The sequence below is a fragment of the Thiocystis violacea genome (assembly GCF_016583575.1).
In the GTDB taxonomy this organism is placed as follows: Bacteria; Pseudomonadota; Gammaproteobacteria; order Chromatiales; family Chromatiaceae; genus Thiocystis; species Thiocystis violacea.
The window spans coordinates 1-54,922 of record NZ_NRRG01000017.1; the positions used below are offsets into that span (position 1 = coordinate 1).

The window sequence follows — 54,922 nt, forward strand, 5'->3', positions numbered from 1 at the left end:
CGTGATGATGAAACGTCGCAACTTGTCACCTGCCGGGTGAGCCCTAGAATGGGCGTATTTTACCTCCATCCTCTTGTTATGTAACGGGAATTCTTGGAAGACGGTTCATTCAGTTCACGGAACCAGGGTAATGTCGATGATTCGAAATGGAGAAGCGAGGTTGACTACTTTGTGTCGAAAGTAGTCGGCCCTAATCTCTTGAGTCAAGGCTTAGGTCCGTGCGTTCGGCTAAGCAGGGGCGAACTCTTTGATTTTATAGATGACGTAGTGAGAAGATTTGAAAGAGGCAGCTTGAGTGATTTTGACCCGAATATTGATCCAGTCGACTATGAACATTATTGCGCTAAGGTATTGAGAGGTCATGGCTGGGATGTGCGAACGACGCAAGCTACAGGTGATCATGGCGTAGATGTAATTGCTTCAAAGAATGGTCGCAAAGGAGCTATTCAATGCAAGCGATACTCGTCCCCTGTAGGTAATAAAGCCGTACAAGAGGTTTGCGCGGGAATGCGGTATATCGGTGGAAGCTTTTGTGCGGTCGTAAGTAATGCCGACTATACGCGGTCGGCGAAACAGCTTGCTCAATCCTTGGGTGTGCTATTGTTGCATCACGACGAGCTTAGATTGCTTGAAGAAAAGATCTTAAATTAGAAGGCTTTTTTCCAAATGTAAACGTGCTAATGCATTAAATCGGATTGCATGCTTTTTTTCGATCAGGGTGATTTGCTTCTAGCCAAAGCAAATAAAATAGATTTGTGCTGTAAAATAGCCCGCCTGAGCGCGGTCTACAATGCTTTATTTTCTTGTGTAGTGGCTCCCAGGTCATGTTTTCTCAGGTTGGTCAAGGATCGCATGGCGACCGTCTCCATCATTCGTCGCATTGGCAGCAAGCCGCAAAAGGCTTCAAAGATAAATCTGACCGCCTAAAGGCGGTGGTTTTAACCTTGCGTCGGACTAATAAAACAATGGCTTAGTAGCCTACTGATTATTCCCACTCGATGGTGCCCGGCGGTTTGCCGGTGATGTCGTAGACCACGCGCGACACCCCCGGCACCTCGTTGGCGATGCGCCGACAGACGAGGTCGAGGAAATCGTAGGGCAGGTGTGCCCAACGGGCCGTCATGAAGTCGATCGTCTCGACCGCGCGCAGGGCGATGACATGGGCGTAAAGCCGGTTGTCGCCGACCACCCCGACCGAGCGCACCGGCAGGAAGACCGCGAAGGCTTGCGAGACCTGGTCGTAGAGATCGGCGCGACGCAGTTCCTCGATGAAGATGTGATCGGCCTGGCGCAAGGTCTCGGCGAAATCCTTGCTGACCTCGCCCAGGATGCGCACGCCCAGGCCGGGGCCGGGGAAGGGATGGCGATGGACCATCTCGGAGGGCAGGCCCAGCTCGATGCCGATCCGGCGCACCTCGTCCTTGAACAGCTCGCGTAGCGGCTCGACCAGCTTGAGGTTCATTTCCTCGGGCAGGCCGCCGACGTTGTGATGGGACTTGATGACCTTGGCCTTGCCGCTCTTGGCGCCCGCCGATTCGATGACGTCCGGATAGATGGTTCCCTGGGCCAGCCACTTGACGTCCTGGATGCCGCTGGCCTCGTCGTCGAAGACCTCGATGAAGGTGTTGCCGATGATCTTGCGTTTCTGCTCCGGGTCGCTCACGCCCTTAAGGCGGCCGAGAAAGCGTTCCTCGGCGTCCACCCGGATGACCCGCACGCCCATGTGACGGGCGAAGGTGTTCATGACCTGATCGCCCTCGCCGAGACGCAGCAGCCCGTTGTCGACGAAGACGCAGGTGAGCCGGTCGCCGATGGCGCGGTGCAGCAGGGCGGCGACCACGCTCGAATCGACCCCGCCGGAAAGACCGAGCAGCACCTTGTCGGTGCCGACCTGGGCGCGGATGCGCGCGAGACTGTCCTCGATGATGTTGTCCGGGGTCCAGAGACGTCCGCAACCGCAGATCTCGTGGACGAAGCGCTCGATGAGGCGCTGGCCCTGGCGGGTATGGGTCACCTCGGGGTGGAACTGCACCCCATAGAAGCGGCGCTCCTCGTCGGCGATGCCGGCGAGCGGGGCGTTGTCGGTCTCGGCGATGACGGTGAAGCCGGGCGGCAGGGTTTCCACCCGGTCGCCGTGGCTCATCCAGACGTCCAGCAGGCCATAGCCCTCGGGGCTGGTCTGATCCTCGATGTCGCGCAGCAGCCGCGAATGTCCGCGCGCCCGAACCTGGGCGTAGCCGTATTCGCGATGGGTCGAGGGAACGACCGTGCCGCCGAGCTGGGCGGCCATGGTTTGCAGGCCGTAGCAGATGCCGAGTACGGGCACGCCAAGCTCGAACACCAGCGGATCGGCGCGCGGGGTTTCGGCCTCGTGGACCGACTGGGGGCCGCCGGAGAGGATGACGCCGCTGGGGGCGAAGTCGCGGATGGCCTGGGCGTCCATGTCATGGGCGTGAAGCTCGCAATAGACCCCAGCCTCGCGCACGCGCCGCGCGATCAGTTGGGTGTATTGGGATCCGAAATCCAGGATCAGGAGGCGGTCGGCGTGGATGTTGGGCATGGGGGGCGAAGGGTCGTCAGTGGACAGTGGACAGGGATCGGCTCGGGCGCTCCATGCGAGAGGACGGAGGCTCCACCGATAGGGTCAATGATCGTTTGGATCGGTGCGCAATGCCGCTCGATAGGCTCGGATCGCCTCGAAGGTCGTCGGCCGGTCGAGAAAGGTCGTCAGCAGGTCCAGGTCCAGACCGGGCAGCACCTCGCTCGCGGAGATTCCCCTGTTCATTCAAGGGCGCATCAGTTGTCGATGCGATAGTTCGGCGCTTCCTTGGTGATCTGGACATCATGCACATGGGATTCGCGCACCCCGGCCCCGCTGATACGCACGAACTCCGGCTTGGTCCGCATCTCCTCGATGGTGGCGCAGCCGGTGTAGCCCATGCTAGAGCCGAGACCGCCGACCAGTTGATGGATGACGTTCACCAGACTGCCCTTATAGGGCACGCGACCCTCGATCCCTTCCGGCACCAGCTTCTCCTTCGCGGTGTCCTCCTGGAAGTAACGATCGCTCGACCCCTCCGAGGAGCCCATGGCGCCGAGCGAGCCCATGCCGCGATAGGATTTGTAGGAACGTCCCTGATAGATCTCGACCTCGCCCGGCGCCTCGTCGGTACCGGCGAAGAGACCGCCGATCATGACGCTGTGCGCCCCGGCCGCGATCGCCTTGGCGACATCGCCCGAGAAGCGCAGCCCGCCATCGGCGATCACCGGCACGCCGGTTCCCTCCAGCGCCTCGGTGACGTTGGCGACGGCTGTGATCTGGGGCACGCCGACGCCGGCGACGATACGGGTGGTACAGATTGATCCAGGGCCAATCCCGACCTTCACCGCATCCGCCCCCGCTTCCATCAGCGCCCTAGCAGCGTCCGCAGTCGCGATATTGCCGCCGATGACCTGAAGATCCGGGTAGTGCGTCTTGACCCAGCGCACGCGGTCGAGCACCCCCTGCGAGTGACCGTGGGCGGTGTCGACCACGATGACGTCGACGCCCGCCTCGGCGAGCGCGGCGATCCGCTCCTCGGTGCCCTTGCCGACGCTCACCGCCGCGCCGCAGCGCAGCCGCTCCTGGGCGTCGCGCGAGGCCTTGGGGAAGTCCTTCGCCTTCTGGATGTCCTTGACCGTGATCAGGCCCCGCAGCTCGAAGTTCCGGTTGACCACCAGCACCTTCTCGATGCGATGCTTGTGCAGCAGGTTGACCACTTCCTCGCGGCTGGAGCCCTCGAGTACCGTGACCAGTCGCTCCTTGGGTGTCATGATGGCCGAGACCGGTGCGTCCATCCGGGTCTCGAAGCGCAGATCGCGACCGGTGACGATGCCGACCAGTTCGCCCCGGTCGGTGACCGGCACACCCGAGATGTTGTTGGCGTGGGTGATCGCGACGACCTCGCCGATGCTCGCATGGGGCGAAACGGTGATGGGGTTGCGGATGATGCCGCTCTCGTATTTCTTGACCGCCAGCACCTCGCGCGCCTGGCGCTCGACGTTCATGTTCTTGTGGATGATGCCGATCCCGCCCTCCAGGGCCATGGCGATCGCCAGCCGGGCTTCGGTCACCGTATCCATCGCGGCCGAGACGAGAGGAATCCGCAGATCGATCTCGCGGGTGAGCTTGGTGTGGAAGTCTACCTCGTTCGGGAGCACCCTGGAGTGGGCGGGAACGAGCAGGACATCATCGAAGGTGAGGGCTTCCTGGATCAGACGCATGGGACTGGGACTCCGCGGATCGCTGCGAGGGACGGGGATGGGGCGTGGATTGGGTCGCGTGCTCGAACCCCAACGCGCTGGCGCCGACGACGCTGGGTTCCGTTCCCGCTCCCAACCCTCGGCGCTGTAAAATAACCGGCAAGTATAGAATGACTGGGCTTGTCGGTAAACTTGCCGAATCGAGATTCGAGATTCGAGATTGAGAGATCGCATGTCGCCGAGCCGCCTCCTCGTCATCGCCGTTTTCCGCTACCCGTCATGAATCGGATCGCCTCGGACCAGGCGCTGGACTTCTCCCGCGACATCCACAGTGTTTCACGCCTGGTCAGCGAGGCGCGCGCCGTGCTCGACGGCGCCTTTCCGCGGCTCTGGGTGCGCGGCGAACTCTCGAACCTGGCGCAACCGGCCTCCGGACATCTCTATTTCAGCCTCAAGGACGAAGCGGCGCAGGTGCGTTGCGCCATGTTTCGCGCCAAGCGGACGCTGCTGGCGTTTCGACCGGAGAACGGTCAACAGGTTCTGGCGCGCGTTCGCGTGACGCTCTATGAGCCGAGAGGCGATTTCCAACTCGTCGTCGAGCATCTGGAGCCGGGCGGCGAGGGCGCCCTGCGGCTGGCCTTCGAGCGACTGAAGCGCCAACTCGCCGCCGAGGGGCTGTTCGACACCGCCGTCAAGCGGCCGATTCCTGCCTTCCCGCGTCAGGTCGGACTCATTACCTCGCCATTCGGCGCGGCCGTGCGCGATCTGATCACGGTCCTCGGGCGCCGCTTCTGCAGCTTGCCGGTACTCATCTATCCGGCGCAAGTCCAGGGCGAGGCGGCCCCGGCCGCGCTGATCGCGGCGCTCGCCGCCGCCAATGCGCGCGCCGAGTGCGACGTGCTGATCCTGGCGCGCGGCGGCGGCTCGATCGAGGATCTGGGCGCCTTCAACGACGAGGCGCTCGCGCGCGCCATCCGCGCGTCCGCGATTCCGGTCGTGAGCGGTGTCGGGCACGAGAGCGACATCACCATCGCCGATCTGGTCGCCGATCATCGCGCGGCCACGCCCTCGGCCGCCGCCGAGCTGGTCGCCCCCTCGGCCGAGCATCTGCGCCAGCGTCTGCTCGCGCTCTCGACCCGGCTGGCCGGCGCGCGGCAGCGGCGGATCGCGGCGATCCGCCAACGCTTGACCGCGACCATCCGGCATTTGAGCCTGCTCCATCCGGCGGCGCGGCTTCAGCAGCAGGCCCAGCGGCTGGATCGCGCCGAGCGGCGCCTCAAGACCCTCGTCGCCGAACGTCTTGTCCGCGCCGACCGAGGCTGGCGTCCGCTCGCCCAGCGGCTCGCGGCCCTCACGCCGGAGCCAGCGATCGGGCGCGCGCGCTTGAGGCTGAACGCTCTGCGCCAGCGTTTGGGCCGGGCGCAATCGGAACTCTTGGCGCACCGCCGCGAACGTCTGATGCGCGCCCTCGCCGGGCTTGAGGCCCGCAGTCCATTAGGGACACTGACCCGCGGCTACGCCATCCTGACCAGGTGCGCGGACGGCGCGATCGTCCGCGATCCGAGCCGGGTCGAGCCGGGCGAACGCCTCCAGGCCCGCGTCGCCGGAGGTCTTATCGGCGTTGTTGTCGAATCGAACCCACCCGAACGCACCGCTAGGGCGCCCAAGGCGCCAAGGAGTCCAAAACCATGAGCCATGCCGCTGAAAACGATCTCTTCCAACCCTACCAACTCGGCGGACTGACCCTCGCCAACCGCATCGTCATGGCCCCGCTGACACGCAGCCGGGCCGGCGCGGGGGACGTGCCGACACCCTTGATGGAAACCTATTACGCCCAGCGCGCGAGCGCCGGTCTCATCATTAGCGAGGCGTCGCAGATCTCGCCCCAGGGCAAGGGCTACATCCAGACGCCCGGTATTTACAGCGAGGCTCAGATCGCCGGCTGGAAGAACATCACCGAGGCCGTGCATGCCAAGGGCGGCCGGATCCTGATCCAGCTCTGGCATGTCGGGCGCATCTCCCATCCCGAGCTGCAAGAGGGTGGCGCCCTGCCCGTGGCCCCCTCGGCCGTGAAGGCGGAAGGGCAGGTGTTCACGGGTCGCGGGATGGTCGATATGGTCACGCCTCGCGCGCTCGCCATCGAGGAGATTCCCGGCCTCATCGCCGATTACCGCAAAGCGGCCGAGAATGCCCGCGCGGCGGGATTCGACGGGGTCGAGATTCACGCCGCCAACGGCTATCTGCTGGATCAATTCCTGCGCGACAAGACCAATCGACGCACCGACGCCTATGGCGGCGGCATCGAGAACCGCGCCCGTCTGCTGATCGAGGTCACGGAGGCGGTGCTGGAGGTCTGGGAGCGGGATCGAGTCGGGGTGCGTCTCTCGCCGCTCTCTCCCGTCAACGACATCGACGACAGCGACCCGGAACCGCTGTTCGTCCATGCGGTCGAGCGGCTCGACGCGCTGGACCTGGGCTTCCTGCATCTCGTCGAGGGCGTGACCGGCGGCCCGCGCGAAACCGGACATCCTTTCCAGCTCTTCAGGCTGCGCGCCTTGTTCAAGGGCACCTATATCGGCAACAACGGCTATACCCGCGAGCTGGCCCTGGCCACCTGCGCCGCCAATGTCGCCGATCTGATCGCCTTCGGCAAGCCCTTCATCGCCAACCCGGATCTGGTCGAACGCTTGCGCCTGAACGCCCCGCTCAATCAGCTCGATGAGGCGACCTTCTACGGTGGCGACGCGCGCGGCTACACGGATTATCCCTTCCTCGCGGGCCGGACCGATGGGTGAGGGCGGGCTTATGCTGGAAGCAGGCTGAGGGGCGCGACTCGCGTCGGCCTTGAAGGCGAGTCGAGCCATTCGAGCGGGCATAAAAAAAGCCAGGCAATCGCCTGGCTTTTCTTGGATCTGAATCCGATCTTACTTGGACTCGGACTGGGCCGGAGCCGCCGGAGCCACTGGAGCGCCGTAGGGGGCGCCGTAAGGGAAGGCATAGGGAACGCCGTAGCCGCCGTAGGGGGCGCCGTAGCCGCCGTAGGGGTAGCCGTATCCGCCGTAGGGATAGCCGTAGCCTTGACCATAGCCGCGGCCATAACCACGACCGTAGCCGCGTCCGCCACCGCTCATGCTCATGTTGAAGTCGCCGTAGCCGTCACCCATGAAGTCATCCATCCAGTCGCCGAAGCCCGAGCCGTAGCCGGGACCGCCGTAGCCTGGACCCCACCAAGCGGAAGCGGAAGCGGAAACACCCAGAAGAGCGGCAATAGCAGCGGCGGTAGCAAGCTTTTTCATCGATATTCTCCGATCGTTTATGTCGTTGGCAGCAAGCGTGGTCGCTCGATCAGTGACCACGGAGGAGATTATATTAGAAAATAATTAAATATGAAATTAGATTTGCGGATGGATTTTCATTTTTTGATAGGTAAATCTGATTATTCATGCTGTTCAAGGGCTTTCGGCGATTGATTTTCGTCGATTCCGTATTTTTGAAGCGGGTTGCCTGGAACCCCCCGAACGTTAGCCAAGCGAGGCGCGTCCAAGAATCCGTAAAAACACCTAGATTCGTGGACGATAGGTCTTCCCGACGGATACGGTGCCAGCCGTTCCCTCAGTCTTGGCGGTGCTCGGAGGCCAAGGATTCCAGCCGCCGCCTGATCTCGGTCAGATCCTCCCAGGACTTGGCCTTTTGTTCGGGCGAGCGCAGCAGATAGGCCGGGTGGTAGGTCACCCTCAGTGGAATCCCGTCCGGACCATCGGCGAACCAACGTCCGCGTAGCCGACCAACGGGGGTATCCGTGCGCAAGAGATGCTGGGCCGAGATGCGTCCGACCGACAGGATGAGCCGAGGCTGGATCAGCGCGATCTGTCGCATGAGGTACGCCTGGCATTGGAGGGCTTCCTCGGGTTTGGGATCCCGGTTGCCGGGTGGGCGGCACTTGAGCAGGTTGGCGATATAGACCTGCTCGCGGGAGAGGCCGATCGCCGCCAGCATGCGATCGAGGAGTTGCCCGGCGCGGCCCACGAAGGGTTCCCCGGCGCGATCCTCGTCGGCGCCTGGGGCCTCGCCGATGAGCATCAGTTTCGCCGTGCGGTCGCCGACCCCGAAAACGGTCCGGTTGCGGCTCTCGCAGAGTCCGCAGGCGCGGCAACCGGCGACGGCGGCCTCCAGCGCCTCCCAATCCATCCGCTCGATGGCGTTCGCCCCAGGCTCGGCCTCGGACGCCGGAGATGGGGCCTCCGAGCCGACGACGGGCTCCAGGGATCGCGCGCGCGGCGGCGGCTCGGGGATCGCCTCGACCCAGGCGGCCTCCGCGAGCATCCCGGCCGGCTCGGTCGACGTTTGTCCCGCGTCCTGCGAACAGGATCGCGGCGCGTCATCGGTCGGCGCCGACTCCGTCCACACGGGCTCCTCGATGAGCGGCGCGCGCGACTCCCAGACCGTCACGCCCATCGCTTCGAGGTAAGCGCGTCGGCGCCATTCCTCCATTGGACCCGCCTCAGACATCGGCGGTCTGCGGATGGGCGCGCTCGGCCGGGTGCAGGATCTTGTTGCAGGCGTTGATATACGCCTTGGCCGAGGCGACCAGGATGTCGGTGTCGGCGCCCTGGCCATTGACGATGCGACCGCCCTTTTCCAGCCGAACCGTCACCTCGCCCTGGGCGTCGGTCCCGCTGGTGATGGCGTTGACCGAGTAGAGTTTCAGCGTGGTTCCGCTGTCGACGATGGTCTCGATCGCCTTGAAAGTGGCGTCCACCGGCCCGCCGCCGGTGGCGGTCCCGGCCTGTTCCTCGCCGTCGAAGGCCAGGATGAGTTCGGCGCTGGGGATCTCGCCGGTCTCGGAATGGACCCGCATGGAGACCAGTTTCACCCGCTCGTTGGCGCTCTCCAGGGTGGCGTCCGTCACCAGGGCCTGCAGATCCTCGTCGAAGATCTCGTGCTTCTTGTCGGCGAGATCCTTGAAGCGCGAGAAGGCGGCGTTCAACTCCTCCTCGGACTTCAGCACCACCCCCAGCTCCTGCAAGCGCGCGCGGAAGGCGTTACGCCCGGAGTGCTTGCCCAGCACCATGCGGTTCTCGCTCCAGCCGACGTCCTGGGCGCGCATGATCTCGTAGGTCTCGCGGTTCTTGAGCACCCCGTCCTGGTGGATGCCGGACTCGTGCGCGAAGGCGTTGGCGCCCACCACCGCCTTGTTCGGCTGCACCGCGAAGCCGGTGATGCCGGAGACCAGGCGCGAGCAGGTCATGATCTGAGTCGTGTCGAGCTGGGTCTGGCAGTCGAAGAGATCCTGACGGGTGCGCACCGCCATCACGATCTCCTCCAGCGCCGCGTTGCCGGCGCGCTCGCCCAAGCCGTTGATGGTGCACTCGACCTGACGCGCGCCCTGACGCACCGCCGCCAGCGAGTTGGCGACCGCCAGCCCCAGGTCGTTGTGACAATGGACCGAGAAGACCGCCTTGTCGGCGTTGGGGATCCGTTCGCGCAGGGCGCCGATCAGGTGGCCGAACTGGTCCGGAATGTTGTAGCCGACGGTATCCGGGATATTGACGGTGTTGGCGCCAGCATCGATCACCGCCTCAAGCACCCGGCAGAGAAAATCGATCTCGGAGCGACCGGCGTCCTCGGGCGAGAACTCCACGTCATCGGTGTAGCGACGCGCCCGCTTGACCGCGTAAACCGCCTGCTCCAACACCTGATCCGGCGTCATCCGCAGCTTCTTTTCCATATGGATGGGAGAGGTCGCGATGAAGGTATGGATGCGTCCGGCGTTCGCCCCCTTGAGCGCCTCGCCCGCGCGATCGAGATCCTTGTCGAGCGCCCGCGCCAGTCCGCACACCCGGCTGTCCTTGACCGCCTCGGCCACCGCCTTGACCGCCTCGAAATCGCCGGGGCTGGCGATCGGAAAACCGGCCTCGATCACGTCGACGCGCATGCGCTCCAGCGCCTTGGCGATGCGCACCTTCTCGTCGCGGGTCATGGAGGCCCCGGGGCTCTGCTCGCCGTCGCGCAGCGTGGTGTCGAAGATGATCAAATGGTCTTTGGCGGTCATGGAGGCTCTCTGCTGGTTGGCCGGGATCTTCAGGGCATGGGTCGAATGTCACAGGCGCCGCGGCGGCGGGCGCGACCTGGAGGCGTTCGCGTGGTCTGGCGCGCAATCAGGCTCGTCATTGTAGGCGATCGGCGTCGCGACCGTGACCACCCACGAGATCCGAATCCGGTCACGCCAACCCAGGCGCGATCTTGAGGATCGCGGCATTTGCTGATATTCCTGAAACACTTAACCCACCAGGCCAGGATCCCATGACGCCCGATCTGCACGACCTCGAACTCCTGCTGCGCTCGGACACCCCCATCGTTCTGATCGAGTCGATCGAGGAGGGACGGGTGCTTGAACTCTTCTCGCGTCTGGCGCTGCGGATCTCCGAGCCGGCCTTTAGCTGGACCGTCACGGATGGTCTGCGGCGCATCGAATTCGAGGCCGATTCACAGCGGATGCTGGCCGAGCCGACCGAGATCCTGAGACATATCCGCGTCACCACCCAGCGCGGACTCTATCTTCTGCTGGATTTCCATCCCTATCTGGACAACGCGCTCCATGTGCGGTTGCTCAAGGAAATCGCGCAGAGCTACGTGGGCCTGCCCCGGACGCTCATTCTGGTCAGCCACGCGCTGGAGGTTCCGCCGGAGCTGCGTCATCTGAGCGTGCGCTTCACGCTGCGTCTGCCCGATCGTAACCGTCTCAAGGCGCTGATCCGGGAGGAGGCCAAACTCTGGCAGGAAATCGGCGATCAGGGCAGCGTGCGAACGACCCGTCAGGCGCTGGATCAACTCGCCGAGAACCTGCTGGGCATCACCGAATCGGACGCCCGCCGGCTCATCCGAAACGCCATTCGTAACGACGGGGCCATCACCCAGAACGACGTCGAGGCGGTCAAGCGCGCCAAGTACGAGCTATTGAGTCCGGAGGGCATCATCAGCTTCGAGTACGACACCCGTTCCTTCGCCGATATCGCCGGCCTGTCCAATCTCAAGGCGTGGATCGAGCGGCGCCGCGACGCCTTCCTCGATCCCGACCGGCAGCGCGACCATCCACGCGGTATTCTCCTGCTCGGCGTGCAGGGCGGCGGCAAGAGTCTCGCCGCCAAGGCGGTGGCCGGACGTTTCGGCGTGCCCCTGCTGCGGCTGGATTTCGGCGCGCTCTATGACAAGTACATCGGCGAAACCGAGAAGAATCTCCGCAAGGCGCTGGAGACGGCGGATCTGATGGCGCCCTGTGTGCTCTGGGTCGACGAGATCGAAAAGGGCATCGCCAGCGGCTCCGAGGACGAGGGCGTAGGCCGGCGCGTTCTCGGCACCCTGCTGACCTGGATGGCCGAGCGCAAGACGCGCGTCTTCCTGGCCGCGACCGCCAACGACATCTCGCGACTTCCGCCCGAGTTGATCCGCAAGGGTCGGATCGACGAGATCTTCTTCGTCGATCTGCCCCCGGCCGAGGTGCGCCGCGACATCTTCGCCATCCATCTGAAACAACGTGGGCTGATTCCCGAGGCGTTCGACCTGGACGTCCTGGCCCAGGCGAGCGAGGGCTTCACCGGCGCCGGGATCGAGCAGGCGGTAGTCTCGGCGCTCTTCGCCGACACGACCAAGGATGGCGCCATCTCCACCGAGACCCTGTTGAGCGAACTGGCCAGCACCCAGCCGCTGTCGGTCGTCATGGACGTCCAGATCGAGCGACTGCGCACCTGGGCGCGGGAGCGCACGGTGCCGGCGCATGGGTCGATGGTCCCCCGCGAACCCTGATCCGCGCGCCGCCGGGCCAGTCCGAACCCGACCGAAAGCTTCGGAATTGGACAGGATTAACAGGATTCTTCAAGATTTACAGGATTCAAAACAGAGCTTTAAAAATCCTGTCAATCCTGCGAAATCCTGTTAATCCTGTCTATGATCGGGCGAATCGCCGGTATAAGGTTTCCCGGAAATCACCGAATCAAGCCAGGCCAGCGCGATATCATGCGAGACCCGGTCTCGGGATCCGCGGAACGCCAGGAGCGTTCCGTTCGCCGGAACCCGAGTCCCCGTTCATCCTTTCGCCCGAGGCGCGTTCATGCAATACAAGGACTACTACAAGACACTCGGCGTGGCGCGCGACGCCTCCCAGGACGAGATCAAGCGCGCCTATCGCAAGCTGGCGCGTAAGTACCATCCGGATGTCAGCAAGGAGCCGAACGCCGAGACCCGTTTCAAGGAAATCAACGAGGCCAACGAGGTTCTGCGTGACGCCGAGAAGCGCTCCGCCTATGACGCGCTCGGCAGTAACTGGCGCGCGGGGCAGGACTTTCGTCCGCCACCCGGCGCGGGCGGTGCCCGTGATTTTCATTTCAATCCCGACCAGGCAACCGATTACAGCGACTTCTTCGCCAGCATCTTCGGTCGTGCCTTCAAATCCGAAACCAAGGACAGCCGTCGGCGGCGCGGTCAGGATCAAAGCGTCAAGCTCGCCATCGACCTGGAGGAGGCGCACCAGGGCGCCACTCGCCAGATCAAGCTGGACGTGCCCGAGACCGGCCCCGGCGGACAGCCCACGACCCGTTCCAAGACCCTGAACGTGCGCATCCCGGCCGGCGTTACCCAGGGACGGCAGATCCGGCTCGCCGGTCAGGGCTCGCCGGGGCACAACGGCGGACCGGCCGGAGACCTCTATCTGGAGATCGACTTTAAGCCGCACCGGCTCTTCACCCTGGAGGGACGCGACATCCAACTGCGCCTGCCCATCGCCCCCTGGGAAGCGGCGCTCGGCGCCACCGTCAAGGCGCCGACCCTGGGCGGTTCGGTGAGCCTCAAGATCCCGCCAGGATCCCAGTCCGGGCAGAAGCTGCGCCTCAAGGGGCGTGGTCTGCCGGGCGACCCGCCGGGCGATGAGATCCTTGTGCTGGAGATCGTCACCCCGCCGGCGACCAGCGATGCCGCCAGGGAGATCTATCGCCGGATGGCCGAGCAACTGCCATTCGACCCGCGAGCCCAACTCGGAGTCTGAACCCCATGGCGCGCACCGAGACAGACATCGAAGGGATCCTCCTCGACGAGACGCTGACGGTCTCGTTCACAGAGCTGACCAGTCTCTGTGGCGCCACCGGCCGCGTGGTCAAGCTGATGGTGACGGAGGGCCTGCTGCAACCCGAAGGCCAGCAGCCGGACGACTGGCGATTCAGCGGCCTGGAGGTCCGCCGCGCGCGGCGCGCCCTGAGACTCCGGCGCGATCTCGACCTCAACCTCGCGGGCGTCGCCCTGGCGCTCGACCTGCTCGACGAACTGGAGACCCTGCGCGAGCGGCTGCGCTGTCTGGAGCCACCGCCCGATCGGGCGCGCGACGACTGACCTCCGCCGCGCGACCGACACAGAGCCTATTTGAAAGCTCGATCCTTGGTCTGGTCAGGCCCGGAAATCGCCTAAAGAGTCAGGAAACGCATCGACAGATCCACCGCTCGCACGTCCTTGGTCAGGGCGCCCACGGAGATGCGGTCGACCCCGGTCTCGGCGATCGCCCGCAGGGTCTCCAGATTGATTCCGCCGGACGCCTCCAGGCGTGCCCGACCGGCATTCATGGCGACCGCGCGTCTCATGGCCTCCAGCGGAAAGTTGTCGAGCAGCACGATCCGGCCACCGGCCGCGAGCGCCGTCTCCAGCTCATCGAGCGATTCCACCTCGATCTCGACCTCCACGCCTGGGTGCTGGGTTCGCGCCGCCGTCAAGGCCGCCTGGATCGAGCCGGCCGCCAGGATGTGGTTCTCCTTGATCAGGATGACGTCGAAGAGACCCAGCCGGTGGTTGTGACAGCCGCCGCACAGCACGGCGTATTTCTGTTGCGCGCGCAGACCCGGCAGGGTCTTGCGGGTATCCAGCAAAAGCACCGGCAGATCGGCGACGCTATCGGCGTAGCGGCGCGCCAGGGTCGCTGTGCCCGAGAGCGTCTGCAGATAGTTCATCGCCGTGCGCTCGCCCGTGAGCAGGGCGCGCGAACGACCCTCCAGGACGCAGATCCGTTGCCCTGGATGGATCCGATCGCCGTCGGCCGCCTCCCAGCGAATCCCGACCTCGGGATCCAGGAGCCGGAACACCTCATCGAACCAGGCGCATCCGCTCAGGGTGGCCGGCTCGCGCGTGATCAGCTCGACTCGCGAATGCTGATCGGCCGGCAGCAGGGACGCGGTCAGATCCCCGTCGCCCAGATCCTCGGCCAGGGCGAGGCGCGCCTGGGATTCGATCGCGGCTGGATCCGGGAGATGTCGGCGCGGATCGAAGGGGATGGCCCCATTCGACGCGGCGGAGGTGTTTGGCATGGAATTCACTCGGGCTGGATTGGGAAATGATGGCCTTTCGGTTGCCTAGGATAGGGCACCCGCGCCTCGGCCGCTCAATAGAAGCCATGACAAAAGAGGGGATGAGTCCATGACCTTTCCCGCCGAGCTGGTGTTTGACTTTTCCGCGACGATTCCTGATCGACCAGTGCTATTGGCTCGGAACCGCCAATGAACGACGCCGTTGAGTCGACGGCGGTGCCCGTTCAGCCTCCCAGCGCTGGATAGTCCGTGTAACCCTTGGCGTCCGGCGTGTAGAAGGTCGACACGTCAGGAGCGTTCAGCTCGGCGCCGGCGCGCATCCGCTCAACCAGGTCGGGGTTGGCCAGAAAGGGACGACCGAAGGCGACGAGGTCGGCCCGCCCTTCGGCAATCGCCGTCTCCGCCGTCGTCCGATCGAAGCCGCCCGCCAGGATGAAGGGGCCGTCAAATCGCTCGCGTAGTTGCCTCTTCAGCGCCTCCGGCACCGGGGGAGTGCCCATGGCCGAGTGATCGAGGAGATGCAGATAGAGCAAGCCGAGTGCCGACAGCTCCTCGCACAGGGCAAGGTACTGGGCGTCCACCTCGGCGAAGGCCCCGGTGCCGTTGAACACCCCATGGGGCGACAGGCGGATGCCCACCTTGTCCGCGCCAATCGCCCCGGCGACCGCTCGCGTCACCTCCAGCGCGAACCGGTTGCGTCCCTCGATGCCGCCCCCGTAACCATCGGTCCGCTGGTTGACGTTGGGATTGAGGAACTGCTCGATCAGATAACCATTCGCCGCATGCAGTTCCACGCCGTCGAAGCCAGCCTCGATCGCGAGACCCGCCGACTGGGCGAACTCATCGACCGCCTGCGCGATATCGCGCTCGCTCATCGCCCGAGCGGGGCTGAACGGCTGTGGACCCAGCGCGTCGGTGTACATCTCCCCGGGACAGACCCCGGCGACCGGCCCCAGGACTTCCGCCTCTGCAGGCAGATTCGCCACATGCGCCACGCGCCCCGTATGCATGAGCTGGATGACGATCTTCCCGCCCCTGGCATGCACGGCATCGGTGATCAGTCTCCAGCCACGGACATGCTCCATGGTGAAAAGCCCTGGGATGCGCGGATAGCCGAGCCCCTTGGGCGACGGCGAGGCCGCCTCGGAGACGATCAGGCCGGCCGAGGCGCGCTGGGCGTAGTACTCCGCCATTAGCGCGTTCGGGGTATGGCCCTCGACGGCGCGACTGCGCGTCATGGGTGCCATGACGATACGGTTGCTCAGTGGTAGGGAGCGGATGCGAACAGGCTCGAAAAGCATGGGGATCTCCAGAAGAAAGCGAAGGCGTTTGGATGACGGTAGGGGGCATCGAACGGATGAGGTAGAGGCTACTGGCGCGGCAGGCCGGCGATAAGATGGCGGAAACGCCAAGGACTATTGCGTCGGAGCACCAATCGAGGTTGACCATCCCTCCCGAAGTTGTGCGGGGTGGTCGGCGACGGGGTAGGGGCACTGGTTCAGTTTGGTTTGGAAATAAAAAACCAATAAATCAGATGCTTGAATAGATCGGCCGCGAAGAGCCAAGCCATGCATAGCACTCCAAACTAGGCTTGCCGTCATGAGAAACCCCTATGGCTGTTTCTCAGTATCATCCGACAACTATCAGAATAATTTAATATTTAGGCGCGCGGGCCCGGCCCGCGAGGCGACGGCTCGCGACGCGCGAGCCGAAAATCGATAGACTACGCTGCTTTGCGGCGCCGGAGGCGAGACAGATGTTCGAGAAGACCATGCAAATCAGCGATTACGACCCGGAGCTTTGGGCCGCCATCCAGGCCGAGGAGCGCCGGCAGGAAGAGCATGTCGAGCTCATCGCCTCGGAGAACTATGCCAGCCCGCGCGTGATGCAGGCCCAGGGCGGCGTCCTGACCAATAAGTACGCCGAAGGCTATCCGGGCAAGCGCTATTACGGCGGCTGCGAGCATGTGGACGTGGCCGAGCAACTGGCCATCGATCGCGCCAAGCAGTTGTTCGGCGCGGATTACGCCAATGTCCAGCCGCATTCGGGCTCCCAGGCCAACGCCGCCGTCTTCATGGCGCTCTGCAATCCAGGTGACACCGTGCTCGGCATGAGCCTGGCCCACGGCGGACATCTGACCCACGGCGCCAAGCCCAACTTCTCCGGCAAGATTTACAACGCGGTGCAGTATGGGCTGAATCCCGAGACCGGCGAGATCGACTACGACGAGGTCGAGCGTCTGGCCAGGGAACATAAGCCGCGCATGATCATCGCCGGCTTCTCGGCCTATTCGCGCATCGTCGACTGGCAGCGTTTCCGCGATATCGCCGACAGCGTGGGCGCCTATCTGTTCGTCGACATGGCCCATGTCGCCGGTCTGATCGCCGCCGGCGTCTATCCCAGCCCGGTCCAGATCGCCGATGTGACGACCACGACCACGCACAAGACTCTGCGCGGTCCGCGCGGCGGTCTGATCCTGGCTAAGTCCAATCCCGAGATCGAGAAGAAGCTCAACTCGCTGGTCTTCCCCGGCACCCAGGGCGGTCCGCTGATGCATGTGATCGCCGCCAAGGCGGTGGCCTTCAAGGAGGCGCTGGAGCCCGGCTTCAAAACCTATCAGGAGCAGGTGCTGCGCAACGCGCGGACCATGGCCGAGGTCTTCATTGCACGCGGCTACGACGTGGTTTCCGGCGGCACCGACGATCATCTCTTCCTGGTGAGCTTTATCCATCAGGGTCTGACCGGCAAGGACGTGGACGCCTGGCTGGGGAACGCCAACATCACGGTCAACAAGAACGCCGTCCCCAACGATCCGCAATCGCCTTTCGTGACCAGCGGCATCCGGGTCGGGACTCCGGCTATCACCACGCGCGGTTTCGGGATCGAGGAGGCGCGCGATCTCGCGGGCTGGATGTGCGATCTGATCGACGCGCGCGGCGATCAGGCCGCGATCGACGCCGTCAAGGCCAAGGTGCTGGATCTCTGCAAGCGCTTTCCCGTTTACGAGCGTTGAAGAGAAGGCATCGCTGACAACTGAAAACTAACCCATGCGTTGTCCCTTCTGCGGCGCCCAGGATACGAAGGTGGTCGACTCGCGTCTCTCTGGCGAGGGCGATCAGGTCCGACGGCGTCGCAAATGCGTGGTCTGCAAGGAGCGCTTCACCACCTACGAGTCCGCCGAGCTGAACCTGCCCCGGATCGTCAAGCGCGACGGCAGCCGTGTCCCCTTCGATGGGCGCAAGCTGCGCTCCGGGATGATGCGGGCGTTGGAAAAGCGTCCGGTGAGCACCGAGCAGGTGGATGCCGCCATGTCGCGTATCCAGCGTCGATTGATGTCCGGCGGGGAGAGCGAAATCCCCGCGCGGCGGGTCGGCGAGATGGTGATGGACGAGTTGCGCCAGCTCGATCAGGTCGCCTATGTGCGTTTCGCGTCCGTCTACCGCCAGTTCGAGGACGTGGCCGCCTTCCGCGAGGAGATCGAGCGGCTGGAGCGGCACCCGACGCCCGAGGCCGCCCGCCAGCAAATGGATCTGCTTGGGGATCTGGAGTCCAAGTCCTGATGCCCCCTGGACACTCGGTCCCTGAAGCCGACTCGGATCTGGACTACATGGCGCGCGCCATCCGCCTGGCGGAGTTGGGTCGCTACACCACCGATCCCAATCCGCGTGTGGGCTGTCTGCTCGTGCGCGAAGGCGAGGTCGTCGGCGAGGGCTGGCACCGACGCGCCGGCGAGCCGCACGCCGAGCGTCTGGCCCTGGCCGCCGCCGGCGCGCGGGCGCGCGGCGCGACCGCCTACGTGACCCTCGAACCCTGTTGCCATCAGGGTCGGACCCCGCCCTGTACGGAGGCCCTGATCGAGGCCGGCGTCGCGCGGGTCGTTTGCGCCATGGTGGACCCGAATCCCTTGGTCGCCGGCAAGGGGCTGGACGCCTTGCGCGCGGCCGGCATCGAGACGCTCCTCGGGGTGTCGCGCGCCGAGGCCAGCGCCTTGAACCCCGGTTTCATCAAACGGATGGAGCAGGGACGGCCTTACGTGCGGTGCAAGTTGGCGGCGAGCCTGGACGGTCGCACGGCCCTGGCCTCGGGCGAGAGCAAATGGATCAGCTCGGAGGCCTCGCGGAGCGACGTGCAGCGGTTGCGCGCGGGCAGTTCCGCCATCCTCACCGGGATCGGCACGGTGCTGGCCGATGATCCGGGCCTGGACGTGCGCCTGTCGGCGAGCGAATTGCCGGGCATGACGCCGAATGATCCGATACGACGACCCTTGCGGGTCGTGGTCGACAGCCACTGGCGGATGCCGCCCGAGGCGCGGATGCTCGCGCTTCCCGGAAGGACGCTGGTGGTCGGCGCCGAGTCGCGGCCCGAGCCGATGGCCGCGCTCCAGGCGGCCGGCGCGGAGACATTGCGGCTTCCCGCGCGGGCCGGACGGGTGGATCTGGTCGCCCTGCTGGAGGAACTGGCGCGCCGGGAGATCAACGAGGTTCTGCTGGAAGCCGGACCCAGGCTCGCGGGCGCGGCGCTGAGCGATGGTCTTGTCGATGAGATCATCCTCTACCAGGCGCCCTGCCTGATGGGGCAGGGCGCCAGGGGGTTGTTCGAGCTGCCGGCGATCACGGCGATGTCCGATCGCGTCGCGCTCGAGATCCTGGAGGTACGGCGCATCGGCCCCGATCTGCGGATCCGGGCGCGACCCGATCCTGGTCGCATTGGCTGATTTCCCCGTCCAGTGTTTTCGCTGGTCTTGAATTATGACCAATAGGTCATAACGATCCTGGTCACCTTGGCTGATCGCCTCGCCTCGCCGAGTCGTAAAGTCTCGTCGGCAACCGGCGAAACCTTGGCCGCAGTCGCGCGCCCAATGCCGGCAATCAAGCACTCAAAGGTAGTCGAGACGACCCATGTTCACAGGAATCATCCAATCCGTCGGCCAGATCCAGCGGCTGGAGCCGCGAGGAGGCGATGTCCGGCTGGCGATCGCCACCGGCAAGCTGCCGCTTGAGGGCGTGGCGCTGGGCGACAGCATCGCGGTCAACGGCGTCTGTCTGACCGCGGTCGAGCTGACCGGACAGGGATTCGCGGCCGATGTCTCGCGCGAGACCCTGGCCCTGACCACCCTGGGCGGTCTCGGGACGGGCGGTCGGGTCAATCTCGAAAAGGCCCTGACGCTCTCGACCCCGCTCGGCGGCCATCTGGTCAGCGGGCATGTCGACGGTGTCGGCACCCTGCTCGAACGCCACGAGGACGCCCGCTCCTGGCGGCTGCGCATCCAGGCCCCGGACGAACTGGCCCGCTATATCGCCCACAAGGGGTCGATCGGCGTGGATGGCGTCAGCCTGACCGTGAACCAAGTGGATGGCGCGGTGTTTGAACTGAACATCGTCCCGCACACCATCCGGGAAACCATCATCGGCGACTATCGGCCAGGCTCGCGCCTGAACCTGGAGGTCGACCTGATCGCCCGCTATCTGGAGCGTCTGCTTCTGGGCGAGCGGGCCGCCGATCCCAAGGCGTCCGGTCTCACGCTGGGGTTCCTCGCCGAGCATGGCTTCATGAAATAATTCGCCGCCACCACGTTTCGAACCCTCCCTATCCTCCGCTTATCGATGTAGCCACCATGACCAGTCCGGGCCTGAACAGCACAGAAGAGATTATCGAGGACCTACGCCAAGGCAAGATGGTCGTCATCATGGACGACGAGGATCGCGAGAACGAAGGCGATCTTCTGATGGCGGCGGATTGCGTGACCCCCGAGGCCGTTAATTTCATGGCCAGGTATGGACGCGGTCTCATCTGTCTGACCCTGACCAAGGAGCGCTGCGAGCGTTTGCGCCTGCCCTTGATGGTCAACGAGAACCGCACCGCCTATTCCACCGCCTTCACGCTCTCGATCGAGGCCGCGCGAGGCGTCACCACCGGCATCTCCGCCGCCGATCGCGCGACCACCATCCTCGCCGCCGTGGCGCCGGACGCCGGCCCCAAGGACGTGGTCCAGCCGGGGCACATCTTCCCGCTCATGGCCCAGCCGGGCGGGGTGCTGGTGCGCGCCGGGCACACCGAGGCCGGTTGCGACCTGGCACGCCTGGCCGGCTTCTCCCCGGCGGCGGCGATCGTCGAGATCCTCAACGATGACGGCACCATGGCCCGGCGTCCTGATCTGGAGATCTTCGCCCACGCCCACGGCATCAAGATCGGGACCATCGCCGATCTCATCCACTACCGGGTCCGGACCGAGAAGGCGGTCCTGCGCGAATGCGAGTGCGAGCTGCCGACCGCCTACGCCACCTTCAAGCTGTTCGCCTACCGCGACACCATCGACAGCGAGATCCACCTCGCCCTGACGATCGGCGACATCGACCCGGAGCGTCCGACCCTGGTGCGGGTGCATCTTCAGAACACCCTGTGCGATCTGTTCGGCACCACCCACAATGCCTGTGGCTGGCCCCTGCAGGATGTGATGCGTCAGGTGGCCGAGGCCGGCGAGGGCGTGATCGTGGTTCTGCGCAATCGCGACAGCTCCGCCAGCATCCTGGCCCGTCTCAAGGATTTCCAGCTCCATGACAGCGACGATCAGGTACCCGCGCGACAGGATCGCGGCGAATTGCGCACCTACGGCATCGGCGCCCAGATCCTGGCCGATCTCGGGGTGCGTAAAATGCGGGTCATGAGCGCGCCCAAGGCGATGCACGCCATCTCCGGGTTCGACCTGGAGGTCGTCGAGTACACGGGTGGCCGGTCGGCTTGACCGCCCGACCCTTCCTTACGAATCGATCAATCCCGAACTAGAGACCTTAATGACGATCAAGACCATCGAAGGCGCGATGCGCGCCGATAACGCCCGCTTCTGTCTGGTGGTGTCCCGCTGGAACAGCTTCGTGGTGGAGGCCCTGGAGAAGGGCGCCATCGATACCCTCAAGCGCCACGGCGTGGATGAGGCCAATCTGACCATCGTGCGCGTGCCCGGCGCCTTCGAGATGCCGGTGACGATCGAGCGCCTTGCCGCCAAGGGTGGCTATGACGCCATCGTCGCGCTCGGCGCGGTCATTCGCGGCGGGACGCCGCATTTCGAGTACGTCGCGGGCGAATGCGTCAAGGGCATGGCCCAGGTCAGCCTCAAGTACGGGCTGCCGGTCGCCTTTGGCGTGCTCACCGTCGACAGCATCGAGCAGGCGATCGAGCGGGCCGGAACCAAGGCTGGCAACAAGGGCGCCGAGGCGGCCATGTCCGCCCTGGAAATGGTCGATCTGCTGAGACAGATCGCCTGAGATGGTCAGCCCACGCACCCAATCCCGCCGCTATGCCGCGCTCGCGCTCTATCAATGGCGTCTGACCGGCGAGGATCCGATGGCGATCAAGCGCCACCTGCTCGACGACCCGCAATGGCTGGACGCCGTCACCGCCTCGCTGAACGATACCGACGAGGATGCGGTCGTCGATCCCAAGGACCGCTTCAACTTCAACGTCGAACTCCTGGACGAACTGCTGACCGGCGTGCCGGCCCAGATCAAGGAGATCGACGCCCAGCTCGATCACTTCCTGGATCGGCCGATCAGCCAGGTCGACCCGGTGGAGCTGGCGATCCTGCGACTGGGCGCCTTCGAGATCCTTTTCTCGGACAACATCCCGGACCGGGTCGCCATCAACGAGGCGGTCGAATTGACCAAGCTGCTCGGCGCGCACGAAGGCCACCGCTACGTCAACGGCGTGCTGGACAAGATCGCCCGCCGTCGGGCCGGCGACATGGACCGCAAGGTGTGAGCCCATCCGGGTGTCCGAATTCGACCTGATCCGCCGTTATTTCGCCGACCTCGGTCCCGCGCGCCCGGATGTCGTCCTGGGTGTCGGCGATGATTGCGCGCTGCTCGATGTTCCGGCGGGCCAGTCGCTGGCTGTCAGCATCGACACCCTGGCGTCCGGCATCCACTTCTTTCCGGACTGCGCGCCCGAGCACATCGGTCATAAATCCCTGGCGGTCGGGCTCAGCGACCTGGCCGCCATGGGCGCGGAGCCGGCCTGGGCGACCTTGGCCTTGACCTTGCCCGCCGCCGACGAGGACTGGGTGCGTGGATTCGCCGTCGGCTTCGCCCGGCTCGCGAACCAACATGGCATCCGGCTGGTGGGCGGAGACACCACGCGGGGTCCGTTGAGCGTGACCGTGCAGGTGCAGGGTTTCGTCCCGAGCGGCGCGGCGGTGCGGCGCGACGGCGCGCGGCCGGGCGACGCCATCCTCGTCAGCGGGACGCTGGGCGACGCGGGCCTCGCCTTGCGACGCATGCTCGCGGGCGAGGCGGTCGATCCCGAGTCGCGTCGCCGGCTCGAATGTCCCGAGCCGCGGGTCGCCCTGGGTCGCCGGCTGCGCGGGATCGCCTCGGCCATGATTGATCTCTCCGACGGACTCGCGGGCGACCTCGGGCACATCCTCGCAGCCTCCGGCGTCGGGGCCGAATTGGAGCTTGAGCAATTTACTCTGACCCCATGGGTCGCCGAGGCCGTCGCCGCCGCGCGGGACTGGTCGCTTCCGCTCTCCTCGGGGGATGATTACGAACTCTGTTTCTGCGTTCCCCAGGAGCGCCTTGTCGAGGTCGGGCGTCTGGCGGTCGATCCGTCGTGCGCGCTCACCCGGATCGGAACCATCCGGGTCGGGACGGGGCTTATTCTTCGGCTTCCCGACGGAGAGATCCTCACAACCAATGGGGCAGGTTATGACCACTTCGCTGCTCGACCCTGAGGCCCGCCCGAGTACGGGCTTCGATCGCCGCAAGATCACGCACTGGATCGCCTTCGGTTTCGGCTCGGGGCTCTCGCCCAAGGCCCCCGGCACGGTCGGCACGCTCGCCGCCATCCCGCTCTATCTGCTGATGAGCCCGCTGCACTGGATGCTCTATGTCGGTTTGGTGCTGGTGTTCACGGTGGCGGGGATCTGGATCTGCGGGAGCGTCGCCCGCGATATCGGCGGCAAGGATCCATCCGCCATCGTCTGGGACGAATTCGTCGGCTTCCTCATCACCATGCTCGCCGCGCCACCCGGCTGGCTCTGGATCCTCGTCGGATTCCTGGCTTTTCGGCTCTTCGATATCTGGAAACCCTGGCCGATCCGCGTGGTGGATCAGCGGATGGAAGGCGGGCTCGGCATCATGCTGGACGATGTCATCGCCGGAGTCATGGCGGCCTTGGTGCTGTTGATCGCGTCCTGGCTGTTGATCTGATCCTTGTCTCTTCGGCCTCGGAGCGTACAGGATGGGCATCGCTCTCGCTCTGTCCATCCTACGAATCCGGCTGTTGATCTGATGTGACCCCGATAGATTCCGGGCGGGGAGGCCGACCGGAAGCCAGCGTCGTCGGATGGATGAAACCTGGCGCGGGTTCCGGGCCGCTCTGGTTAGGGGTGACCGTCGGCGGACAGGGCGGTCCAGCCCTCCTGGGTCATGAGTCGGTCGACCCAGTCCAGCATCCGGTCCAGCGCGGCCTCGGCGATGGGCGTCAGCCGGTAATTGTCGTAGTCGAAGGAGTCGCCGGCGGCGGTGACCAGACAGGTCTCGGGGACGCGTCCGTAGAGTGTCTCGCACCAGGCCAACAGCTCGCGTGGATCGAGGAAGTGGGCCATGGTCGAGACGGCCCGCGCGTCGGGTTCGAGACGACGACAGCGGACCGTGCCGGGCGCGGAGTCCGCGGCGGCGTCCAGAAAGATCACCCGATCCTTGTCCGCGATGTCCGCGACCAGCTCGGCGGTGAGGATGTGCCGCGAGATGACCTCGACCCCGGTGGGGAGGCTCCGGTTTTCCAGGCGATCGGCGGCGAGCGGTCCAAGGGCGTCGTCCCCCCGGATGGGGCTGCCGTACCCGATGATGAGCGTCTTCAAGATCGTCGTTCCTAGCCGCGCTCGAGGCTGTCGACGACACGCCCGGAGGCGTCCTTGAGTTCGATGCGCAGCGGCATCTGGCCGAAGGCGTGCGAGGCGCAGGACAGACAGGGATCGAAGCAGCGGATCACCGCCTCGACCCGGTTGAGCATGCCTTCCTGAAGGTTGTTGCCGTCGACATAGGCGTCCGCGACCTGGCGGATGGACTGGTTCATGGCCAGATTGTTGTGTCCGGTGGCGATGATCAGGTTGACCCAGGTGATGAGTCCGTCGTCGTCGATGCGGTAGTGATGGATGAGCGTGCCGCGCGGCGCCTCGGAGACGCCGATACCCTCGGCGCGGTTGCTGCGGGCGCGGGCTCGGACACGGCTGTCGAGGATCGTCGGATCCTTGAGCAGACGCTCCATCATCTCCAGCGCGTAGATGATCTCGACCAGTCGCGCATAGTGATAGTGGAAGCTGCTGGCGATGGGGCCTGATTCCTGGAGCATGTGGAACTCGGCCAGGGCCACGTCGGCATAGGGCGTGCCACAGGCTTGGGCGTTGTTGAGCCGGGCCAGGGGACCGACCCGATAGATGCCCTTGGGATAGCCCTGGGGCTTGTAGTAGGGGAACTTCATGTAGCTGAAGTCCTCGACCGCCTCGCCGATCACCCGCTCATAGTCCTCGGGTGGCACCATGTCCTCGACGATGCGGCCCTTGGCGTCCTTGATGCGCAGCAGACCGTCATAGTGTTCCAGATTGCCCTGAGGCGTGACCAGGCTCAGGAACATGGTCGGCAGACGGCCGAAGTGCGTCGCCTCGTCCTTGAACTTGGGCACCAGGGTCTTGAAGAAGTCGTAGGTCCGTTTGGCGATCTCCAATCCCTCGGGGAGCAGCTTGAGCATGGCGTCGCGCTTTTCGAGCGTCAGGGGTTCGTTGACGCCACCGGGCACGACCCAAGTGGGATGGATCTTCTTGCCGCCGAGCGTTTCGATGATGCTCTGGCCGATCTGACGCAGACGGATGCCGTCGCGGGCCAGGGCCGGATCCTGACGCATGACCCCGAAGATGTTGCGCGAGATCGGGTCCGAGTCCCATCCCAGCAGCAGATCCGGCGAGGACAGATGGAAGAAGGAGAGCGCGTGCGACTGGGTGATCTGGGCGAGATTCATGATCCGGCGCAGGTGTTCGCCGGTCGGCGGGATCGTGACCGACAGCAGGTGGTCGCACGCCTTGTTGGAGGCCAGCAGATGGCTGACCGGGCAAATGCCGCAGGTGCGCGCGGTCAGGGCCGGCATCTCGCGGTAGGGGCGACCCTCGCAGAACTTCTCGAAGCCGCGAAACTGCGTGAGATGAAAGCGCGCGTCCTCGACTTCGCCCCCGTCGCCGAGTTGCAGGGTGATGCGGGCGTGGCCCTCGATGCGGGTGACGGGTTCGATGGTGATCGTGCGGCTCATGGATTCAATCCCCTCTAAGTGGCGGTGGAGCGTGCCGGATAAGGATCGGGTCAGCGGTCCGGTGACCGGCGCCGATCCGCCGGCAAGGACGGCTACCTGATCGGAGCGCGCCAACATCGAGACGTTAGAGCGGTGCTCCCTGCTCCTCGTTCTCCAGCGCCTTGGTGGTGATCTCGTAATAGAGATGAATGATGGAGCCGATGATCCCGTTCAGCTCGGGGTGCTGCTCCCACTTGGGCTGCAAGGCCGAGGAGTCCTCGAAAACCTCCTGTAGGAACTGCATGTCGAAGGAGTCGAGTCGCTCGCCGCGATCGACCTTGGCCTTGATGTCGAGGGCGCGCGGCAGGCGCTGGGTGCGCATCCGATCGAGGAGGGTCACGATGATGCCGCTATCGGTGTCGTCTGTATCTTTCATCCGCCAGCCTTCTTGGAGTTGAGAACCTGTTTCACTGTTTGGGCCTAGGCGCCAAAACGCGTGACCGAACTCGGATCCGGTACGCGACCCTCGATCAACTCGTTGAGCACATACCAGATGGCATCCGCGCTGGGCGGACAGCCCGGCACGAAGATGTCGACCGCGACCTCGCCGTGGATGGGTTTGACGGTGGTGAGCAGGGCCGGAACCCCGCGGGTCGGGATCTGGGGTTGCAGGGTGACGTTTTCGCGATAGGAACGATCCATCACGTCGTCCAGCTTGAAATAATTGCGCATGGCGGGGACGTTGCCGTTGACCGCGCAGTCGCCGAGGCTGATGAGGATCTTGCAGTGCCGCCGGAAGGCGCGGGCCTTCTCCAGGTCGTCGACGGAGCTGATGGACCCCTCCAGGAGGCCCACGTCCACGGTCTCCGGCAACTCCTTGGAATCCACCAGCGGGCTGTAGACGATGTCGATCTTCCGGGCCAGTTCGATCAGACGTTCGTCCATGTCCAGAAAGGACATGTGACATCCCGAACAGCCGTCCAGCCAGGTGGTGGCGACCGTGATCCGAGTCGGTGTGCTCATGGTGCGTGTCTCCGGCGCGCGAGGATCGGCAGGAAGTGCTGGTCCTTGACCATTTCGCCCACGGACGTGCCCTGCTTGACCAGCGCGCCCGTTGGGCAGACCTGCACGCACTTGCCGCAACTCGTGCAGGATTCGCTCTCGCCCCAGGGGGTGGCCAGGTCGGTGATGACCCGGCAGTCGCTGCCGCGCCCCATGACATCCCAGGTGTGGGCGCCCTCGATCTCGTCGCAGACCCTCACGCAGCGGGTGCAGAGGATGCAGCGATTGTGATCCACCCGGAACATCTCGTGCGAGCTGTCCACCGGATAGGGAACCTGTCGATAAGGCACTCGCACATGGTCGACGCCGCAGCGCTGCGCGAGCCATTGCAGTTCGCAATGGCCATTGGAGACGCAGACCGAGCAGACATGATTGCGCTCGGCGAAGAGCAGCTCGATGATGGTGCGGCGATAGCGTTGCAGCTTTTCGGTGTTGGTCTGGATGCGCATCCCCTCGGCGACCCGGGTCGAACAGGCCGCGAGCAGTCGGTTCTGCCCGGCCACCTCGACCATGCAGAGTCGGCAGCCGCCCCAGATCGTGAGTCCGTCCAGGTGACAGAGGCTGGGGATGGGGATCTTGTTCTCCCGGCAGACCTCGATGATGGTCTCGTCCTCGCGGGCGGAGAGATCCCGGTCGTCGATCCTGAGGGTGACGACGCGGACATTCGGTTGTGTTGGGGGTGGGGGCATGGTGGCTCCGTGGAATCGTCGTTATGCCGTCAGTGCCAGTCGAACGTCGGGATCGGGAAATCGAGGTCGAGTCATGACAGGCATTCAAGCCGCGCGAGACAACTGTTGATTGACGCTTTGCCAGAAGGCCGCCACCGATGTTCCTGCCCCGTCGAAGAAGTCCTCGAAGAAACCAGGCTCGTTGAGCGCGGAAGGATAGGCGTAGCGCTCCCCCTCTGGGCCGACCGAACTGACCCAGTCGACGGGCTCCCTGTCATCGAGAAGGGTAAAAAGGCTCGCGGGGTAGAGATAGGGTTTGCCCAGGTCGTTAAGGATTCGGTAGTCGTCTGCTTCGATGCCAATCACACAATAGGCCTGTCCCGAGGTTAAGTCGGGATAGTCGGAATTGGGCGCGCTCAGTTTGACGATCATTTGGGCAGTCTCTTCAGCTTGATCTCGAAGCGTCCAATGCCGTGGTGTTCGTACCAATGGTACTCATGGTCCTCACCCGCGATCTCGAGGATTGGGCTGCTCTTCTTCGCCCATTGCGAGGCTTGTCCTCCATAGGTCGAGAGCAGCCGTGGGAGATCGCGGATGCGTTGTCCCTTGGCGATGACACGGGATTGGGCGATCAGATCCTTCGTGAGTCCTGGCTCCCGCATGGCGTTAGCCGTTAGCCGTCGCCAAGCTTCTGTTCGTACTCGTCACGAAAATATCTCAGGGTGCTCAAGACCGGATTCGGCGCCGTCTGGCCCAGTCCGCAGAGGCTGGTGGCCTGAACCACCTCGCAGAGTTCCTCCAGCAGGGTCAGATCCGCCTGGGTGCCCTGCGACCTGGTGATCTTGTCCAGGAGTCCATGCATCTGCTGCGTCCCGGCACGGCAGGGGATGCACTTGCCGCACGACTCGGTCATGCAGAACTCCATGAAATAGCGCGCGACGTCGACCATGCAGGAGCTGTCGTCCATCACGATCATGCCGCCGGAGCCCATCATGGTGCCGAGCGTCTTGAGGCTGTCGTAATCCACTGGAATATCCAGATGGGCCTCCGGGATGCAGCCGCCGGAGGGGCCGCCGGTCTGGACCGCCTTGAAGGCGCGCCCATCGGGGATGCCACCGCCAATGACCTCGATGATGTCGCGCAATTTAGTGCCCATGGGCACCTCGATCAGCCCGGTGTTCTCGATCTTTCCGGCCAGGGCGAAGACCTTTGTCCCTTTCGATCGCTCGGTGCCGATGGAGGCGAACCAGTCGCCGCCCTCGCGGATGATGGGGGCGATGTTGGCGAAGGTCTCGACGTTGTTGATCAGGGTCGGACAGCCCCAGAGTCCGGACTCGGCGGGGTAGGGCGGGCGCGGGCGCGGCTGACCGCGCAGACCCTCGATGGAGGCCATGAGGGCGGTCTCCTCGCCGCAGACGAAGGCGCCGGCACCCAGTCGGATCTCGATCTCGAAAGCGAACTGGGTATCCGCGACCTTGCTGCCCAGGAAGCCGGCCCGTTTCGCCTTGCGGATCGCGGTCTGGAGCCGTTCCACGGCGAGCGGATACTCCGCGCGGACGTAGACATAGCCCTTGTTCGCTCCCACCGCGTAGGCCGCGATCGCCATGCCCTCAAGGATTCGATGCGGGTCGGACTCCAGCACGGCGCGGTCCATGAAGGCGCCCGGATCGCCCTCGTCGGCATTGCAGATCACGTATTTCTGACCGGCCGGCATCTTGGCGATGGTCGACCACTTGAGGCCGGTCGGATAGCCGCCGCCGCCGCGTCCGCGCAGTCCGCTCGTGGTTATCTCGCGCAGCACATCGCCCGGCGTCATCTCGCTCAGGGCCTGGACCAGGGCCGCGTAGCCGCCGACTGCCACGTAGCCCTTGAAGCTGTCCGGGTCGATGATCCCGGAGTTTTCCAGGACGATCCGCTGCTGGCGGGCGAAAAAGGGCTGGTCGGTCGGACAGCGCAGACGTTCGACCGGAGCGCCCCGCACACTGGCCATGATCTCGGGTGCGTCGGCGGCGGTCACGTCGCGATAGACCAGGGAATCGGCGAGATCGCTGTCCCGCTTGGCCACCGCGACCAGCGGGCCGGCGGAGCACAGCCCCATGCAGCCGACACCCTTGACCTTGCAGGTGCCGCCTCCGTCTCCGCAGGCCTTGGTGAGCGCCTCCAGGACTGGCAGCGAGCCGGAGGACTGGCAGCTCGCCGCCACGCACACCCGCACCTCGTGCTCGACATGCGCCTCCTCGGCGCGGTATTCGGCGGCCTTCTCGGCCAGATCTTCCAAGTGCATGTCAGTTCAGCTCCTCTAGCGTGGCGACCAGGGTGTCCTTCACCTGCTTGCCGATCACCTCGCCATCCAGCACGACGGCGGGCGCCAGTCCGCAGGCGCCGACGCAGCGCGCCGTCAGCACGGACAGTCGGTCGTCCTCGGTCGTATCGCCGGGATTGACGCCGTAGCGCTCCTGGATTCCTTCCAACAGCGCTCCAGCCCCCTTGATATAGCAGGCGGTGCCGGTGCAGACCACGCAGGCATGACGCCCCTTCGGCTTGAGCATGAAGATGTGGTAGAAGGTCGCGACGCCGAAGACCTTACTCAAGGGCAGGTCGAGCGAGGCGGCGACGAACCGCAGCGAGGTCTCGTCGAGAAAGCCGAACGCATCCTGCACGCTGTGCAAAGTTTCGATCAGGGCGTGGCCCGTGTAGCCGTTACGGCGCATCGTGGCGTTGACGAGCTTCCAGCGCTTGTCGTCGCTGGGCAATGGCGGCTTGGCTTGCTGCACTGTCATGTCACCTCCCGAGGGTGGACGGTATTGACGCTCGCTGTCGATATGGCGTGCCTGGCTTGGGCGATTTGTCTTCGGCACCCGAGGGGCGCGGCGATACACTGGCCCGCCAGTTCCATCGATAACCGATACGCATCACTATGGACGAAACCCTTCCTCCCCGCAAAATACGACGCGGCATTTATCTGCTGCCCAACCTCTTCACGACCGCGGCCCTCTTCGCGGGCTTCTACGCCGTGCTGTCCGCCACGCAGGGGCGTTTCGAGGCCGCCGCGCTCGGGATCCTGGCCGCCATGGTCCTGGATGGCTTCGACGGACGGATCGCCCGGATCACCAACACCCAGAGCGCCTTTGGCGCCGAGTATGACAGCCTTTCGGACATGGTCGCCTTTGGTGTCGCTCCGGCCCTGGTCGCCTACCATTGGGCCTTGGGCGGGCTGGGCAAGGTCGGTTGGCTGGCGGCCTTCGTCTACACCGCCGCCGCCGCCCTGCGTCTGGCTCGATTCAACACCCAGATCGGCATTGCCGACAAACGCTATTTTCAGGGTCTCGCGAGCCCAGCGGCGGCGGCCATCATCGCCACCGGGATCTGGACCGCGAACGACCTGGGCATCGACGGGGCCAATGTGTCCTGGCTGGCCGCCTTCCTGACGGCCGGCGCCGGACTCCTGATGGTGAGCAATTTTCGCTATCTGAGCTTCAAGCAGCTCAACCTGCAGGGGCGGGTACCCTTTCTCCTGGCGGTCGCGGTGATGCTGGGCTTCGCCGTCGTTTACATCTATCCGCCGCTGGTGCTGTTCCTGCTGGCCTTGACCTATGCCGTTTCGGGTCCGGTCTGGACTCTGTCTCGACTGAGAAGGAGGGGCCGGGTACGTCGTCATCGGGATCCCGCGGCTTGAGACGCGCGCGGGGCGATTCCGGGGCGATCGCCCTGGATCGCCGAGTCCGTCCCCGGAGGTTCGATGGGTGGCTCTCGGGACGGTGATACCGATCGTCGTTGAAGTGCCGTCGTGTGAAGGCGGGCGCGGGTCGCGCCTGGCGAGAGTTCGCTGTTCGCCGGGCGTTCTGCCTGGTGAACACGCACAAAAAAAGACGCCGCATTTTCATGCGGCGTCTTTTTTGTTCTCGTCTTCGTGGGACGAGGGCGTGTTTGGTGCCGAGGAGAGGACTCGAACCTCCACGAGCTTTCGCTCACATGGACCTGAACCATGCGCGTCTACCAATTCCGCCACCTCGGCAGTCACCGGGAACGCTTGCTTTAGCGATCCGTCCCCGGTGGAGCGCGAATATTAGTGAGACAGCGCTGGCTTGTCAACGCTACACTTGGAACTTTATAGAACAACGATGAGTTCAAGTGACAAGACGTCGACAACCCACGGTAGCCAAGAGCGCGGATCCCCATCGCCAACGCGAGGCGAAGAAATACGCCAACCCCATTCCGAGCCGGGAATTCATCCTTGAGACCCTGGCCAATCACGGCGCGCCCCTGTCGTTCGAGGAGGTGGTGGCGGCGCTGTCTCTGGTCGACGAGGAGGATCTGGTCGCGCTTGAGCGTCGGCTCGGCGCCATGGTCCGGGATGGGCAATTGGTCCGCAATCGCAACCAGGCCTTCTGTCCGGTCAACAAGCGCGACCTGATCGCCGGGCGGGTCATCGGTCACCCGGACGGTTTCGGTTTCGTGAGGCCCGACGAGGGCGGCGACGATCTTTATCTCTATCCCAAGGAGATGCGCGCGCTGTTCCATGGCGATCGGGTCGTGGTGCGGGTGAGCGGTCTCGACCGGCGGGGACGGCTGGAAGGGGCGGTGGTCGAGATTCTGGAGCGCAACACCCGGACCGTGGTGGGTCGTCTCTACAAGGAAAGCGGCGTCGGCTTCGTGATGCCGGACAACAAGCGTCTGACGCACGACATCATCATTCCGAGCGACCGCATCGCGGGTGCCGAGCAGGGGCAGATCGTGGTCGCCGAGATCACCGATCAGCCCACTAAACGCACCCAACCCATCGGGCGCATCGCGGAGGTGCTCGGCAGTCACATGGGGCCGGGCATGGAGACGGATATCGCGATCCGCACCCATGACCTGCCGGTGGCCTGGCCGGCGGAGGTCGAGGAGGAAATCGCCGGGCTGCGGGCCGAGGTGCCGGAGGAGGCCAAGGTCGGGCGCTTTGATCTGCGCGCCCTGCCGCTGGTGACCATCGATGGGGCCGACGCGCGGGACTTCGACGACGCCGTCTATTGCGAGCGCAAGCCCAAGGGTTGGAAGCTCCTGGTCTCGATCGCCGATGTGTCCAGCTATGTCCGTCCCGGAACCGCGCTGGATCGGGAGGCGCAGTCGCGCGGCAACTCGGTCTATTTCCCGGATCGGGTCATTCCCATGCTGCCGGAGATCCTCTCCAACGGGCTCTGTTCGCTGAATCCCCATGTGGACCGGCTCTGCATGACCGCCGAGCTCTACATCAACCAGGAAGGCAAGGTCACGCGCACCCGCTTCTTCGAGGCCGTGATGCGCTCCCAGGCCCGGCTGACCTACGATCAGGTCGCGGCCATGGTGGTGGATGGCGACGGCGATCTCTGCGCCGAGTTCGCGGAGGTGCTGCCGCATCTGCACGAGCTTTATCAGCTCTTCCAGGTGCTTCATGCCGCGCGGGCCGAGCGTGGCGCCATCGATTTCGACACCACCGAGACCAAGTTCGAATTCAACGATCTGGGTCGCATCCAGGCGGTCGTGCCGCTGGTGCGCAACGATGCCCACAAGCTCATCGAGGAATGCATGCTGGCCGCCAACGTGGCGGCGGCCCGTCACTTCCAGCGCAAGCGCATCCCGGCGGTCTATCGCATCCATGAGACGCCGAGCGAGGAGAAGCTGACCGATCTGCGCGAGTTCCTCGGCCAGTTGGCCCTGAAGCTGCCGGGCGGACCCAAGCCCACGGCCGCCGATTACGCCGAGCTGCTGCGCCAGGTCAAGGATCGTCCGGATCGGCGCCTGATCCAGGCGGTGCTCCTGCGTTCCATGCAGCAGGCCATGTACAGCTCCGACAACGCCGGACACTTCGGGCTGGCGTTCGACGCCTATACCCACTTCACCTCGCCCATCCGCCGCTATCCGGATCTCATGGTCCATCGGATCATCAAGCATCTGCTCGCGGGCGGCACCTCGGCGGATCTGGACTATTCCAAGATCGATCTGCAACAGATGGCCGAGCAGTGCTCCGGCACCGAGCGGCGCGCCGACGAGGCGACCCGCGACGCCGAGGATTGGCTCAAGTGCGAGTTCATGCAGGACAAGCTGGGCGAGAAGTTCGAGGGCACCATCACCAGCGTCAACTCCTTCGGCATCTTCGTCGAGCTCGACGAGATCTACGTGGATGGCCTGGTGCATATCACGGCGCTGGACAATGACTTCTACCACTTCGACCCCATCGGACATCGTCTGCATGGCGAGCGCACGGGCACCGTCTATCGGCTGGGCGATCGGTTGAAGATCCAGGTGGCCGCGGTCAATCTGGACGATCGCAAGATCGACTTCGTATTGGCCGAACCCGCCGCCAAGAGTGGTCCGCCGAAGGGCCGGTCCGGCGATCGGCGGCCACAGGAGTCGGCGGGGTCGAAGCCAGCCAAGGCCAGGCCGGCCCAAGGCCAAAAAACGGCCCAGCCTAACAAGCCGGCCCAGGGCCGCAAGCCGGCCGAGCCCAACAAGCCAGCCGATGTCAAACCGGCCGATGCCAAGCCAGCAGGGACCAAGAAGCCGCGTTCCAGGTCCAGGCGTCGGCGTTCCACTCCGGGTTCCGACACGCAGGGCTGAGATGAAGGAGGATCTCGCCCCGGTCTTCGGGATTCACAGCGTCCGCGCGGCGCTCAAGCATGGTCCGGAAGGGGTGGACGCGGTCTGGCTGGAGCGTGGCCGACGCGACCGTCGTTTGGCCGAGCTGGCCGAATTGACGCGGGGCGCCGGTATCCGGCGGCTCCAGGTGGATCGGGATGAACTGGATCGGGCCGCCGCTGGGGCCAATCATCAGGGCGCCCTGGCTTGGGTGAGGATTCCGGCGGCCCGCGCCGAGCCGGAGCTGAAGCGACTGCTGGACGTCCTGGAAGCGCCGCCGTTCCTTCTTTTGCTCGACGAGGTGCAGGATCCGCACAATCTCGGTGCCTGTCTGCGGACCGCCGAGGCCGCCGGCGCCCAGGCCGTGATCGCGCCCAAGGATAACGCCGTCGGCCTGACCCCCGTGGTCTGCAAGGTCGCGAGCGGCGCCGCCGAGACCCTGCCCTATTTTCAGGTCACCAATCTGGCCCGCGTCATGGACAGCCTCAAGGAGCGCGGGATCTGGCTGATCGGCACGGCTGGCGAGGCCACCGATGAAGTCTACGCCGCCGATCTGACCGGCCCGCTCGGGCTGGTCATGGGCAGCGAGGGCGGCGGACTGCGGCGTCTGACGCGCGAGCGTTGCGATCGCCTGGTTCGACTGCCGATGCGTGGTCAGGTCGAGAGCCTGAACGTCTCGGTCGCCGCCGGCGTTTGTCTCTACGAGGCGTTGCGGCAGCGACGAGGCCGCTAGCTCCTCATTCCGTATTAAGCGGAATGAGGTTCCGGCGTCTCCTGATCGTCACGGGGTCGCCCGTCATGGACTACCGCGAGCAGATGAATATCCTCGCCCTGACGTTCGTAGAGGACGCGGAATCCTTGAATGCCATGTCCCCGGACGCCGTGCCGATCGAATTCTGGCGATGGCTGGTCGCCCGCGGAGCGGGCGCGCAACTGTTCGCTGTCCTGGAAGATCCGTTCGACCAGTCGTTTGGCGTGGATGCGGGAGTCGCGTGCGACCAAGGTCGCGATGGCCTCGATGTCGTCGAGCGCGGCGCGCGACCAGATCAGCTCTCCAGCCATCGATCCAGCCGCTGCTTGGCTTCGGCGTTGAGATAGGCGCGGCCCTGGGCAATGTCATCGCGTCCGTGGCCGACCTTCTCCATGAGGTAGAGCTGATACTGGATGTCTTCCAGTGTGCAGTCGTCGGGGAGTCGTCGCAGCAGTTCGGCCACTGCCTGTTTCGCGTTGCGCATGGCCCGGGTTCTCTTGAGTTCGATCCTGCCCGCACACTAAGCCCGGCCCGTGGCGAGATCAAGCGTCGTTCGGCCGCTGACCGTCAGGGGCGCGTCGCGGAGCATCAAAGCCATTTGGGGATCAGGATCAAGGCCCAGATCAGGATACAGAAGGCGATGCTGGAGAAGACGGCGGCGGAGGCGATGTCCTTGGCGCGGCCCGATAATTCGTGCCGCTCTAGGCCAATGCGGTCGACGTTGGCCTCGATGGCGGAGTTGAGCAGTTCCACGATGGGTACCATCAGGAGACTGCCGACCAGCATGGCGCGCTCCACCGGGGTTTCGCCCAGCCACAGGCCCAGGGGAACCAGGGGGATGAGCAGAAACACCTCTTGCCGGAAGGCCTCCTCCAGCTCGAAGCAGGCCTTGAAGCCTTTCATCGAGTAACCGAAGGCGCGGACCACGCGGCCCCATCCCCTGACGTTATTATTGGCCATGGGTGTTCTCGATCCCGGCGGGTTTCCACGCCAGGTCTAACTGACGCGCGGCGCGCACGTCGTCGAGCCGGCGCACTGGCATGGTGTGGGGCGCGTCCCTGACCTTGTCCGGCTCCTCATGCGCCTCGCGGCGGATGGCGATCATGGCCTCAACGAAGCCGTCGAGGTCTTCCTTGCTCTCGGTCTCGGTGGGCTCGATCAGGAGGCACTCCGGCACCAGCAGCGGAAAGTAGGTGGTCGGGGCGTGATAGCCGTAATCCAGCAGGCGCTTGGCGAAGTCCATGGCGTTGACACCCAGTTCCCTGGCCTCGCGCTTGAGTGTGACGATGAACTCGTGGCTGGCGCGGCGCTCCGGGTAGGCGGCCTCGAAGCCGGCCTCCCGCAGTCGGGCCATCAGATAGTTGGCATTGAGCGTGGCGAAATCCGCCACCCGGCCCATGCCCTCGCGTCCGAGCATCCGGGCATAGACATAGGCGCGCAGCAGGATGCCCATGTTGCCGCCGAAGGCGGTGAGTCGGCCGATGCTCTCCGGGCGTTCCGCTTCAGCCAGCCACTGGTATTCGTCACCATCGAAACTGATCAGAGGCACCGGGAGATAGGGCTCCAAGCGCTTGGAAACGCCCACTGGACCCGCGCCCGGACCGCCGCCGCCGTGGGGCGTGGAGAAGGTCTTGTGCAGATTCATGTGGATGACGTCGAAACCCATGTCGCCCGGCCGGACCTTGCCGAGGATGGCGTTGAGATTGGCGCCGTCGTAATAGAGCAGACCGCCGGCCTCGTGGACCGCGCGCGCGATCGCCTGGATGTTGCGATCGAAGACGCCGACCGTGCTGGGATTGGTGAGCATGATGCCGGCGGTTTGTGGACCCACGGCGGCGCGCAGGGCCGCGAGATCGACATCGCCGTCAGGGCCGGTCGGAATCTCGCGGACCTTGAAGCCGCACATCACGGCCGAGGCCGGATTGGTGCCGTGCGCGGCGTCCGGAACCAGGATCTCGGTGCGCGCCAGATCGCCGCGCGCGCGGTGGTAGGCGCGGATCATGGCGACGCCCGCGAATTCGCCCTGTGCCCCGGCCGAGGGAGCGAGCGAGACCGCGTGCATGCCCGTGACCGCCTTGAGTATCTCTTGCAGGTCGAAAAGACAGGCCATGAGTCCCTGGCCGTGGGTCTCCGGCGCGAGCGGATGACGCGCCAGGAAGCCGGGCAGCATCGCCAGGCTGTTACAGGCCCTCGGGTTGTACTTCATGGTGCAGGAGCCGAGGGGGTAGAAATGGGTGTCGATCGAGAAGTTTTTTTGCGACAGCCGGGTGTAATGACGCACCGCCTGCATCTCCGAGACCTCCGGCAGGGCGGGGCGCGTGCGTCGCCGCAGCCCCTCGGGGATGTCGGTCGCCTCGGGCGGATGCAGCGGGGCCTGGGCGGTGGCGCGGCGGCCGGTTCGGGATTGGTCTTGGATCAGCATGGCGATGAGATTTGTCCAATCAGAAAAATGTTATTACAAAAGCGCATCACATTGGTCAGATTCGATCTGCGTTCGGCAGTGAACCGGGGGAAAGTGCGTTATAAGCTGATGACGATTTTGCCTGCTTCATACCTTTTGTCAGGTCACTTAGTGGGTACGCTCTTGCCGTTGATGGTTAGGCTGGTGATCTGATGGTTAGCGCCGTCAACGATGCAAGAAGCAGAAGCGGGCACTTCCAGCCCCAGACCATTCTTCATCCTGACGAATTTAGTCGAAGCGCCCCAAGCAAAATAAAATTCCCCGCCGCGTCCGAAATTGCGCACGGGTGGAATCTTGGCCGTTTCGGGATCACGCGCCATCTGCCTGATCGCGAATTGACAGAGTTCGAGCGCATGGATCTCACCAAATGGTTTTTGTTTTTCTGGGGAAACAGAAAATAGGATCACGCTTAGTCCCAGCACTGATATAAGAAAGCTGCCTCCCACCGAAAGAATTGGTCCGAGTTGGTTGCGAAACCCAAGAAAGGCTGCCACCACCCAGAGTCCAAAGAAAGCTATTAACCCGCCTGCAAACCTGATTGCAGTTCGATCGCCCTGGTTATCAAGCTTGCTCGCAGATGAAGTTTCGGTAACTGTATTAGTTTCAACAATGACTGAATTCGCTTTCGACTCGGAGGCTGTAGCCGCATCGGCAACTGTTGAGTTTGTTGCTTCTTGCGCGGTAATTTGCGCCTTGATATTGTTCCGATAGCAGGCGAGTGCCTCAGAAGCAGCTTTCCCTTCGCAGTCTGTGCCAATAATTAATTCTGCGAAGCACTCAATAATCTCCTCCGAATTGGCATATGCCTCGCAGACTTGCAGATCGAACTGCGTGACTGCGGTAGAGGGCTGTGGAAACCAGGCTGTGAAGACTGCGATGAGTCCACTCATTATTAGCTTTTGACACATCGTTGCGTCCGTTTTCTGGTTTGGCTTCTGAGATTAAAAAACTGGGTTGCCATTGTTGGCAACCCAGTGGTTTCTAAGGCAGGTGCATTGGGTTTGAGCAGGCTAATCTAAGCTGATTCAGAGCGCGGCCAGCGCGGCATCGTAATCCGGTTCCTGGGTGATCTCCGGCACCAGTTGGGTGTAAAGCACCGTGTTGTCGGCATCCAGAACCACGACCGCGCGCGCGGTGATGCCGGCCAGCGGGCCATCCTCGATCAGCACGCCGTAGTCCTTGGCGAAATGACGTGAGCGCATCATGGAGAGGCCGACAACGTTCTCGATGCCCTCGGCACCGCAGAAGCGACCCATGGCGAAGGGCAGATCGGCCGAGATGACCAGGGCGACGGCGTCGGACTTGCCGGCCATGGCCTCGTTGAATTTCTTGGTCGAGGTCGCGCAGACCGGGGTGTCCAGGCTCGGCACGATATTGAGCAACTTCTTCTTGCCGGCGAAATCGCCAAGCGTCTTGTCGGCGAGATCTTTGTCGACGAGCTGGAAATCGGGCGCGGTGCTTCCTACGGCGGGGAGGTGGCCGCTGAGGGCGACTGGGTGGCCTTGCAGTGCGGTTTGAGCCATGGGTGGTCTCCGTCTGGGTTGTGGGGCGTGTGGGTGATGGTTTCAGCCAGGATTTAGGCGCGTTCGAGACATCCGGTTCCATAAACTGGCAACCCGGCCGCGAAGGCTCAGAGCCTGGAGAATCCGCGTCTGTTCCGTCAGCGTGGCGTCGAGTTTCTGTTCCATCCGCGCGAGTTGGGGTTGCAGGCTGGTTATCGCGCTTGGTTCGGGCGTCTCCTGGTCGGCGGGGAGCGAGGGATCGAATACGGCGATCCAGGCCCCCGAGTGCGGCAGGAATCGCTTGGCTCCAAGCCCGATGAAATCCTCCCGGCTCCAGTTCGATCGATGCGTCTCGAAGGGGTTGTCCGCAACCTCCTGCGGGCCGACGTTCTTGGGGACGGCGATGATCACGACCCGGCCGATGCGTTTCAAATGGCTGACGAACGCCAAACCCTCGTCCTTGCTCAGGTGTTCGATGATCGCCAGCGCCAGGCAGAGATCGTACTGGCCGTCGGCGATGGTCGGAAGCGCCGTTCGCGCGTCCTCGATCCGGATGTCGTCGTAGACCCAATCGGGGATGTAATCAAGATAGTCTCCGAATCCCTCGATCGCATCGATCCTGACCCCGGACCAGCGTTTCGTCGACCGATGGCTCCGAAACAGCTTGGTGTAAAAGGACTCGTCGAAATAAAGGTCGAGCTGTACCCGGCTGAGCAGTCCGTAGAGGCCGAGTCCACAGCCGACGTCCAGCATTTTCCGAGGTCTGACGCGCAGGACTTCCTGCATGATGGGGGTGATTTGCTCGACATTGCTGAATGGCATCTCTTTCCTTTTCCTTGATTGCCTGGGTTGATGTGGGAGTCGGATTCTGATCCCGGGGCGATGTCCGATCAATCAGTCTTGATACTCCCTGTCGAGCATCGGCCTCCTACATTTTGGGTCGCACCGGACAGGGCGCCTGGGTCCGGGTGGCCAGGATGCGTCCCAGCGTGTCGGCGAAACGGCGCATCTCCTCGTCCGAGCGCAACTCGGTCGCGCAGACCAGAACGGCCGGATCCAGTTCCGGATAGTCCGCGCCCAAATCGAAACCGCCCAGGATGTTATGCGCCGCCAGTGAGCGCAGCAAATCCGCCGCCGGGGCCGGTAGACGCAACGCCTGCTCGTGGAAAATGGGGCGATCGAACAGGGGTTCGACGCCGGACAGATCGCACAACATGGCGGTGAGTCGACCTGTATTGGCATGCGAGGCCGACGCGACCCGTTCCAGTCCCTCCGGTCCCAGCAGCGCCATGTGAATGGTCGCGGCGGTCACCAGCAGGCCCTGATTGGTGCAGATGTTGGAGGTCGCCTTGCCGCGCCGGATGTGCTGCTCGCGGGCCTGGAGCGTGAGCGTGAAGCCGGGCTTGCCGTCCAGGTCCAGGGTGCGTCCCGCGATCCGGCCGGGGAGCTGGCGGACGAAGGCCTCCTTGCAGCAGAGAAATCCGGCATAGGGACCGCCCGAGCAGAGCGGCATGCCCAGGGGTTGCGCCTCTCCGCAGGCGATATCGGCCCCGCTCGCGCCCCAGTCGCCGGGGGGCGAAAGCAGGGCCAGGGCGATTGGGTTGACGACGGCGACGGCCAGCGCCTTGTGGGCATGCGCCCAGTCGGTCAGGGCGTCGACGTCCTCCAGCACACCGAAAAAGTTGGGCTGGTTGATGACGACGGCGGCGTATTCGCCATCGCGATCGGCGGCTTCCAGTTGCTCGACCGGCGTCTGTCCGCCTTTGGGATCAAAGGCGACCTCGACCAGTGCGATTCCCTGGGATTCGACGATGCTCCGGACCGTGCGCCGATAGGCCGGGTGCAGGGCGCGCGGGACCAGCACCTTGGCCGACTTGGTCTGGCGATTGGCGCGCACCGCCATGAGGATCGCCTCGGCCAGCGCCGAGGCGCCGTCGTAGAGCGAGGCGTTGGAGACGTCCAGCCCGGTGAGCGCGGTCATCATGGACTGGAATTCGTAGAGCACCTGGAGCGTGCCCTGGCTGGCCTCGGCCTGATAGGGTGTGTAGGCGCTGTAGAACTCGCCGCGCGTGGCGATCTGCCAGACGGCGGCTGGGATGTGATGGTCATAGGCACCGGCGCCGATGAAGCAGAGCGGCTGCCCGTCGGTGCGCGCGCGGGCCTGCATCAGACGGTTGATGTCCATTTCGGACATCCCGGGCGGGATGGCGTCCAGCTCGCCGATCCGCAACTCGGCCGGGATCTCGTCGAACAGCGCATCGATGGAGGGGACGCCGATGGCCGCGAGCATGGCGGCGATGTCGTCTTGCGTGTGGGGTATGAAGGGCATCGGGGTTTCCAGGGTCCGGGTCACGGACCCATTGTCGGTCGGGCCGGGTGGGACGATCAGTCTTCTTCCTCGACGACCTGCTGGTAGGCGGCGGCATCCAGCAGTCCGTTCAGCGCGCCCATGTCGGAGGGGACGAGACGGAAGATCCAGCCCTCCTCGTAGGGGCTGGTATTGATGGCGTCCGGGGTGTCGGTCAGGGTGGCGTTGCCCTCGACGATCTCGCCGGCCAGCGGCGAGTAGATGTCCGAGGCCGCCTTGACGGATTCCACCACCGCGCAGGCCTCGTCGGCGTCGACCTGGCGCCCGTTCTCGGGCACCTCCACGAACACGATGTCACCCAGCGCCTCCTGGGCGTGATCGGTGATGCCGATGGTCAGGGTGCCGTCGCCATTTTCCTTCACCCACTCGTGCGTCTTGGTGTATCTGAGGTCGGCGGGCAGGTTGCTCATTGTTCTCTCCGTACAGGATCCATGGGGATAGATTCGATCGATGTTCTTGGATTCAGGGCGTCAGGCGTCTTCAAGCGTGATACAGGGCTGGCCGTGACGCACGAACGGGGGCTTGACCACCCTGGCCGAGACGGGCTTGCCGCGAATCTCGACCTCGCAGATCCCGTCCAGGCCAGGAGCGACCCGCGCCAGGGCGATCGAGCGCTCCAGGGTTGGCGAGAAGCCCCCGGAGGTGATTTCACCGATCTCCTCGCCATCGCGCAAGACCTTCTGATGGCCGCGGAGGATGCCGCGCCCGGTCAGGAGGAGCCCGACGAAGTCACGACGCTCGGGGGCATCGCGGAGCCGGAGCAGGGCGTCGCGCCCGATGAAATCGCGCTCGGCGGGTTCCCCGGCGAGGGTCCAGGCCAGCCCGGACTCCAGCGGACCGACCGTCTCGTCCATGTCCTGGCCGTAGAGGTTCATGCCGGCTTCCAGGCGCAGGGTGTCGCGCGCGCCTAGGCCGCAGGGCTGAACGCCCGCGTCCACCAGCGAGCGCCAGAGCGCGGCGGCCCGGTCGGCGGGCAGCATGATCTCGAAGCCGTCCTCGCCAGTGTAGCCGGTGCGACCCACGAACCAGTCGTCCGCCTCGGTGGCGAAGAAGGGCGCGAGGGTCATGGCGGAGTCGCGGAGATTGTCCGGGAGCCAGGGTGCGGCCCGACGTCTGGCCTCCGGCCCCTGCACCGCGATCATCGCGAGGTCGTGACGGGGCTGGATGGCGGCCTCGAAGCCCGCGCCCTGCTCGCGCATCCAGGCGATGTCCTTGTCCGCCGTTCCGGCATTGACCACGATGCGAAAACGCTCCGGAGCGCGCGCATAGACGATGAGGTCATCGACCACGCCGCCCGAACTGTTCAGCATGCAGGAATAGAGCGCCTTGCCTGGCGTCTTGAGCCTGGCGACATCGTTGGCGAGGAGGTGACGCAGAAAGGCTTGGGCGCCGGGGCCGGAAATGTCGACGGGCCGCATGTGCGAGACATCGAAGAGGCCGGCGGTGCGTCGAACGGCGTGATGCTCCTCGATCTGGGAGCCGTAGTGCAGCGGCATGTCCCAGCCGCCGAAGGGAACGAGGCGGGCGCCGAGGCGCTCGTGCTCGGAATACAGGGGCGTGCGCAATCCCATCCGACTCTCCACTGGGTCTATCCTAAGGAGTTGAGCCGGCCTGGCGACCGGCGGCAACGCGACAACATCGAAGGAGCAAGGCCCTCGATGTCGCCCCTCTGTCCTAGACCTGAGAGTTTGCGCCTGGAGATCCTTGGAACGCCAGACGGCCCCGTCGGTGGGTGCGCGGCACGGATGGCCGGCACCACTCTCCAGAGTCGGTCGTTATCCCCGCGGTCCTTCTGCCTGAGCGATTCCGGGCGGTGTTGCGCCTTCGGCGCCGGCCGGCTGGCCGGTCTCTCCCACGGGACATGACACGAAGGCGGCACTATAAGGGCGGGCGGGTCGGATTACCAGATGCGCCCCGCCGCGGGGCCGGCCGGAGGCGTCGCTCCGGGAGGCGGCGCTATAATGACCAAGGCCGCAGCGACCTTTCAGACGAGGATCATGCCATGTCCCTTGCCGCTCCCATCCAGTACATCGATCCCGAGGACTATCTGCTCGACGAGCAGTCGCGCGATATCCGTCATGAGTATGTCGCGGGCGAGTTGTTCGCGATGGCGGGCGCGGGGGAGGTTCATAACCGCATTGCCGGGAATCTGTTCTTTCACATTCGTTTGGTCACGCGCGGAACGCCGTGCGGGGTCTTCATGACCGACATGAAGGTGCGGGTCGACTCCCATGACGCCTTCTATTACCCCGATGTGGTCCTGACCTGCGACCCCGAGGACGGCGCCTCGCTCTACAAATCCGCGCCCTGCTTCATCGCCGAGGTGCTGTCGCCCTCGACCGAGAGTATCGATCGGCGAGAAAAGCTCATCGCCTATCGTACCCTGGAGGCCCTGCGTTATTACCTGCTGGTCAGCCAGACATCGCGACGGGTCGAATGTTACGAGCGCGACGAATCCGGCGTCTGGGGGCATCGGGTTCTCGAAGCAGACGGGGAACTGAGCTTTGTCTGCGGTGATCGGCGTTTCGTCTTGACGCTGGCGGATCTCTACGAGGACGTGGTGTTGGTGTCCCGAGCCTGAACGATGGGGACATCGCGCACGCTCGGTCCATCCACGGGTCGAGTCGGGGCCGGGTTTGGAATTACATAACCTCTCAGCCCTTCTTCTCGGTTTCCTCGGTGCGTCGACGGAAGCTGGTTCCACCGCAGTCGGCGCAGGGCGGGATGCGCCCGGCCTTGACGAAATGGGTCTCGGCTCCGCAGCGGTCGCAGACGAGGGTGCCGGGGCCGGTGATCTCGCCGGCCTGATAGAGACTCATCTGGCGCGCGGTCTCGGCCCATTGGGCGAGTTGCAGGCTGGTCTGATCCGCGACCAGCTTGAACATGTCCATCATCCGCTTCTCGACCAATTGCAGGTCGAACCGCCACCAGTCGCGGATGTCCTGTCCGGTCTCGGCGATATAGTTGGCGGCGTCCTCGATGTCGCGCTTGATGTAGTCGGAGACCTTGTCCGCCTCCTCGCGGGTCAGCTCGCCCAGCTCCACCATGTTCTCGCGCGTCTTGTCCAGGATCTCGCGGAACTTGGGCACGGACTCCTTCTGCGCCTTCTCGATCGCCTCGTGGGTCTGCTTGAGCATATGCTCGTAGGCATGCACCAGTTTGTCGGTCGTTTCCTGCTTCTGTTCTTCGCTCATGCTGGGCTCCGGTTGGGCTGCGGGGGCTTTCAGTTGTCAGTTGTCAGGCGCGAAACAGGCTGGCGACATCCAGCGCGATGGTGACGCCCGCGATCTCGATCGCCAAGTCGCCCTCCGTGAGGACTTGGGTCTCTCGATAGGTGGTGCTGGTTGGGTCGGGATCCCGGAAGACATGGACGCGGCTTCCCTGGATGTCGAGGATCCAGACCTGGGCAACCCCGTGACGGGCGTAAATCGGGAGCTTGGTTTTCAGATCATGCTTGAGGCTTGAGTCGGAGACCTCGATCAAGAGAAGCACGTCGCTTGGGCGCGGCTTGGACCGCTTGTAGTAGTCGACTCGCGGGGCGAGGACCAGCAGATCCGGATAGACCTCGTTGCGTTTGTCCAGAACCACCGCGCCCTGGGCCGTCACGATGGCCTTGCCGCTCAGGCGCACGGCGAAAATCATGTTCAGCTCGGCCGTCAGGCCGATGTGTGGCGAACCGATCGGCGACATATCGAGCATCTCCCCTTCGATCAACTCCACGCGATCCCCGGAGCGGAAAACCCCGGCCTCGATCATGCGGTGGAACTGCTCGATATCGATCCGATGGTAGTGACGGCCGTAGTCGATGGCTTCCATGGACGAATCACCCTCGGCTGAATGTTCAGAGGTTAGGATAGCAAAAGCCTCTGCGGTATCCTTGCGCGATCGACATCCACCCATCCCCAGCCACGCGACCGAAATCCATGCAGACCGACTACGATCCGCGCGCCATCGAGGCCGCGGCCCAGCACTATTGGGAAGAGCACCAATCCTTCAAGGCCGTCGAGGATCCCGCCCGCGAGAAGTTCTACTGCCTGTCCATGTTTCCCTACCCCTCGGGTCGGCTGCACATGGGGCATGTCAGAAACTACACCATTGGGGACGTGATCGCGCGCTATCAGCGGATGCTGGGCAAGAACGTGCTCCAGCCCATGGGCTGGGACGCCTTCGGTCTGCCGGCGGAGAACGCGGCCATCCAGCACGGCATCCCGCCGTCGCAATGGACCAAGTCGAACATCGCCTACATGAAGGGTCAGTTGAAGCAACTCGGCTTCGGCTACGACTGGGACCGCGAGCTGGCGACCTGCGACGCCGACTACTACCGCTGGGAGCAGTGGCTCTTCACCCGGCTGGTCGAGAAGGGGTTGGCCTACCGCGCCAAGACCACGGTCAACTGGGACCCCGTCGATCAGACCGTGCTGGCGAACGAGCAGGTCATCGACGGCAAGGGCTGGCGCTCGGGCGCGCCGGTCGAGAAGCGCGAGATCGAGCAATGGCTGGTGCGCATCACCGACTACGCCCAGGAACTGCTGGACGCGCTCGACGGCCTCGACGGTTGGCCGGAGCGGGTGCGCATCATGCAGCGCAACTGGATCGGCCGCTCGGAAGGCGTCTCGATGGACTTCGGCATTGCCGGCTCGGACGAGGTGCTCGGCATCTACACCACGCGCCCCGATACCCTTATGGGCGTGACCTATGTCGCCGTCGCCGCCGAGCATCCGCTCGCGCGCCGCGCCGCCGAGGGCAACGCCGCGCTGGCGGCCTTCATCGAGGACTGCCGCAAGGGCGGAACCTCCGAGGCCGAGATCGAGACCATGGAGAAGAAGGGCCATCCGCTTGGGATCGACGCCATCCATCCGGTCACCGGCGAGCCCGTGCCGGTCTTCGCCGCCAACTTCGTGCTCATGGGCTATGGCACGGGCGCGGTCATGGCGGTGCCCGCGCACGATCAGCGCGATTGGGAGTTCGCCGAGCGCTACGGCATCCCGAAGCAGGCGGTGATTCGCTCGGCGGACGGCAGCGCCTGCGGGATCGAGGCTGCGGCCTATGTCGAGAAGGGCGTGCTCTTGAATTCCGGCCCCTTCGATGGCCTGACCTCTGCCGATGCCTTCGACGCCATCGCCTCTTGGCTGGCCGAGCATGGCAAGGGCTCCAAGACCGTCAACTTCCGGCTGCGCGACTGGGGCGTCTCACGCCAGCGTTATTGGGGTTGTCCCATTCCGGTCGTCCGCACGGCCGATGGCGGGGTGCGGCCGGAGACCGAGCTGCCGGTGCGTCTGCCCGAGGACGTGATCGTCGACGGCTCCGGCTCGCCGCTCAAGCAGATGCCGGCCTTCTCGGATCTCGGCGGCGGCGAAACGCGCGAGACCGACACCTTCGATACCTTCTTCGAGTCGAGCTGGTACTACGCCCGCTATTGCTCGGCCGACTGCGATACCGCCATGCTCGACGCGCGCGCCAAATACTGGCTGCCGGTCGACCAGTATGTCGGCGGCATTGAGCATGCGGTGCTGCACCTGCTCTATGCGCGCTTCTTCCATAAGCTGATGCGCGACGAGGGTCTGGTCGATTGCGATGAACCCTTCAAGAATCTGCTGACCCAGGGCATGGTCATCGCCGAGACCTGGTACCGCGAGGATGCCGAGGGTCGCAAGCAGTGGTTCAACCCGGCGGATGTTGAGGTCGAGCGCGACGACAAGGGCAAGGTGATCGGTGCCAGGCTTGCGAGTGACGGCCAGCCCGTCAGCTTCGGCGGCATCGAGAAGATGTCCAAGTCGAAGAACAACGGTGTGGACCCGCAGGCGCTCACCGAGCGTTACGGCGCGGATACGGTGCGGCTCTACACCATGTTCACCTCGCCGCCGGATCAGTCGCTGGAATGGAACGACGAGGGTGTCGAGGGCGCCTTTCGCTTTATCAAGCGGCTGTGGGCCTTGGCGGTTGGCGAGGCCGAGGCGATTCAGGCCGCCCCGGAGCCGGGTGTCCTGGACGAGGCCGCCCAGGACGCGCGGCGCGAGATTCATACCGCGCTCAAGAAGGCGCTCTATGACTACGAGCGCCAGCAGTTCAACACCGTGGTCTCCGGTGGCATGAGCATCGTCAATGCGCTCTATCGACTGGAGCCATCGGCCGCCCGCGCGAGCCTGGTGCGCGAGGGCGTGGGCCTGGTGCTGCGTCTGCTCGCCCCTATCGCGCCGCATGTCACCCATCATCTGTGGCGCGAACTGGGTTTTGGCGCGGACATCCTGAGCGCGACCTGGCCGAGCGTCGATGAAGAGGCACTAAGACGGGACAGTCTCGAATACGTGGTCCAGGTCAACGGCAAGGTGCGCGGGAGCGTCAAGGTGCCCACCAACGCCGATCGCGAGGCGGTCCAGGCGGCGGCGCTGGCCAACGAGCAGGTACTCAAATTCATCGGCGACAAGTCGGTACGTAAGGTGATCCTGGTGCCCAACAAGCTTGTCAACATCGTGGTCTGATGATGAGGCGCGGCACGATTCAGCACGGCATCGGCTGGGCGGGGGCCGGGGGACGGAGTCTCGTCCTGATTCCGTTGCTCGCGCTGGCCCTGTCGATGCAAAGCGGCTGCGGCTTTCGGTTGCGTGGCGGCGTCGAGATCCCGAGCGGATACCACCCGATCCATATCCAGGCCGCGGGCGGTTCGCCCGTCGGACAGGCCGTTCGGGATCTGCTCGCGGGCAGCCGGGTGGCTTTGACGACCAATCCCGCCGAGGCCAGGCTCACCCTGCGCCTCCTGTCCGAGAACCGCGCCTCGCGTGTTGCCGCCGTCGACGCCAACGGCAAGACCTTGGCCTACGAGCTGCATTATCTGGTTCGTTTCGATGCGATCGGCGCGGATGGTCAGCGACGGGTCTCCGAACAGACCATGGATCTGACCCGCACCTTCGATAATCCGGATGTCGAGGTTCTCGGCAAGCAGCTCGAACAGGAAATGATCTACGAGGATTTCGCGACCGACGCGGCCGACCGCATCCTGATGCGGCTGCGGGCGGTGTTGGTCGAACCCGACAGGTCCGATGGGTCGCCGCGCTGATGCAGGTCCGATTCAATCAACTCGGCGGTCATCTGAAATCCGGGCTGGCGCCGGTTTACCTGATCTGTGGCGATGAACCCTATCAGTTCGGCGAGGCGGCGCGCCTGGTGCGCGAGAAGGCGAGGCGCGAGGGTTTCGACGAGCGCGAGATCCTGGACGTCGATGCCCATTTCCAATGGGGTTTGCTGGCGGCGGCGGCCGATGCCATGTCGCTCTTCTCCGCCCGCAAGCTGATCGAGCTGCGGATCGGCAACGGCAAGATCGGCAAGGAGGGCAGCGAGGCCGTGCGCGCCTATTGCGAGCGTCCCTGTCCAGACAATCTGCTGCTAATCCTCGCGCCCGACATGGACCGCAAGGAGTCGCAGGCTCAGTGGGCCAAGACCGTAGACTCGATCGGGGGGGTCGTGCAGGTTTGGCCCCTGAAGGAGCGCGAGTTGGAAGCCTGGCTCGGGCAGCGGCTCCAGGCGGCCGGATTCCAAGCGGGTCAGGGCGTGGCCGCCTTGTTGGCCGAACGCGCCGAGGGCAATCTGCTGGCGGCGGCGCAGGAGATCGAGAAACTGCGTCTGCTCCATCCACCTGGCCCGCTGGAATTGGACGATCTGCTGGGCAATCTGGCCGACAGCGCCCGCTTCGATCTCTTCGCCTTGACCGACGCGGCGCTCTCGGGCGACCGGGCTCGGGCGCAACGGGTTCTGTCCGTTCTGCGCGGAGAAGGAACCGCCGACGTGCTGGTGCTCTGGATCCTCGCGCGCGAGCTGCGGATGCTGGCCGAGGCCGCCGGGGCGCTCGCGCGGCGGAACTCTCCGGCGTCCGTCTACGCCGCGCATCGTGTCCATCGGATGCGTCAGGAGACCATCGAGCGCGCGCTGCGGCGCCTCTCGACCGCGCGGCTCCAGGAACTGTTGCAGCGATGCGCCAAGGTCGATCGATCCATCAAGGGGCTGGCCCCCGGCGATTCCTGGCACCAACTGGCCGTCATCGCGGATGGTCTCTGCGGTGTCCGCGACTAACCGGGGCCATGGTGCCGAGGCGGGATAAGATCGCTACACTGACGCCATGCGCCACCCCATCGACCCCAAGATCGACTGCGTCTTCAAGGCCCTGCTCGGCGCCAGGCGCAACCGTCGGCTGCTGATCCATTTTCTCAACGCCATCCTGGGCGCGGACCTGCCGGCGCCGCTCGTGCGTGTCGATATCATCGACCCCAACAATGAGCGTGAGTCCATCGACGATAAGCTCAGCGTCGTCGACGTCAAGGCGCGCGACGCCCAGGGGCGGCTCTACCAGATCGAGATCCAGTTACTGAACCATCCGGACCTGCCGGCGCGTATTCTCTATGGCTGGGCGGATCTCTACAGTTCGCAATTGCAAAGGGGCGAACGCTACGCCCGACTCAGGCCGACCTATTCCATCTGGCTGCTGGGCCAAACCCTGAGGTCCGGCGTGACGGAGTGCGTGCATCGCTTCCGCCTGCGCGACGAACAGGGTCGCGGGCTGCTCGATCATGGCGGAATCTGGCTGCTGGAGCTGAGTAAATTCGCCACCGAAGTGGTCGAAACCGAGCAAGACCGTTGGCTGAAATTCTTCACCGAGGGCGAGCGGCTCGACGACGAGCACCTGCCTGTCTGGATGCACACCGAGGAGATGCGCCAAGCCATGAGCACACTGAAAGCCTTTTCGGAAAAACAGCGCGCCTATTACGCCTATCAGGCGCGGCAGAATTACCTGCGCGTGCAGCATAGCTATCAAGATCACATGGACGCCTTGCGCGAAGAGGCCGAGCAGGCGCGCGCCGAGGTCGACCAGGCGCGCACCGAGGCCGATCAGGTCCGCGCCGAGGCCGACCGGGCGCATGCCGAGGCCGAGCAGGCGCGCGCGGCGGAAGCACAGGCCAATGCCGAGATCGAGCGTCTTAAACGTCTGCTCGAAGACAAGGCCGACTGATGGATCGGATCCGCTTGGCCGCCTTCCAGCTCTTTCCGCCGAGCGCACTCGCACGACGCCTCAAAACCACCACCCAGTTTCGTTTAGACTCGACAGGTTTCTCTAGATGACCGACGCACGGATTGACGACATAGCCGCTTATATGCGGGATCTCGGACGGCGCACTCGCCTGGCCTCCCGCGCCATGGCGCGGGCCAGCACGGGGGAAAAGAACGCGGCCCTGCTGGCCATCGCGGACGGTCTCGACCAGGGGCGCGCGATGATCGCGGAGGCCAATCGTCTGGATCTGGAGGCCGGCGCGGCCAAGGGGTTGGACGCGGCCCTGTTGGATCGGCTCGAACTCACGCCCGCGCGCATCGACGCCATGATCGAGGGCGTGCGTCAGGTCGCCGCCTTGCCCGATCCGGTCGGGGCCATCACGGATCTGAACTATCGCCCGACCGGGATCCAGGTCGGTCGGATGCGTGTGCCGCTGGGCGTGGTCGGGATCATCTATGAGTCGCGTCCGAACGTGACCGCCGATGCCGCCGCGCTCTGTCTCAAATCCGGCAATGCCACGGTGCTGCGCGGCGGCTCGGAGTCTTTCGCGTCCAACCAGGCGATCGCGCGCTGCATCCAGGAGGGTCTGGCCCGCGCGGGTCTGCCCGAGGACGGGGTTCAGGTCGTGGCCACGACGGACCGCGCCGCGGTCGGGGCCATGATCACCATGCCGGAAGCGATCGACGTCATCATCCCGCGCGGCGGCAAGAGCCTGATCGAGCGGATCAGCCGCGAGGCGCGGGTTCCGGTCATCAAGCATCTGGATGGCATCTGTCATGTGTACATCGACGCGGGGGCCGATCTGGACAAGGCGTTCACGATCGCGATCAACGCCAAGACCCAGCGCTACGGAACCTGCAATACCATGGAGACCCTGCTGGTCGACGCGCCGGTCGCCGAGGCGATCCTGCCCAGGCTGGCCGTCGCCTACGGCGAGAAAGGGGTCGAACTGCGCGGCTGTCCGCGCACCTGTGACATCCTCTCCGCGGCCGTGCCGGCGACCGACGAGGATTGGGATACGGAATATCTGGCCCCGATTCTCTCGATCCGGGTCGTCGATGGCCTGGACGCGGCCATGGATCACATCGCGCGTCACGGCTCGGCCCACACCGACGCCATCGTCACCGAGGACTATACAAAGGCCGGACGTTTCCTCAGGGAAGTGGATTCGAGCTCGGTCATGGTGAATGCCTCGACCCGCTTCGCCGATGGTTTCGAGTATGGATTGGGCGCGGAGATCGGCATCAGCACCGACAAATTCCACGCTCGGGGGCCGGTGGGACTGGAGGGACTGACCTCGGTGAAGTTCATCGTTCTCGGTCACGGCGAGACGAGGGGCTGAGGCGAGCGTGCCGCTGTCCGCCGTCGCGAACGGCGAGGTCAAGCGGGTTCTCGACAATCCTCCCGCGTGCTGCTAAGAATGGCCCACCGGGGCGATTCAAGTCGTTGTTCGACTGAGTCGCCGTTGATGGCTGCTGAAGATTAAATCTCAAACCTGGAGTTTTCCATGGCGCGTATCGTGATTCTTGGAGCCGGTATTTCCGGGCACACCGTGGCCAGATACCTGGGCAAGTGGGTCGGCAAGAAACATCAGGTGATCGTGATCTCGCCCAACGCCAAGTGGAATTGGGTGCCGTCGAACATCTGGGTCGGCGTCGGCCAGATGACCGAGCGGCAGGTCACCTTCGAACTGGCCCCCATCTACAAGAAGATCAATGTGGCCTTCCATCAGGCCATGGCCGTGTCGATCAACCCAGAGGGCGGCGCCGATCACGATAAACCGTTCGTGACCGTCGAATACACGGATCCCAAGCGCGCGGGCCAGACCGAGGCCATCGAATACGATTATCTCGTCAACGCGACCGGCCCCAAGCTGAATTTCGGCGCGACGCCTGGACTCGGCCCGGAACATGGGTACACCACCTCGGTCTGCACCCCCGGCCATGCGCTGGAGGCCAATGAGCAGTTGCAGAAATGTATCGAGGAGATGAAGAAGGGCGCGCGCAAGACCTTCGTCGTCGGCACTGGGCATGGCATGTGTACCTGCCAGGGCGCGGCCTTCGAGTATATCTACAACGTCGATCACGCCGTGCGCGAGGCCGGGGTGCGCGACAAGGCCCGCCTGGTCTGGATCAGCAACGAGTTCGAGCTGGGCGATTTCGGCATGGGCGGCGTCCATATCACCCGCGGCGGTTATGTGACCAACGGCAAGGTCTTCGCCGAGTCCCTGATGGTCGAGCGTGGCATGGAGTGGATCACGCGCGCCCATGTCAGCAAGGTCGAACCCGGCAAGATCCATTACGAGCTGCTGGACGGCAGCACCCACGAGCTGGAATTCGATTTCTCCATGCTGATCCCGCCGTTCGCGGGGGTGGGTCTCAAGGCTTACGACAAGGCTGGCGCGGACATTTCCGATCAGCTCTTCGCCCCCAACGGCTTCATGAAGGTCGATGCGGACTACAACCCAAAGCCCTTCGAGGACTGGGACAAGCATGATTGGCCCAAGACCTACCAGACGCCGAAATACAAGAACATCTTCGCCGTCGGCATCGCCTTCGCTCCGCCACACCCGATCAGCAAGGTGATGAAGAGCCCCAGCGGCACTCAGATCAGCCCGACGCCGCCGCGCACCGGGATGCCCTCCGCCACCATCGGCAAGGCCGTGGCCGGGAGTATCCGCGACATGCTCGAGGGCGCCGCAGGGCCGACGCACACCGCCTCGATGGCCGAGATGGGCGCCGCCTGCGTCGCCTCCACCGGGTCGGACATCTTCAAGGGCACGGCCGCCACCATGACGGTCTTTCCGGTCGTGCCCGATTACGAAACCTATCCCGAGTATGGCCGGGACATGGATCTGACCTTCGGTGAGATCGGTCTGGCCGGACACTGGATGAAGTACATCCTGCATCACGTCTTCATCTATCAGGCCAAGCTTCGGCCCGGCTGGTCCATCCTTCCGGATTGACGCGGTTCAGTCACTCAATCACTCAATCAGCGAGGCACGGACAGATGGCCGTCAAGAATAAAGAGCCCTATCAACAGGCGTACTATCCCCCGGTCCCGACCGGCTTCACCCGCTACATGCGTCGATCCATTCCCTGGCAATTCATCCGTTTCTGGATCATCAACCTGAAGATCCTCAAACTCTTGATCAAGTCGCATAACTGAGGTTGGCTCCATCATCGTCCAGGGGACTCGACGCGACAGGGACGCTCCGGCGTCGAGCCCCCTCGGCTGGCTCCAGGGCCGGGATGGGGACAAGCGCAAGGGATTCTGCTAACGTTCGGCGCATCCCTGATTCACCTTCCGCGACGGACAAGGAGACCTTGCCTAGGCCCGTTCCCCCGATGAGGCGCCAAGCGACTATCCCCTCGGTGTCACGCCGAGCCTTCGGTTGGCTCCCGATCGCTGGTCTCGGCGCGTTCGACCCAGGGCGGAGGATCGCTCCGGCGAATCGATCGACCCGCGCCTGCGGCTATCCGTTCAGGTTCCGATGATCGGCCTCCTCGGCGGCACCTTCGATCCCATCCACTTCGGACACCTGCGTCCGGCCCTGGATTGCCTCCAGGGGTTGGGGTTGGATCATGTGCGCTTCATTCCGCTCAATGTGGCGGTGCATCGTCCTCGACCCATGGCCTCGTCCGCCCTACGGTTGGCGATGCTGGAGGCGGCGGTCGCGGATCAGCCCGGATTCGTGGTGGATAGACGGGAGCTGAATCGCGGCGGCGGCTCCTACACCTTCGATACCCTGACCTCGCTGAGGAGCGAATTCGGCGTCGACCGTCCATTCTGTCTCTTGATCGGGGGCGATGCCTTCGCGGGGTTCCTGGACTGGTACCGGCCGCTGGAGATTCTCGAACTGGCGCACATCGTGGTCATGCGCCGCCCTGGTCATGATCCGGTGGCGAGTCCGGAATTGCGTCAGCTCTATCTGGAACACGCCTGCGATGATCCCGGCTCGCTGGCGCGGCGGCCGGGGGGGCGTATCCTGTTTCAGTCCGTGACCCAGATGGATATCTCCGCGACCCGGATCCGGGAACTGGCACGCCTCGGATTGAGTCCCCGTTATCTGTTGCCGGAGGCGGTCCTCGGGATGATCGAGCGCGAGGGCCTTTATCGGTGAGGGATCTTCCGCGCCGCAGAAGGGTCCGCCAGATCATTTCACAAATCGACGGGCGCCCCAGGCGCCCCTAATCCCTGATGTAGAGGAGAACGCATGCAGCTTGAGCAACTTCGGCAACTGGTGCTCGACACCCTGGACGACATGAAGGCCCGCGATATCCAGATCATGGACGTGCGCGGCAAGACCGCCGTGACCGATTTCATGGTCGTCGCTTCAGGTACCTCGGATCGGCATGTCAAGGCCATCGCGGAGACCGTCGCCTTCCGCTCGAAGGAGGCGGGGGAGACGCCGCTCGGGACCGAGGGGGTCACGGAGGGCGAATGGGCCTTGGTCGATCTCAATGGCGTGGTGGTCCACGTCATGCTCCCGAAGGTGCGGGATTTCTATAATCTGGAGCGTCTCTGGTCCGCGCCGGTGCCGGACCTCTCCCCGAAGGTGGTCTCCGGTTCGGCCTGATCCGGGATTGGACGCGATCATGGAATCCGATGCGGTACTCG

At 64.5% G+C, this 54,922-nt stretch carries 58 protein-coding genes, 1 tRNA gene and 1 riboswitch (1 of these 60 cut by a window edge); of the genes, 29 read left to right on the forward strand and 30 right to left on the reverse strand.

Annotation, left to right across the window (positions count from 1 at the left end):
• Nucleotides 1-291 precede the first annotated feature (291 nt).
• On the forward strand, nt 292-651 hold the full coding sequence (locus CKO27_RS10170) for a restriction endonuclease (protein ID WP_200374781.1): 360 nt from the start codon (nt 292-294) through the stop codon (nt 649-651).
• Between the two features lie 334 nt (nt 652-985).
• Here CKO27_RS10170 and guaA read toward each other — a convergent pair whose 3' ends face one another.
• The 3 genes from guaA to guaB form a co-directional block, all read right to left on the reverse strand.
• Nucleotides 986-2,560 carry a glutamine-hydrolyzing GMP synthase gene (gene guaA, locus CKO27_RS10175; protein ID WP_200374782.1) on the reverse strand — a complete coding sequence of 525 codons (1,575 nt, stop codon included), beginning with the start codon at nt 2,558-2,560 and terminating at the stop codon, nt 986-988.
• An 84-nt stretch (nt 2,561-2,644) separates the two neighbouring features.
• Nucleotides 2,645-2,785 carry a hypothetical protein gene (locus tag CKO27_RS10180; RefSeq protein WP_242470842.1) on the reverse strand — a complete coding sequence of 47 codons (141 nt, stop codon included), beginning with the start codon at nt 2,783-2,785 and terminating at the stop codon, nt 2,645-2,647.
• A gap of 11 nt (nt 2,786-2,796) precedes the next feature.
• Nucleotides 2,797-4,263, reverse strand: coding sequence for an IMP dehydrogenase (gene guaB, locus CKO27_RS10185; protein WP_200374783.1), 1,467 nt, complete (start codon nt 4,261-4,263; stop codon nt 2,797-2,799).
• 258 nt (nt 4,264-4,521) lie between these two features.
• On the opposite strand from guaB, the gene xseA reads away from it, so the two are divergent.
• The gene (gene xseA, locus CKO27_RS10190) at nt 4,522-5,934 is read left to right on the forward strand and encodes an exodeoxyribonuclease VII large subunit (RefSeq protein WP_200374784.1); all 1,413 of its coding nucleotides are present in this window, start codon (nt 4,522-4,524) and stop codon (nt 5,932-5,934) included.
• Complete coding sequence (locus CKO27_RS10195) at nt 5,931-7,037, forward strand: alkene reductase (RefSeq protein WP_200374785.1); 1,107 nt, start codon at nt 5,931-5,933, stop codon at nt 7,035-7,037. The genes xseA and CKO27_RS10195 overlap by 4 nt, the downstream gene beginning before the upstream one ends.
• Nucleotides 7,038-7,166: 129 nt before the next feature.
• Here the strand turns inward: CKO27_RS10195 and CKO27_RS10200 are convergent, their stop codons facing one another.
• The 3 genes from CKO27_RS10200 to CKO27_RS10210 all read right to left on the reverse strand — a co-directional run bounded on the left by CKO27_RS10200 (nt 7,167) and on the right by CKO27_RS10210 (nt 10,294).
• The gene (locus CKO27_RS10200) at nt 7,167-7,538 is read right to left on the reverse strand and encodes a sulfur globule family protein (protein ID WP_200374786.1); all 372 of its coding nucleotides are present in this window, start codon (nt 7,536-7,538) and stop codon (nt 7,167-7,169) included.
• Nucleotides 7,539-7,854: 316 nt separating this feature from the next.
• Nucleotides 7,855-8,733, reverse strand: coding sequence for a uracil-DNA glycosylase (locus CKO27_RS10205; RefSeq protein ID WP_200374787.1), 879 nt, complete (start codon nt 8,731-8,733; stop codon nt 7,855-7,857).
• Between the two features lie 10 nt (nt 8,734-8,743).
• Nucleotides 8,744-10,294 carry a 2-isopropylmalate synthase gene (locus CKO27_RS10210; protein ID WP_200374788.1) on the reverse strand — a complete coding sequence of 517 codons (1,551 nt, stop codon included), beginning with the start codon at nt 10,292-10,294 and terminating at the stop codon, nt 8,744-8,746.
• 251 nt (nt 10,295-10,545) lie between these two features.
• Here CKO27_RS10210 and CKO27_RS10215 point away from each other — a divergent pair, with 251 nt between their 5' ends.
• The 3 genes from CKO27_RS10215 to CKO27_RS10225 all read left to right on the forward strand — a co-directional run bounded on the left by CKO27_RS10215 (nt 10,546) and on the right by CKO27_RS10225 (nt 13,620).
• A complete protein-coding gene (locus CKO27_RS10215; RefSeq protein ID WP_200374789.1) occupies nt 10,546-12,045 on the forward strand; it encodes an AAA family ATPase in 1,500 nt (499 codons plus the stop codon).
• 304 nt (nt 12,046-12,349) lie between these two features.
• Nucleotides 12,350-13,279 carry a DnaJ C-terminal domain-containing protein gene (locus CKO27_RS10220; protein ID WP_200374790.1) on the forward strand — a complete coding sequence of 310 codons (930 nt, stop codon included), beginning with the start codon at nt 12,350-12,352 and terminating at the stop codon, nt 13,277-13,279.
• A 5-nt stretch (nt 13,280-13,284) separates the two neighbouring features.
• Nucleotides 13,285-13,620 (forward strand): chaperone modulator CbpM, encoded by a 336-nt coding sequence (locus CKO27_RS10225; protein WP_200374791.1) that lies wholly within the window; start codon nt 13,285-13,287, stop codon nt 13,618-13,620.
• A gap of 71 nt (nt 13,621-13,691) precedes the next feature.
• On the opposite strand, the gene nadC is transcribed toward CKO27_RS10225, so the two are convergent.
• Both nadC and CKO27_RS10235 read right to left on the reverse strand, forming a co-directional pair.
• Nucleotides 13,692-14,582 (reverse strand): carboxylating nicotinate-nucleotide diphosphorylase, encoded by an 891-nt coding sequence (gene nadC / locus CKO27_RS10230; protein ID WP_200374792.1) that lies wholly within the window; start codon nt 14,580-14,582, stop codon nt 13,692-13,694.
• A gap of 224 nt (nt 14,583-14,806) precedes the next feature.
• Nucleotides 14,807-15,883: an alkene reductase gene (locus CKO27_RS10235; RefSeq protein ID WP_200374793.1), complete on the reverse strand. Its 1,077-nt coding sequence runs from the start codon at nt 15,881-15,883 to the stop codon at nt 14,807-14,809.
• A 455-nt stretch (nt 15,884-16,338) separates the two neighbouring features.
• Here CKO27_RS10235 and glyA point away from each other — a divergent pair, with 455 nt between their 5' ends.
• The 9 genes from glyA to CKO27_RS10280 all read left to right on the forward strand — a co-directional run bounded on the left by glyA (nt 16,339) and on the right by CKO27_RS10280 (nt 23,785).
• Nucleotides 16,339-17,595 carry a serine hydroxymethyltransferase gene (gene glyA / locus CKO27_RS10240; protein WP_200374794.1) on the forward strand — a complete coding sequence of 419 codons (1,257 nt, stop codon included), beginning with the start codon at nt 16,339-16,341 and terminating at the stop codon, nt 17,593-17,595.
• A gap of 34 nt (nt 17,596-17,629) precedes the next feature.
• Nucleotides 17,630-18,142, forward strand: a complete 513-nt coding sequence (gene nrdR, locus CKO27_RS10245) for a transcriptional regulator NrdR (protein WP_200374795.1) — start codon at nt 17,630-17,632, stop codon at nt 18,140-18,142.
• Nucleotides 18,142-19,296, forward strand: a complete 1,155-nt coding sequence (gene ribD, locus CKO27_RS10250; protein ID WP_242470843.1) for a bifunctional diaminohydroxyphosphoribosylaminopyrimidine deaminase/5-amino-6-(5-phosphoribosylamino)uracil reductase RibD — start codon at nt 18,142-18,144, stop codon at nt 19,294-19,296. The genes nrdR and ribD overlap by 1 nt, the downstream gene beginning before the upstream one ends.
• Nucleotides 19,297-19,480: 184 nt before the next feature.
• Nucleotides 19,481-20,140 carry a riboflavin synthase gene (locus CKO27_RS10255; RefSeq protein WP_200374796.1) on the forward strand — a complete coding sequence of 220 codons (660 nt, stop codon included), beginning with the start codon at nt 19,481-19,483 and terminating at the stop codon, nt 20,138-20,140.
• A 56-nt stretch (nt 20,141-20,196) separates the two neighbouring features.
• The gene (ribBA, locus tag CKO27_RS10260; RefSeq protein WP_200374797.1) at nt 20,197-21,324 is read left to right on the forward strand and encodes a bifunctional 3,4-dihydroxy-2-butanone-4-phosphate synthase/GTP cyclohydrolase II; all 1,128 of its coding nucleotides are present in this window, start codon (nt 20,197-20,199) and stop codon (nt 21,322-21,324) included.
• A gap of 49 nt (nt 21,325-21,373) precedes the next feature.
• On the forward strand, nt 21,374-21,844 hold the full coding sequence (ribH, locus tag CKO27_RS10265; protein ID WP_200374798.1) for a 6,7-dimethyl-8-ribityllumazine synthase: 471 nt from the start codon (nt 21,374-21,376) through the stop codon (nt 21,842-21,844).
• A gap of 1 nt (nt 21,845) precedes the next feature.
• Nucleotides 21,846-22,337 (forward strand): transcription antitermination factor NusB, encoded by a 492-nt coding sequence (gene nusB / locus CKO27_RS10270; RefSeq protein ID WP_200374799.1) that lies wholly within the window; start codon nt 21,846-21,848, stop codon nt 22,335-22,337.
• Nucleotides 22,338-22,347: 10 nt separating this feature from the next.
• Complete coding sequence (thiL, locus tag CKO27_RS10275; RefSeq protein WP_200374800.1) at nt 22,348-23,307, forward strand: thiamine-phosphate kinase; 960 nt, start codon at nt 22,348-22,350, stop codon at nt 23,305-23,307.
• Nucleotides 23,282-23,785 carry a phosphatidylglycerophosphatase A family protein gene (locus tag CKO27_RS10280; protein WP_200374801.1) on the forward strand — a complete coding sequence of 168 codons (504 nt, stop codon included), beginning with the start codon at nt 23,282-23,284 and terminating at the stop codon, nt 23,783-23,785. The genes thiL and CKO27_RS10280 overlap by 26 nt, the downstream gene beginning before the upstream one ends.
• A gap of 173 nt (nt 23,786-23,958) precedes the next feature.
• On the opposite strand, the gene CKO27_RS10285 is transcribed toward CKO27_RS10280, so the two are convergent.
• The 9 genes from CKO27_RS10285 to hoxE form a co-directional block, all read right to left on the reverse strand.
• On the reverse strand, nt 23,959-24,438 hold the full coding sequence (locus CKO27_RS10285) for a hydrogenase maturation protease (protein ID WP_200374802.1): 480 nt from the start codon (nt 24,436-24,438) through the stop codon (nt 23,959-23,961).
• Nucleotides 24,439-24,449: 11 nt separating this feature from the next.
• On the reverse strand, nt 24,450-25,877 hold the full coding sequence (locus CKO27_RS10290; protein ID WP_200374803.1) for a Ni/Fe hydrogenase subunit alpha: 1,428 nt from the start codon (nt 25,875-25,877) through the stop codon (nt 24,450-24,452).
• Nucleotides 25,878-26,001: 124 nt separating this feature from the next.
• Nucleotides 26,002-26,292 carry a hypothetical protein gene (locus CKO27_RS10295; RefSeq protein WP_200374804.1) on the reverse strand — a complete coding sequence of 97 codons (291 nt, stop codon included), beginning with the start codon at nt 26,290-26,292 and terminating at the stop codon, nt 26,002-26,004.
• A 44-nt stretch (nt 26,293-26,336) separates the two neighbouring features.
• Entirely contained in the window at nt 26,337-26,879 is a 543-nt protein-coding gene (locus tag CKO27_RS10300) for an NADH-quinone oxidoreductase subunit B family protein (protein ID WP_200374805.1), read from the reverse strand.
• The gene (gene hoxU / locus CKO27_RS10305) at nt 26,876-27,607 is read right to left on the reverse strand and encodes a bidirectional hydrogenase complex protein HoxU (RefSeq protein ID WP_200374806.1); all 732 of its coding nucleotides are present in this window, start codon (nt 27,605-27,607) and stop codon (nt 26,876-26,878) included. The genes CKO27_RS10300 and hoxU overlap by 4 nt, the downstream gene beginning before the upstream one ends.
• A gap of 84 nt (nt 27,608-27,691) precedes the next feature.
• Nucleotides 27,692-28,018: a hypothetical protein gene (locus tag CKO27_RS10310; RefSeq protein WP_200374807.1), complete on the reverse strand. Its 327-nt coding sequence runs from the start codon at nt 28,016-28,018 to the stop codon at nt 27,692-27,694.
• Entirely contained in the window at nt 28,015-28,248 is a 234-nt protein-coding gene (locus CKO27_RS10315) for a hypothetical protein (RefSeq protein ID WP_200374808.1), read from the reverse strand. The genes CKO27_RS10310 and CKO27_RS10315 overlap by 4 nt, the downstream gene beginning before the upstream one ends.
• Nucleotides 28,249-28,259: 11 nt before the next feature.
• A complete protein-coding gene (locus CKO27_RS10320; RefSeq protein ID WP_200374809.1) occupies nt 28,260-29,870 on the reverse strand; it encodes a NuoF family protein in 1,611 nt (536 codons plus the stop codon).
• Nucleotide 29,871: 1 nt separating this feature from the next.
• Nucleotides 29,872-30,366, reverse strand: coding sequence for a bidirectional hydrogenase complex protein HoxE (gene hoxE, locus CKO27_RS10325; RefSeq protein WP_200374810.1), 495 nt, complete (start codon nt 30,364-30,366; stop codon nt 29,872-29,874).
• Nucleotides 30,367-30,503: 137 nt separating this feature from the next.
• On the opposite strand from hoxE, the gene pssA reads away from it, so the two are divergent.
• Entirely contained in the window at nt 30,504-31,262 is a 759-nt protein-coding gene (gene pssA / locus CKO27_RS10330) for a CDP-diacylglycerol--serine O-phosphatidyltransferase (protein WP_200374811.1), read from the forward strand.
• Nucleotides 31,263-31,514: 252 nt separating this feature from the next.
• On the opposite strand, the gene CKO27_RS10335 is transcribed toward pssA, so the two are convergent.
• A tRNA-Leu gene (locus tag CKO27_RS10335) sits at nt 31,515-31,601 on the reverse strand.
• Nucleotides 31,602-31,717: 116 nt separating this feature from the next.
• Between CKO27_RS10335 and rnr the strand changes: the two genes are divergently transcribed.
• Both rnr and rlmB read left to right on the forward strand, forming a co-directional pair.
• The gene (gene rnr / locus CKO27_RS10340; protein ID WP_200374812.1) at nt 31,718-34,165 is read left to right on the forward strand and encodes a ribonuclease R; all 2,448 of its coding nucleotides are present in this window, start codon (nt 31,718-31,720) and stop codon (nt 34,163-34,165) included.
• A gap of 1 nt (nt 34,166) precedes the next feature.
• On the forward strand, nt 34,167-34,916 hold the full coding sequence (gene rlmB / locus CKO27_RS10345; protein ID WP_200374813.1) for a 23S rRNA (guanosine(2251)-2'-O)-methyltransferase RlmB: 750 nt from the start codon (nt 34,167-34,169) through the stop codon (nt 34,914-34,916).
• 14 nt (nt 34,917-34,930) lie between these two features.
• Here rlmB and CKO27_RS10350 read toward each other — a convergent pair whose 3' ends face one another.
• From CKO27_RS10350 to gcvT, 10 genes are all read right to left on the reverse strand, one after another.
• Nucleotides 34,931-35,245 (reverse strand): type II toxin-antitoxin system RelE/ParE family toxin, encoded by a 315-nt coding sequence (locus tag CKO27_RS10350; protein ID WP_200374814.1) that lies wholly within the window; start codon nt 35,243-35,245, stop codon nt 34,931-34,933.
• Nucleotides 35,230-35,418, reverse strand: a complete 189-nt coding sequence (locus CKO27_RS10355; protein ID WP_200374815.1) for a hypothetical protein — start codon at nt 35,416-35,418, stop codon at nt 35,230-35,232. Before CKO27_RS10355 ends, CKO27_RS10350 begins: the two co-directional genes overlap by 16 nt.
• Nucleotides 35,419-35,522: 104 nt before the next feature.
• Nucleotides 35,523-35,894, reverse strand: coding sequence for a diacylglycerol kinase (locus CKO27_RS10360; protein ID WP_200374816.1), 372 nt, complete (start codon nt 35,892-35,894; stop codon nt 35,523-35,525).
• The gene (gcvPB, locus tag CKO27_RS10365; RefSeq protein WP_200374817.1) at nt 35,884-37,356 is read right to left on the reverse strand and encodes an aminomethyl-transferring glycine dehydrogenase subunit GcvPB; all 1,473 of its coding nucleotides are present in this window, start codon (nt 37,354-37,356) and stop codon (nt 35,884-35,886) included. The genes CKO27_RS10360 and gcvPB overlap by 11 nt, the downstream gene beginning before the upstream one ends.
• Before the next feature lie 143 nt (nt 37,357-37,499).
• A complete protein-coding gene (locus CKO27_RS10370; RefSeq protein ID WP_200374818.1) occupies nt 37,500-38,285 on the reverse strand; it encodes a hypothetical protein in 786 nt (261 codons plus the stop codon).
• 135 nt (nt 38,286-38,420) lie between these two features.
• The gene (tpx, locus tag CKO27_RS10375; protein ID WP_200374819.1) at nt 38,421-38,918 is read right to left on the reverse strand and encodes a thiol peroxidase; all 498 of its coding nucleotides are present in this window, start codon (nt 38,916-38,918) and stop codon (nt 38,421-38,423) included.
• 42 nt (nt 38,919-38,960) lie between these two features.
• Nucleotides 38,961-39,719: a hypothetical protein gene (locus CKO27_RS10380; protein ID WP_200374820.1), complete on the reverse strand. Its 759-nt coding sequence runs from the start codon at nt 39,717-39,719 to the stop codon at nt 38,961-38,963.
• Nucleotides 39,720-39,825: 106 nt separating this feature from the next.
• Entirely contained in the window at nt 39,826-41,226 is a 1,401-nt protein-coding gene (gcvPA, locus tag CKO27_RS10385; RefSeq protein ID WP_200374821.1) for an aminomethyl-transferring glycine dehydrogenase subunit GcvPA, read from the reverse strand.
• A 56-nt stretch (nt 41,227-41,282) separates the two neighbouring features.
• Nucleotides 41,283-41,675, reverse strand: a complete 393-nt coding sequence (gene gcvH / locus CKO27_RS10390) for a glycine cleavage system protein GcvH (protein ID WP_200374822.1) — start codon at nt 41,673-41,675, stop codon at nt 41,283-41,285.
• 60 nt (nt 41,676-41,735) lie between these two features.
• A complete protein-coding gene (gene gcvT / locus CKO27_RS10395; protein ID WP_200374823.1) occupies nt 41,736-42,836 on the reverse strand; it encodes a glycine cleavage system aminomethyltransferase GcvT in 1,101 nt (366 codons plus the stop codon).
• 203 nt (nt 42,837-43,039) lie between these two features.
• A riboswitch (glycine riboswitch) is annotated at nt 43,040-43,130 on the reverse strand.
• A 137-nt stretch (nt 43,131-43,267) separates the two neighbouring features.
• On the opposite strand from gcvT, the gene CKO27_RS10400 reads away from it, so the two are divergent.
• Nucleotides 43,268-43,846, forward strand: coding sequence for a Uma2 family endonuclease (locus CKO27_RS10400; RefSeq protein ID WP_200374824.1), 579 nt, complete (start codon nt 43,268-43,270; stop codon nt 43,844-43,846).
• A 73-nt stretch (nt 43,847-43,919) separates the two neighbouring features.
• Here the strand turns inward: CKO27_RS10400 and CKO27_RS10405 are convergent, their stop codons facing one another.
• The gene (locus CKO27_RS10405; protein WP_200374825.1) at nt 43,920-44,459 is read right to left on the reverse strand and encodes a zinc ribbon-containing protein; all 540 of its coding nucleotides are present in this window, start codon (nt 44,457-44,459) and stop codon (nt 43,920-43,922) included.
• A gap of 43 nt (nt 44,460-44,502) precedes the next feature.
• Nucleotides 44,503-45,081, reverse strand: coding sequence for a Uma2 family endonuclease (locus CKO27_RS10410; RefSeq protein WP_200374826.1), 579 nt, complete (start codon nt 45,079-45,081; stop codon nt 44,503-44,505).
• A gap of 107 nt (nt 45,082-45,188) precedes the next feature.
• On the opposite strand from CKO27_RS10410, the gene leuS reads away from it, so the two are divergent.
• The 10 genes from leuS to CKO27_RS10460 form a co-directional block, all read left to right on the forward strand.
• Nucleotides 45,189-47,744: a leucine--tRNA ligase gene (gene leuS / locus CKO27_RS10415; RefSeq protein ID WP_200374827.1), complete on the forward strand. Its 2,556-nt coding sequence runs from the start codon at nt 45,189-45,191 to the stop codon at nt 47,742-47,744.
• Nucleotides 47,744-48,319, forward strand: coding sequence for an LPS-assembly lipoprotein LptE (locus CKO27_RS10420; protein WP_242470844.1), 576 nt, complete (start codon nt 47,744-47,746; stop codon nt 48,317-48,319). The genes leuS and CKO27_RS10420 overlap by 1 nt, the downstream gene beginning before the upstream one ends.
• Complete coding sequence (holA, locus tag CKO27_RS10425) at nt 48,319-49,329, forward strand: DNA polymerase III subunit delta (RefSeq protein ID WP_200374829.1); 1,011 nt, start codon at nt 48,319-48,321, stop codon at nt 49,327-49,329. The genes CKO27_RS10420 and holA overlap by 1 nt, the downstream gene beginning before the upstream one ends.
• A 46-nt stretch (nt 49,330-49,375) precedes the next feature.
• Complete coding sequence (locus tag CKO27_RS10430) at nt 49,376-50,263, forward strand: Rpn family recombination-promoting nuclease/putative transposase (RefSeq protein WP_200374830.1); 888 nt, start codon at nt 49,376-49,378, stop codon at nt 50,261-50,263.
• A 106-nt stretch (nt 50,264-50,369) separates the two neighbouring features.
• Nucleotides 50,370-51,644: a glutamate-5-semialdehyde dehydrogenase gene (locus CKO27_RS10435; RefSeq protein WP_200374831.1), complete on the forward strand. Its 1,275-nt coding sequence runs from the start codon at nt 50,370-50,372 to the stop codon at nt 51,642-51,644.
• A gap of 165 nt (nt 51,645-51,809) precedes the next feature.
• Nucleotides 51,810-53,267, forward strand: coding sequence for an NAD(P)/FAD-dependent oxidoreductase (locus tag CKO27_RS10440; protein WP_200374832.1), 1,458 nt, complete (start codon nt 51,810-51,812; stop codon nt 53,265-53,267).
• Between the two features lie 44 nt (nt 53,268-53,311).
• Nucleotides 53,312-53,470: a hypothetical protein gene (locus CKO27_RS10445; RefSeq protein ID WP_200374833.1), complete on the forward strand. Its 159-nt coding sequence runs from the start codon at nt 53,312-53,314 to the stop codon at nt 53,468-53,470.
• Between the two features lie 325 nt (nt 53,471-53,795).
• Complete coding sequence (gene nadD, locus CKO27_RS10450; RefSeq protein WP_200374834.1) at nt 53,796-54,425, forward strand: nicotinate-nucleotide adenylyltransferase; 630 nt, start codon at nt 53,796-53,798, stop codon at nt 54,423-54,425.
• Between the two features lie 93 nt (nt 54,426-54,518).
• Nucleotides 54,519-54,881, forward strand: a complete 363-nt coding sequence (gene rsfS, locus CKO27_RS10455; RefSeq protein ID WP_200374835.1) for a ribosome silencing factor — start codon at nt 54,519-54,521, stop codon at nt 54,879-54,881.
• Nucleotides 54,882-54,900: 19 nt separating this feature from the next.
• Nucleotides 54,901-54,922: the start of a dihydrofolate reductase gene (locus tag CKO27_RS10460; protein ID WP_200374836.1), read on the forward strand. 497 nt of this gene lie beyond the right edge of the window; 22 of the gene's 519 nt are visible here — the first part of the coding sequence; it begins with the start codon at nt 54,901-54,903; its stop codon lies beyond the right edge, outside the window.

Bases quoted from the DNA above. Each gene is read 5' to 3' on its own strand.
- guaA (WP_200374782.1), bottom strand. From the start codon at position 2,560: ATGCCCAACATCCACGCCGACCGCCTCCTGATCCTGGATTTCGGATCC.
- CKO27_RS10180 (WP_242470842.1), bottom strand. From the start codon at position 2,785: ATGAACAGGGGAATCTCCGCGAGCGAGGTGCTGCCCGGTCTGGACCTG.
- guaB (WP_200374783.1), bottom strand. From the start codon at position 4,263: ATGCGTCTGATCCAGGAAGCCCTCACCTTCGATGATGTCCTGCTCGTT.
- xseA (WP_200374784.1), top strand. From the start codon at position 4,522: ATGAATCGGATCGCCTCGGACCAGGCGCTGGACTTCTCCCGCGACATC.
- CKO27_RS10195 (WP_200374785.1), top strand. From the start codon at position 5,931: ATGAGCCATGCCGCTGAAAACGATCTCTTCCAACCCTACCAACTCGGC.
- CKO27_RS10200 (WP_200374786.1), bottom strand. From the start codon at position 7,538: ATGAAAAAGCTTGCTACCGCCGCTGCTATTGCCGCTCTTCTGGGTGTT.
- CKO27_RS10205 (WP_200374787.1), bottom strand. From the start codon at position 8,733: ATGGAGGAATGGCGCCGACGCGCTTACCTCGAAGCGATGGGCGTGACG.
- CKO27_RS10210 (WP_200374788.1), bottom strand. From the start codon at position 10,294: ATGACCGCCAAAGACCATTTGATCATCTTCGACACCACGCTGCGCGAC.
- CKO27_RS10215 (WP_200374789.1), top strand. From the start codon at position 10,546: ATGACGCCCGATCTGCACGACCTCGAACTCCTGCTGCGCTCGGACACC.
- CKO27_RS10220 (WP_200374790.1), top strand. From the start codon at position 12,350: ATGCAATACAAGGACTACTACAAGACACTCGGCGTGGCGCGCGACGCC.
- CKO27_RS10225 (WP_200374791.1), top strand. From the start codon at position 13,285: ATGGCGCGCACCGAGACAGACATCGAAGGGATCCTCCTCGACGAGACG.
- nadC (WP_200374792.1), bottom strand. From the start codon at position 14,582: ATGCCAAACACCTCCGCCGCGTCGAATGGGGCCATCCCCTTCGATCCG.
- CKO27_RS10235 (WP_200374793.1), bottom strand. From the start codon at position 15,883: ATGCTTTTCGAGCCTGTTCGCATCCGCTCCCTACCACTGAGCAACCGT.
- glyA (WP_200374794.1), top strand. From the start codon at position 16,339: ATGTTCGAGAAGACCATGCAAATCAGCGATTACGACCCGGAGCTTTGG.
- nrdR (WP_200374795.1), top strand. From the start codon at position 17,630: ATGCGTTGTCCCTTCTGCGGCGCCCAGGATACGAAGGTGGTCGACTCG.
- ribD (WP_242470843.1), top strand. From the start codon at position 18,142: ATGCCCCCTGGACACTCGGTCCCTGAAGCCGACTCGGATCTGGACTAC.
- CKO27_RS10255 (WP_200374796.1), top strand. From the start codon at position 19,481: ATGTTCACAGGAATCATCCAATCCGTCGGCCAGATCCAGCGGCTGGAG.
- ribBA (WP_200374797.1), top strand. From the start codon at position 20,197: ATGACCAGTCCGGGCCTGAACAGCACAGAAGAGATTATCGAGGACCTA.
- ribH (WP_200374798.1), top strand. From the start codon at position 21,374: ATGACGATCAAGACCATCGAAGGCGCGATGCGCGCCGATAACGCCCGC.
- nusB (WP_200374799.1), top strand. From the start codon at position 21,846: ATGGTCAGCCCACGCACCCAATCCCGCCGCTATGCCGCGCTCGCGCTC.
- CKO27_RS10280 (WP_200374801.1), top strand. From the start codon at position 23,282: ATGACCACTTCGCTGCTCGACCCTGAGGCCCGCCCGAGTACGGGCTTC.
- CKO27_RS10290 (WP_200374803.1), bottom strand. From the start codon at position 25,877: ATGAGCCGCACGATCACCATCGAACCCGTCACCCGCATCGAGGGCCAC.
- CKO27_RS10295 (WP_200374804.1), bottom strand. From the start codon at position 26,292: ATGAAAGATACAGACGACACCGATAGCGGCATCATCGTGACCCTCCTC.
- CKO27_RS10300 (WP_200374805.1), bottom strand. From the start codon at position 26,879: ATGAGCACACCGACTCGGATCACGGTCGCCACCACCTGGCTGGACGGC.
- hoxU (WP_200374806.1), bottom strand. From the start codon at position 27,607: ATGCCCCCACCCCCAACACAACCGAATGTCCGCGTCGTCACCCTCAGG.
- CKO27_RS10310 (WP_200374807.1), bottom strand. From the start codon at position 28,018: ATGATCGTCAAACTGAGCGCGCCCAATTCCGACTATCCCGACTTAACC.
- CKO27_RS10315 (WP_200374808.1), bottom strand. From the start codon at position 28,248: ATGCGGGAGCCAGGACTCACGAAGGATCTGATCGCCCAATCCCGTGTC.
- CKO27_RS10320 (WP_200374809.1), bottom strand. From the start codon at position 29,870: ATGCACTTGGAAGATCTGGCCGAGAAGGCCGCCGAATACCGCGCCGAG.
- hoxE (WP_200374810.1), bottom strand. From the start codon at position 30,366: ATGACAGTGCAGCAAGCCAAGCCGCCATTGCCCAGCGACGACAAGCGC.
- pssA (WP_200374811.1), top strand. From the start codon at position 30,504: ATGGACGAAACCCTTCCTCCCCGCAAAATACGACGCGGCATTTATCTG.
- rlmB (WP_200374813.1), top strand. From the start codon at position 34,167: ATGAAGGAGGATCTCGCCCCGGTCTTCGGGATTCACAGCGTCCGCGCG.
- CKO27_RS10350 (WP_200374814.1), bottom strand. From the start codon at position 35,245: ATGGCTGGAGAGCTGATCTGGTCGCGCGCCGCGCTCGACGACATCGAG.
- CKO27_RS10355 (WP_200374815.1), bottom strand. From the start codon at position 35,418: ATGCGCAACGCGAAACAGGCAGTGGCCGAACTGCTGCGACGACTCCCC.
- CKO27_RS10360 (WP_200374816.1), bottom strand. From the start codon at position 35,894: ATGGCCAATAATAACGTCAGGGGATGGGGCCGCGTGGTCCGCGCCTTC.
- gcvPB (WP_200374817.1), bottom strand. From the start codon at position 37,356: ATGCTGATCCAAGACCAATCCCGAACCGGCCGCCGCGCCACCGCCCAG.
- CKO27_RS10370 (WP_200374818.1), bottom strand. From the start codon at position 38,285: ATGAGTGGACTCATCGCAGTCTTCACAGCCTGGTTTCCACAGCCCTCT.
- tpx (WP_200374819.1), bottom strand. From the start codon at position 38,918: ATGGCTCAAACCGCACTGCAAGGCCACCCAGTCGCCCTCAGCGGCCAC.
- CKO27_RS10380 (WP_200374820.1), bottom strand. From the start codon at position 39,719: ATGCCATTCAGCAATGTCGAGCAAATCACCCCCATCATGCAGGAAGTC.
- gcvPA (WP_200374821.1), bottom strand. From the start codon at position 41,226: ATGCCCTTCATACCCCACACGCAAGACGACATCGCCGCCATGCTCGCG.
- gcvH (WP_200374822.1), bottom strand. From the start codon at position 41,675: ATGAGCAACCTGCCCGCCGACCTCAGATACACCAAGACGCACGAGTGG.
- gcvT (WP_200374823.1), bottom strand. From the start codon at position 42,836: ATGGGATTGCGCACGCCCCTGTATTCCGAGCACGAGCGCCTCGGCGCC.
- CKO27_RS10400 (WP_200374824.1), top strand. From the start codon at position 43,268: ATGTCCCTTGCCGCTCCCATCCAGTACATCGATCCCGAGGACTATCTG.
- CKO27_RS10405 (WP_200374825.1), bottom strand. From the start codon at position 44,459: ATGAGCGAAGAACAGAAGCAGGAAACGACCGACAAACTGGTGCATGCC.
- CKO27_RS10410 (WP_200374826.1), bottom strand. From the start codon at position 45,081: ATGGAAGCCATCGACTACGGCCGTCACTACCATCGGATCGATATCGAG.
- leuS (WP_200374827.1), top strand. From the start codon at position 45,189: ATGCAGACCGACTACGATCCGCGCGCCATCGAGGCCGCGGCCCAGCAC.
- CKO27_RS10420 (WP_242470844.1), top strand. From the start codon at position 47,744: ATGATGAGGCGCGGCACGATTCAGCACGGCATCGGCTGGGCGGGGGCC.
- holA (WP_200374829.1), top strand. From the start codon at position 48,319: ATGCAGGTCCGATTCAATCAACTCGGCGGTCATCTGAAATCCGGGCTG.
- CKO27_RS10430 (WP_200374830.1), top strand. From the start codon at position 49,376: ATGCGCCACCCCATCGACCCCAAGATCGACTGCGTCTTCAAGGCCCTG.
- CKO27_RS10435 (WP_200374831.1), top strand. From the start codon at position 50,370: ATGACCGACGCACGGATTGACGACATAGCCGCTTATATGCGGGATCTC.
- CKO27_RS10440 (WP_200374832.1), top strand. From the start codon at position 51,810: ATGGCGCGTATCGTGATTCTTGGAGCCGGTATTTCCGGGCACACCGTG.
- CKO27_RS10445 (WP_200374833.1), top strand. From the start codon at position 53,312: ATGGCCGTCAAGAATAAAGAGCCCTATCAACAGGCGTACTATCCCCCG.
- nadD (WP_200374834.1), top strand. From the start codon at position 53,796: ATGATCGGCCTCCTCGGCGGCACCTTCGATCCCATCCACTTCGGACAC.
- rsfS (WP_200374835.1), top strand. From the start codon at position 54,519: ATGCAGCTTGAGCAACTTCGGCAACTGGTGCTCGACACCCTGGACGAC.